Annotated in this window: 54 protein-coding genes (2 of these 54 only partly in view); 23 read left to right on the top strand and 31 right to left on the bottom strand. The window is 62.2% G+C overall.

Going from position 1 to position 55,873, the window contains the following annotated elements; translation table 11 throughout:
- Positions 1-1,957: the 3' portion of a Tex family protein gene (locus AB5Y98_RS18155; protein WP_368232421.1), read on the top strand. Its footprint begins 353 nt before the window's first position; only the last 1,957 of its 2,310 coding nucleotides appear in the window; its start codon lies beyond the left edge, outside the window; it ends in the stop codon at positions 1,955-1,957.
- A gap of 58 nt (positions 1,958-2,015) precedes the next feature.
- Here the strand turns inward: AB5Y98_RS18155 and AB5Y98_RS18150 are convergent, their stop codons facing one another.
- The 4 genes from AB5Y98_RS18150 to bioH all read right to left on the bottom strand — a co-directional run bounded on the left by AB5Y98_RS18150 (position 2,016) and on the right by bioH (position 4,251).
- On the bottom strand, positions 2,016-2,294 hold the full coding sequence (locus AB5Y98_RS18150; RefSeq protein WP_005307922.1) for a hypothetical protein: 279 nt from the start codon (positions 2,292-2,294) through the stop codon (positions 2,016-2,018).
- Between the two features lie 88 nt (positions 2,295-2,382).
- Positions 2,383-3,180 carry a putative metalloprotease CJM1_0395 family protein gene (locus AB5Y98_RS18145; protein ID WP_368232420.1) on the bottom strand — a complete coding sequence of 266 codons (798 nt, stop codon included), beginning with the start codon at positions 3,178-3,180 and terminating at the stop codon, positions 2,383-2,385.
- Position 3,181: 1 nt separating this feature from the next.
- Positions 3,182-3,415, bottom strand: coding sequence for a flagellar basal body rod C-terminal domain-containing protein (locus tag AB5Y98_RS18140; RefSeq protein WP_005307918.1), 234 nt, complete (start codon positions 3,413-3,415; stop codon positions 3,182-3,184).
- 71 nt (positions 3,416-3,486) lie between these two features.
- Positions 3,487-4,251 (bottom strand): pimeloyl-ACP methyl ester esterase BioH, encoded by a 765-nt coding sequence (bioH, locus tag AB5Y98_RS18135; protein ID WP_368232418.1) that lies wholly within the window; start codon positions 4,249-4,251, stop codon positions 3,487-3,489.
- A 37-nt stretch (positions 4,252-4,288) separates the two neighbouring features.
- On the opposite strand from bioH, the gene AB5Y98_RS18130 reads away from it, so the two are divergent.
- Positions 4,289-5,017: a ComF family protein gene (locus AB5Y98_RS18130; RefSeq protein WP_336289999.1), complete on the top strand. Its 729-nt coding sequence runs from the start codon at positions 4,289-4,291 to the stop codon at positions 5,015-5,017.
- An 80-nt stretch (positions 5,018-5,097) separates the two neighbouring features.
- The gene (gene nfuA, locus AB5Y98_RS18125; RefSeq protein ID WP_011704302.1) at positions 5,098-5,676 is read left to right on the top strand and encodes a Fe-S biogenesis protein NfuA; all 579 of its coding nucleotides are present in this window, start codon (positions 5,098-5,100) and stop codon (positions 5,674-5,676) included.
- Between the two features lie 69 nt (positions 5,677-5,745).
- Here nfuA and gpsA read toward each other — a convergent pair whose 3' ends face one another.
- The 3 genes from gpsA to AB5Y98_RS18110 are packed head-to-tail and all read right to left on the bottom strand — an operon-like array spanning position 5,746 to position 7,696.
- Positions 5,746-6,750 carry an NAD(P)H-dependent glycerol-3-phosphate dehydrogenase gene (gpsA, locus tag AB5Y98_RS18120; protein WP_095591828.1) on the bottom strand — a complete coding sequence of 335 codons (1,005 nt, stop codon included), beginning with the start codon at positions 6,748-6,750 and terminating at the stop codon, positions 5,746-5,748.
- Positions 6,751-6,752: 2 nt separating this feature from the next.
- Complete coding sequence (gene secB / locus AB5Y98_RS18115) at positions 6,753-7,217, bottom strand: protein-export chaperone SecB (RefSeq protein ID WP_368232415.1); 465 nt, start codon at positions 7,215-7,217, stop codon at positions 6,753-6,755.
- A gap of 47 nt (positions 7,218-7,264) precedes the next feature.
- On the bottom strand, positions 7,265-7,696 hold the full coding sequence (locus AB5Y98_RS18110; RefSeq protein ID WP_005307875.1) for a rhodanese-like domain-containing protein: 432 nt from the start codon (positions 7,694-7,696) through the stop codon (positions 7,265-7,267).
- Positions 7,697-8,021: 325 nt separating this feature from the next.
- Between AB5Y98_RS18110 and gpmM the strand changes: the two genes are divergently transcribed.
- Entirely contained in the window at positions 8,022-9,551 is a 1,530-nt protein-coding gene (gene gpmM / locus AB5Y98_RS18105) for a 2,3-bisphosphoglycerate-independent phosphoglycerate mutase (RefSeq protein ID WP_025202381.1), read from the top strand.
- Between the two features lie 9 nt (positions 9,552-9,560).
- Complete coding sequence (locus AB5Y98_RS18100) at positions 9,561-10,901, top strand: peptidoglycan DD-metalloendopeptidase family protein (RefSeq protein WP_017766245.1); 1,341 nt, start codon at positions 9,561-9,563, stop codon at positions 10,899-10,901.
- Positions 10,902-11,010: 109 nt separating this feature from the next.
- On the opposite strand, the gene AB5Y98_RS18095 is transcribed toward AB5Y98_RS18100, so the two are convergent.
- Positions 11,011-11,661 (bottom strand): Qnr family pentapeptide repeat protein, encoded by a 651-nt coding sequence (locus tag AB5Y98_RS18095; RefSeq protein ID WP_017778597.1) that lies wholly within the window; start codon positions 11,659-11,661, stop codon positions 11,011-11,013.
- 90 nt (positions 11,662-11,751) lie between these two features.
- Between AB5Y98_RS18095 and AB5Y98_RS18090 the strand changes: the two genes are divergently transcribed.
- The gene (locus AB5Y98_RS18090) at positions 11,752-12,759 is read left to right on the top strand and encodes a substrate-binding domain-containing protein (protein ID WP_005307868.1); all 1,008 of its coding nucleotides are present in this window, start codon (positions 11,752-11,754) and stop codon (positions 12,757-12,759) included.
- Between the two features lie 98 nt (positions 12,760-12,857).
- Here AB5Y98_RS18090 and AB5Y98_RS18085 read toward each other — a convergent pair whose 3' ends face one another.
- From AB5Y98_RS18085 to AB5Y98_RS18075, 3 genes are read right to left on the bottom strand one after another with little or no spacing between them, the layout of a single operon-like run.
- Positions 12,858-13,499, bottom strand: a complete 642-nt coding sequence (locus tag AB5Y98_RS18085) for a bifunctional 4-hydroxy-2-oxoglutarate aldolase/2-dehydro-3-deoxy-phosphogluconate aldolase (protein ID WP_017788647.1) — start codon at positions 13,497-13,499, stop codon at positions 12,858-12,860.
- Between the two features lie 9 nt (positions 13,500-13,508).
- A complete protein-coding gene (gene edd, locus AB5Y98_RS18080) occupies positions 13,509-15,305 on the bottom strand; it encodes a phosphogluconate dehydratase (protein WP_368232413.1) in 1,797 nt (598 codons plus the stop codon).
- A complete protein-coding gene (locus tag AB5Y98_RS18075) occupies positions 15,302-15,811 on the bottom strand; it encodes a gluconokinase (RefSeq protein ID WP_005307862.1) in 510 nt (169 codons plus the stop codon). The genes edd and AB5Y98_RS18075 overlap by 4 nt, the downstream gene beginning before the upstream one ends.
- A 245-nt stretch (positions 15,812-16,056) precedes the next feature.
- Here AB5Y98_RS18075 and gntU point away from each other — a divergent pair, with 245 nt between their 5' ends.
- The 4 genes from gntU (at position 16,057) to AB5Y98_RS18055 (ending at position 23,377) form a co-directional block, all read left to right on the top strand.
- Complete coding sequence (gene gntU / locus AB5Y98_RS18070) at positions 16,057-17,397, top strand: gluconate transporter (RefSeq protein WP_019840070.1); 1,341 nt, start codon at positions 16,057-16,059, stop codon at positions 17,395-17,397.
- Between the two features lie 146 nt (positions 17,398-17,543).
- Positions 17,544-18,893: a CDP-diacylglycerol--serine O-phosphatidyltransferase gene (gene pssA / locus AB5Y98_RS18065; RefSeq protein ID WP_026139269.1), complete on the top strand. Its 1,350-nt coding sequence runs from the start codon at positions 17,544-17,546 to the stop codon at positions 18,891-18,893.
- Between the two features lie 178 nt (positions 18,894-19,071).
- Entirely contained in the window at positions 19,072-21,141 is a 2,070-nt protein-coding gene (gene recG / locus AB5Y98_RS18060; RefSeq protein WP_065017236.1) for an ATP-dependent DNA helicase RecG, read from the top strand.
- A gap of 169 nt (positions 21,142-21,310) precedes the next feature.
- Positions 21,311-23,377: an AsmA-like C-terminal region-containing protein gene (locus tag AB5Y98_RS18055; protein WP_368232411.1), complete on the top strand. Its 2,067-nt coding sequence runs from the start codon at positions 21,311-21,313 to the stop codon at positions 23,375-23,377.
- Positions 23,378-23,439: 62 nt separating this feature from the next.
- Here AB5Y98_RS18055 and AB5Y98_RS18050 read toward each other — a convergent pair whose 3' ends face one another.
- Positions 23,440-24,348: a bifunctional GNAT family N-acetyltransferase/hotdog fold thioesterase gene (locus AB5Y98_RS18050; protein ID WP_010635435.1), complete on the bottom strand. Its 909-nt coding sequence runs from the start codon at positions 24,346-24,348 to the stop codon at positions 23,440-23,442.
- Between the two features lie 418 nt (positions 24,349-24,766).
- Between AB5Y98_RS18050 and AB5Y98_RS18045 the strand changes: the two genes are divergently transcribed.
- Positions 24,767-25,444: a spermidine synthase gene (locus tag AB5Y98_RS18045; RefSeq protein WP_368232409.1), complete on the top strand. Its 678-nt coding sequence runs from the start codon at positions 24,767-24,769 to the stop codon at positions 25,442-25,444.
- On the opposite strand, the gene dtd is transcribed toward AB5Y98_RS18045, so the two are convergent.
- The 3 genes from dtd to typA form a co-directional block, all read right to left on the bottom strand.
- Complete coding sequence (dtd, locus tag AB5Y98_RS18040; RefSeq protein ID WP_017788643.1) at positions 25,433-25,870, bottom strand: D-aminoacyl-tRNA deacylase; 438 nt, start codon at positions 25,868-25,870, stop codon at positions 25,433-25,435. The genes AB5Y98_RS18045 and dtd overlap by 12 nt on opposite strands.
- 80 nt (positions 25,871-25,950) lie before the next feature.
- Positions 25,951-26,823 carry a virulence factor BrkB family protein gene (locus AB5Y98_RS18035; protein WP_017766237.1) on the bottom strand — a complete coding sequence of 291 codons (873 nt, stop codon included), beginning with the start codon at positions 26,821-26,823 and terminating at the stop codon, positions 25,951-25,953.
- A 171-nt stretch (positions 26,824-26,994) separates the two neighbouring features.
- Entirely contained in the window at positions 26,995-28,806 is a 1,812-nt protein-coding gene (typA, locus tag AB5Y98_RS18030; RefSeq protein ID WP_005307808.1) for a translational GTPase TypA, read from the bottom strand.
- A gap of 352 nt (positions 28,807-29,158) precedes the next feature.
- Between typA and glnA the strand changes: the two genes are divergently transcribed.
- The 5 genes from glnA (at position 29,159) to add (ending at position 34,948) form a co-directional block, all read left to right on the top strand.
- A complete protein-coding gene (glnA, locus tag AB5Y98_RS18025) occupies positions 29,159-30,568 on the top strand; it encodes a glutamate--ammonia ligase (protein ID WP_005307807.1) in 1,410 nt (469 codons plus the stop codon).
- Positions 30,569-30,659: 91 nt separating this feature from the next.
- Positions 30,660-31,241 (top strand): DUF4124 domain-containing protein, encoded by a 582-nt coding sequence (locus tag AB5Y98_RS18020; RefSeq protein WP_005307806.1) that lies wholly within the window; start codon positions 30,660-30,662, stop codon positions 31,239-31,241.
- Between the two features lie 80 nt (positions 31,242-31,321).
- Positions 31,322-32,377: a nitrogen regulation protein NR(II) gene (gene glnL, locus AB5Y98_RS18015; protein WP_005307805.1), complete on the top strand. Its 1,056-nt coding sequence runs from the start codon at positions 31,322-31,324 to the stop codon at positions 32,375-32,377.
- Between the two features lie 9 nt (positions 32,378-32,386).
- Positions 32,387-33,805 carry a nitrogen regulation protein NR(I) gene (gene glnG / locus AB5Y98_RS18010; protein WP_005307804.1) on the top strand — a complete coding sequence of 473 codons (1,419 nt, stop codon included), beginning with the start codon at positions 32,387-32,389 and terminating at the stop codon, positions 33,803-33,805.
- Between the two features lie 141 nt (positions 33,806-33,946).
- The gene (add, locus tag AB5Y98_RS18005; protein WP_208200833.1) at positions 33,947-34,948 is read left to right on the top strand and encodes an adenosine deaminase; all 1,002 of its coding nucleotides are present in this window, start codon (positions 33,947-33,949) and stop codon (positions 34,946-34,948) included.
- Positions 34,949-35,016: 68 nt separating this feature from the next.
- Here the strand turns inward: add and hemN are convergent, their stop codons facing one another.
- The 4 genes from hemN to AB5Y98_RS17985 all read right to left on the bottom strand — a co-directional run bounded on the left by hemN (position 35,017) and on the right by AB5Y98_RS17985 (position 38,896).
- Complete coding sequence (gene hemN / locus AB5Y98_RS18000; RefSeq protein ID WP_368232407.1) at positions 35,017-36,390, bottom strand: oxygen-independent coproporphyrinogen III oxidase; 1,374 nt, start codon at positions 36,388-36,390, stop codon at positions 35,017-35,019.
- Between the two features lie 26 nt (positions 36,391-36,416).
- Positions 36,417-36,857 carry a DUF2489 domain-containing protein gene (locus AB5Y98_RS17995; protein WP_005307801.1) on the bottom strand — a complete coding sequence of 147 codons (441 nt, stop codon included), beginning with the start codon at positions 36,855-36,857 and terminating at the stop codon, positions 36,417-36,419.
- 11 nt (positions 36,858-36,868) lie between these two features.
- Entirely contained in the window at positions 36,869-37,447 is a 579-nt protein-coding gene (yihI, locus tag AB5Y98_RS17990) for a Der GTPase-activating protein YihI (RefSeq protein ID WP_208200832.1), read from the bottom strand.
- Positions 37,448-38,278: 831 nt separating this feature from the next.
- Complete coding sequence (locus tag AB5Y98_RS17985) at positions 38,279-38,896, bottom strand: cytochrome c (RefSeq protein ID WP_005307797.1); 618 nt, start codon at positions 38,894-38,896, stop codon at positions 38,279-38,281.
- Between the two features lie 142 nt (positions 38,897-39,038).
- Between AB5Y98_RS17985 and yihA the strand changes: the two genes are divergently transcribed.
- Positions 39,039-39,689 (top strand): ribosome biogenesis GTP-binding protein YihA/YsxC, encoded by a 651-nt coding sequence (gene yihA, locus AB5Y98_RS17980; RefSeq protein WP_005307794.1) that lies wholly within the window; start codon positions 39,039-39,041, stop codon positions 39,687-39,689.
- Between the two features lie 790 nt (positions 39,690-40,479).
- Here the strand turns inward: yihA and AB5Y98_RS17975 are convergent.
- The 9 genes from AB5Y98_RS17975 to AB5Y98_RS17935 form a co-directional block, all read right to left on the bottom strand.
- A complete protein-coding gene (locus AB5Y98_RS17975; protein WP_005307791.1) occupies positions 40,480-40,740 on the bottom strand; it encodes a DUF1488 domain-containing protein in 261 nt (86 codons plus the stop codon).
- On the bottom strand, positions 40,737-41,558 hold the full coding sequence (gene aroE / locus AB5Y98_RS17970; protein WP_368232405.1) for a shikimate dehydrogenase: 822 nt from the start codon (positions 41,556-41,558) through the stop codon (positions 40,737-40,739). Before aroE ends, AB5Y98_RS17975 begins: the two co-directional genes overlap by 4 nt.
- Before the next feature lie 102 nt (positions 41,559-41,660).
- A complete protein-coding gene (hemF, locus tag AB5Y98_RS17965) occupies positions 41,661-42,569 on the bottom strand; it encodes an oxygen-dependent coproporphyrinogen oxidase (RefSeq protein ID WP_368232403.1) in 909 nt (302 codons plus the stop codon).
- 106 nt (positions 42,570-42,675) lie between these two features.
- Positions 42,676-43,236, bottom strand: a complete 561-nt coding sequence (locus AB5Y98_RS17960) for a Sua5/YciO/YrdC/YwlC family protein (RefSeq protein WP_005307782.1) — start codon at positions 43,234-43,236, stop codon at positions 42,676-42,678.
- Between the two features lie 133 nt (positions 43,237-43,369).
- Complete coding sequence (gene purE / locus AB5Y98_RS17955; protein WP_005307779.1) at positions 43,370-43,873, bottom strand: 5-(carboxyamino)imidazole ribonucleotide mutase; 504 nt, start codon at positions 43,871-43,873, stop codon at positions 43,370-43,372.
- Between the two features lie 73 nt (positions 43,874-43,946).
- The gene (locus AB5Y98_RS17950) at positions 43,947-44,504 is read right to left on the bottom strand and encodes a type I DNA topoisomerase (protein WP_065017232.1); all 558 of its coding nucleotides are present in this window, start codon (positions 44,502-44,504) and stop codon (positions 43,947-43,949) included.
- 55 nt (positions 44,505-44,559) lie between these two features.
- A complete protein-coding gene (locus tag AB5Y98_RS17945) occupies positions 44,560-45,033 on the bottom strand; it encodes a DUF494 family protein (protein WP_005307774.1) in 474 nt (157 codons plus the stop codon).
- The gene (gene dprA, locus AB5Y98_RS17940) at positions 45,026-46,141 is read right to left on the bottom strand and encodes a DNA-processing protein DprA (RefSeq protein ID WP_042005815.1); all 1,116 of its coding nucleotides are present in this window, start codon (positions 46,139-46,141) and stop codon (positions 45,026-45,028) included. Before dprA ends, AB5Y98_RS17945 begins: the two co-directional genes overlap by 8 nt.
- Before the next feature lies 1 nt (position 46,142).
- The gene (locus AB5Y98_RS17935) at positions 46,143-47,231 is read right to left on the bottom strand and encodes a LysM peptidoglycan-binding domain-containing protein (protein WP_017778614.1); all 1,089 of its coding nucleotides are present in this window, start codon (positions 47,229-47,231) and stop codon (positions 46,143-46,145) included.
- A 108-nt stretch (positions 47,232-47,339) separates the two neighbouring features.
- On the opposite strand from AB5Y98_RS17935, the gene def reads away from it, so the two are divergent.
- The 5 genes from def to AB5Y98_RS17910 all read left to right on the top strand — a co-directional run bounded on the left by def (position 47,340) and on the right by AB5Y98_RS17910 (position 53,221).
- Positions 47,340-47,852: a peptide deformylase gene (gene def / locus AB5Y98_RS17930; protein ID WP_011704266.1), complete on the top strand. Its 513-nt coding sequence runs from the start codon at positions 47,340-47,342 to the stop codon at positions 47,850-47,852.
- Positions 47,853-47,864: 12 nt separating this feature from the next.
- Positions 47,865-48,809, top strand: coding sequence for a methionyl-tRNA formyltransferase (gene fmt, locus AB5Y98_RS17925; protein ID WP_017766225.1), 945 nt, complete (start codon positions 47,865-47,867; stop codon positions 48,807-48,809).
- 56 nt (positions 48,810-48,865) lie between these two features.
- Positions 48,866-50,158, top strand: coding sequence for a 16S rRNA (cytosine(967)-C(5))-methyltransferase RsmB (gene rsmB / locus AB5Y98_RS17920; protein ID WP_017785240.1), 1,293 nt, complete (start codon positions 48,866-48,868; stop codon positions 50,156-50,158).
- Between the two features lie 147 nt (positions 50,159-50,305).
- Positions 50,306-51,682: a Trk system potassium transporter TrkA gene (gene trkA / locus AB5Y98_RS17915; protein WP_010635452.1), complete on the top strand. Its 1,377-nt coding sequence runs from the start codon at positions 50,306-50,308 to the stop codon at positions 51,680-51,682.
- A 96-nt stretch (positions 51,683-51,778) separates the two neighbouring features.
- Entirely contained in the window at positions 51,779-53,221 is a 1,443-nt protein-coding gene (locus AB5Y98_RS17910) for a TrkH family potassium uptake protein (RefSeq protein ID WP_368232401.1), read from the top strand.
- A gap of 128 nt (positions 53,222-53,349) precedes the next feature.
- On the opposite strand, the gene rmuC is transcribed toward AB5Y98_RS17910, so the two are convergent.
- Both rmuC and AB5Y98_RS17900 read right to left on the bottom strand, forming a co-directional pair.
- Positions 53,350-54,690 (bottom strand): DNA recombination protein RmuC, encoded by a 1,341-nt coding sequence (rmuC, locus tag AB5Y98_RS17905; protein WP_226009154.1) that lies wholly within the window; start codon positions 54,688-54,690, stop codon positions 53,350-53,352.
- Entirely contained in the window at positions 54,687-54,902 is a 216-nt protein-coding gene (locus AB5Y98_RS17900; RefSeq protein WP_005307744.1) for a hypothetical protein, read from the bottom strand. The genes rmuC and AB5Y98_RS17900 overlap by 4 nt, the downstream gene beginning before the upstream one ends.
- A gap of 138 nt (positions 54,903-55,040) precedes the next feature.
- Between AB5Y98_RS17900 and AB5Y98_RS17895 the strand changes: the two genes are divergently transcribed.
- A complete protein-coding gene (locus tag AB5Y98_RS17895) occupies positions 55,041-55,553 on the top strand; it encodes a ferredoxin-type protein NapF (RefSeq protein WP_010635455.1) in 513 nt (170 codons plus the stop codon).
- Positions 55,554-55,613: 60 nt separating this feature from the next.
- Here the strand turns inward: AB5Y98_RS17895 and AB5Y98_RS17890 are convergent, their stop codons facing one another.
- Positions 55,614-55,873, bottom strand: partial view of an Rrf2 family transcriptional regulator gene (locus AB5Y98_RS17890; protein WP_005307739.1) — the 3' portion only. It continues 193 nt past the right edge of the window; only the last 260 of its 453 coding nucleotides appear in the window; its start codon lies beyond the right edge, outside the window; its stop codon occupies positions 55,614-55,616.

The following is a 55,873-nucleotide window of genomic DNA, read 5'->3' as shown; positions in this document are numbered from 1 at the left end:
CATCGAGGCGGGGCTGGAGCCATTGGCCGACCTGCTGCTGAGCGACCCGATGAAAGATCCCGAACAGGAGGCGGCCCGCTTCCTCAATGCCGAGCAGGGGATCAGCGACAACAAGGCCGCCCTCGACGGTGCCCGCTACATCCTGATGGAGCGCTTCGCTGAGCAGGCGGATCTCCTTGAGAAGCTGCGGGACTATGTGTGGCAAAACGCCACCCTGCGCGCCCGCGTGGTGGCCGGCAAGGAGCAGGAAGGGGCCAAATTCAAGGACTACTTCGAGCACGACGAGCCGCTGCACAAGGCCCCCTCCCACCGGGTGCTGGCCATGCTGCGCGGCCGCAACGAGGGGATCCTCAACCTGGCGCTGGTCACCGGTGACGACGAGAGCGCCAGCCCCTGCGAGGGGATCATCGCCCATCACCTCAGACTGAACCTGCAAAGTCGCCCGGCCGACAAGTGGCTGCAGGGGGTGGTGAGCTGGACCTGGAAGATCAAGCTGTCGCTGCAGATGGAGACCGAGCTCATTGGCCGCATCCGCGAGTCGGCGGAAGAGGAGGCGATCAAGGTGTTCGCCATGAACCTCAAGGATCTGCTGATGGCAGCACCGGCCGGCATGCGCTGCACCATGGGGCTGGATCCCGGCATCCGTACCGGGGTCAAGGTGGCCGTGGTGGATGCCACCGGCAAGCTGGTCGATACCGCGACCATCTATCCGTTCGAACCCAAGCGCCAGGTTGACCAGAGTCTCAAGACCCTGAGCGAGCTGTGCCAGAAGCACAAGGTCGAACTCATCAGCATCGGCAACGGCACCGCCTCGCGGGAAACCGACCGCCTGGTGAGCGACCTATTCGAGCGCTACCCGGCCGCCAAGGCGCAGAAGATCGTGGTGAGTGAAGCGGGGGCCTCGGTCTACTCCGCTTCCGAGCTCGCCTCCCAGGAATTCCCGGATCTCGACGTCTCCCTGCGCGGCGCCGTCTCCATCGCCCGCCGGCTACAGGATCCGCTGGCCGAGCTGGTCAAGATCGACCCCAAGAGCATCGGCGTCGGCCAGTATCAGCACGACGTCGGCCAGAGCCAGCTGGCCCGCCGGCTCGATGCGGTGGTCGAGGATTGCGTGAACGCGGTCGGGGTGGATGTGAATACCGCCTCGGTCGCCCTGCTCAACCGGGTTTCCGGCCTCTCCCAGACCCTGGCCCAGAACATCGTCGCCTACCGCGACGAACACGGCGCCTTCCAGCACCGTCAGCAGTTGCTGAAAGTGAGCCGGCTCGGCCCCAAGGCATTCGAGCAGTGCGCCGGCTTCCTGCGCATTCGTGGCGGCAGCAACCCGCTGGACGGCTCGGCGGTACACCCGGAATCCTACCCAGTGGTGGAGCGGATCCTCGTCAAGCTGGAGCAGACCGTGGACAGCCTGCTCGGCAACAGCAGCCTGCTGCGCACCCTCAAACCCGCCGACTACACGGACGAGCAGTTCGGCGTGCCCACCGTCACCGACATCATCGGCGAGCTGGACAAGCCGGGCCGTGACCCGCGCCCCGAGTTCAAGACCGCTACCTTCAAGGAAGGGGTGGAGAAAATCAGCGATCTGGTGCCCGAGATGGTACTGGAAGGGGTGGTCACCAACGTCACCAACTTCGGCGCCTTCGTCGACATCGGCGTCCATCAGGATGGCCTGGTGCACATCTCCTCCCTGACCGATCGCTTCGTCAAGGATCCTCGCGAGGTGGTCAAGGCCGGCGACATCGTCCGGGTCAAGGTGCTGGAGGTGGACGTACCGCGCAAGCGCATCAGCCTGACCATGCGTCTGGATGAGAAGGCCGGCCAGCCGGCGCGCAAACCGGCCGAGCCGCGCCACACCGGCAACAACGCCAAGCCGAAACAGGCCCCCCGTCAGAACGCCCCGACCGACGGCGCCATGGGCAACGCCTTCGCCGCCGCCCTCTCCAAACTGAAGAAATAAGTCCCCATAATGCAAAAAGCCCCGCGAGGGGCTTTTTTGTGCCGGTGGTGCAGCCGCCTCACTCGGCCAGAGCGCTCAGAATGGCGTCAGCCTCCTGATGGGCCGCCAGCACCTCCCGCAGCCGGTTGAATGCCTTGCAGGCCTCTTGTGGATATTTGCCATAAGAGACGACGCCGGTATGACTCCACCCTGCCGCCAGCATCACCTTTTTCTTGAAATGGGTGCCTTCGGTACCGCCCCCACCAAGCTGCATCAAAAACTGCTCCATCTGGAGGTGCGGCGGAGGGACACGGGAGAAGGTGGCAAAATCTTCCGGTTTGACTTCATCAAAGTGCATGACGACTCCTGTGAGTGTGGATGGGATTACCCCTCAGAGTAGTTGCAAATAGTCGCGTGCGGGGGAAAAACAGGGGGAATTGCCAGGCTCAGACGCTCAGGTTGAAGCTCTGCGGAGTCGCTGGCTTGACCGCCTGCTGATAGCGCTGGGCGATGACCTGGTTGCGCTGCTCCATGTAGCCATTCAACACCCCGGTCTTGGCACTGCCATCGGCCTTCAAGGTGGAGTCCGGATCGGAGGAGATCAGCGCCTTGCGGGCCTGTGCCTCCTTGGCCGCGGCACTCCTTGCCACACTCAGGTCCTGGGAGGAGGGTTGTGCTGGCGCCAGTGCGGCGGCACGTACCTGCTGCATCTTGGCGATGGTGGCTCTGGGGTCGCCGGGAATGACGCTGATGTCGATGGAAACGCCGCCACCGGTGGCATAGCGCTTGCCATCCGGCCCCATGGCAAACTGGTAGGTCGGGCTGCCGGCATACTGACCGCCAGTGATCTGATGCGCCTGCTCGTGGGTTCGCACCTCCTGATCCCTGTCTGCCAGCTCCTTGACCTGCAGCTCCTGTTTCTGCTGCTGTTCTTGTTGTTTGGGATCCTGCTGCTTGTTGCGCTGGCCGTCTTCACCGGTGGCCTCGACGAAACGGTTGTCGACGGCAGCCTGCGGGTTGCCGGTCTGGGAGCCCTCCCGTGCCTGCTGGGAGGTCTGATTGGCATTGGCCTGAGTGGATCTGGATTTGTCTTTCTGGGAGCCGACCTCGGGCTCGGCATTGAAGGCCTCGGTCTGGCGGCTCTGGGGGATGAGGGCTGCGCGGCGATTGTCAGTGCGTGCCGATTCCGTCTGCGGTTGCAGCTGGTTGGGAATGATGGTCGGCAGACTGACATTGATGTTCATGTCACACCCGGATGTCGATCAGGGTTCCCATCATGTCGCTGGCGGTCTGGATCACCTTGGCGGAGGCACCGGCCTGTACCTCGGCACTCTTGAGGTTCACCAGTTCCTCGGGCAACTGTACCTTGTCACCGCTCGGGGTGTTGAGCCTGGCGATCTGATTGGATGCCTTGTCGGCGATCTGCTCCGCACGCTGGAACCCCTGTACACCGCTGTTCAACGCAGAATCTATACGCATGACAATTCTCCTCTGACACTGGATTAATTATCCGTCACCCCAGAGGATTAATGAAGCAAATTGGCTATTTTTCAACCTACAAAATGTTCAACGATTTCAATGAACTGCTGTGGATGAGAAATAAAGGGCGCATGTGAGGCCTTTTCCAGCACCACACTGCGGCTGGCCGGGTAGCGCTCGTCCAGCAGAGGAATGGAGGCTTTGGGCACCAGCGAATCCAGCCGACCGTAGACCCGCAGCCAAGGCAGGTTCAACTGCACCAGCTCATCGCGCAGATCGACATCGGCCAGCAAATCGAGCCCCGCCTCCAGCGCGGCCAGCTGTGGAGCGGGCCGCTCCGCCAGCCAGTGGCGCAGCTGACGGATGTCATCTCTGGCATGTTCGCTGCCCATGGCCTGGATCGCCAGGAAACGTTCTATGGTCTGCTTGAAGTCCCCCGCCAACATCTGGTTGAACCCGGTCAGCACCTTGGGGGCGATCCCCGGCCACTCGTCGCGGGCCATGAAACAGGGTGAGCTGGCCACAGTGATGAGAGAGTGCAGTCGCTCGGGATAGTTCAAGGCCAATTGGCTGGCCACCAGACCACCGAGGGACCAACCCAACAAATGGCACCTCTCCGGCAGGATGGCAGCAACCTGTTCCGCCAGCCAGGGCAGACTGTACTCGACCTCACCCGCCAGCGGGCTGTTGCCAAAGCCGGGCAGATCCACCAGATGGACGCGATAGCGAGCCGCCAGGGCCGGCACAATTCCGTGCCAGACCGCGCCATTCATCCCCCATCCGTGCAACAGCACCAGATCGGGACCCTGACCAAACCGCTCTACCGATACGCTCATCTAGACTCAAGATCCTGTTCACTCTGTTGGGGTCAGCATGTTAAAGCGGCTGCTCGCCAAAGCAAGTCCGATCCTCGGCAGTCATGCCGACTGGCAGGGCTGTTGCCTGCTCTGCCAGCAACCTTGCGATGCTGATCCCTTGCTGTGCAGCTGGTGCCGACAGGCCCTGCAGCAGGCTGACCACACCTGCCGCTTGTGTGCTGCCCCCTTGCCGGCACTGGATGAAGCGCGCGAGCCGATCTGCGGTCGCTGCCAGCGCAGGCCGCCGCCATGGGAGCGACTGCAGGTCATAGGTGACTACCGGCCACCCTACCCCATGCTGATCCCACGGCTGAAGTATTCCGGCCAGATCCTGCTGGCCCCGCTGCTCGCCAGGGTGCTGGCGGATCATCTGGATTGCCGCGAGCCGCCACAGGCCATCATTCCGGTCCCCCTGCACTGGTGGCGCCAGTGGTGGCGTGGCTTCAACCAAGCAGAAGAGATAGCCCGCGCCCTCGGCGAGCTGACCGGCATCCCCTGCGATAATCGGCTGCTGCGCCGGGTCAGGGCAACCCCGCAGCAGACCAAGTTGAGTGCGGGCCAACGGCGGCGCAATCTGCGCGGCGCCTTCCAGATCCGCCCCCATGATTATCAGCACGTGGCGCTGCTCGATGATGTGGTCACCACGGGCGCCACCGCCGGCCACCTCACCCGCCTACTGCATGAGAGCGGAGTCACAAAGGTGGAAGTGTGGGCCGTCTGTCGTACCCTCAAGCACCTCAAGTAGCCAACGGCACGCTACCCAAGCCTTGCCAACAGAGTTATCATGAATACCCTAGTCGTACACTCAGGTTTATGAGGATAGTGATGATCAGCATTTCCGACACCGCCCAGGCCCATTTCCGTAAATTGCTGGAAAAGCAGCCTGACGGCACCAATATCCGGGTGTTTGTGGTCAATCCGGGAACCCAGAATGCCGAGTGCGGCGTATCATATTGCCCACCCGACGCGGTCGATCCGGAAGATCAACACCTGCCCTTCAGCGGCTTCGACTGCCTGGTCGACCCCCTGAGCGCCCCCTTCCTGGTGGATGCCACCATCGATTTTGTCACCGATCAGATGGGCTCCCAGCTCACCCTGAAAGCCCCGAACGCCAAGATGCGCAAGGTTGCCGACGACGCCCCGCTGATCGACCGTATCGAGTACGTGTTGATGTCCGAGGTGAACCCCATGCTGGCCGGTCACGGCGGCAAGGTCACCCTGGTCGAACTGACCGAGGACAAGCTGGCCATCCTGCAATTCGGCGGTGGTTGCAACGGTTGCTCCATGGTCGATTACACCCTGAAAGAGGGGATCGAGAAGCAGCTGCTGGAAAAATTCCCGGGCGAGCTCAACGGCGTCAAGGATGCTACCGAGCACCAGCGCGGTGATCACTCCTACTACTGATTTGCTCTTTTTCGGCAAAGAAAAGGCCCCGCCAGCTGGCGGGGCCTTTTGCATTCTGCGGCGGGCGGTTCACTCGTCCTTCTTGTCTCGCGACAGCAGGGCGATGGCCGCCTCTTTCGGATTCTTGCCTTCGTACAGCACCTTGAAGATCTGCTCGCAGATGGGCATCTCGACGCCACAGCGGGCCGCCAGCAGATGCACCTCCTTGGTATTGCGATAGCCTTCCACCACCTGGCCGATCTCGGCCATGGCGGTGTCGACATCCTTGCCAGCCCCGAGGGCCAACCCGAAGCGACGGTTGCGCGACTGGTTGTCGGTACAGGTCAGCACCAGATCCCCGAGCCCTGCCATCCCCATGAAGGTCTTGGCGTCGGCCCCGAGCGAGGCGCCGAGGCGCTGCATCTCTACCAGGCCACGGGTGATGAGCGCAGTCCTGGCGTTGGCGCCAAAACCCAGCCCGTCGGAGAGACCGGCGCCGATGGCGATGACGTTCTTGACCGCCCCGCCTAGTTGCAAACCGATGAAGTCCGGATTGGTATAGACCCGGAACGAACGGCCACAGTGCAGCAGCAGGGAGAGATCGTCGGCGAAGTCGTCGTGGGTCGAGGCCACCGAGATGGCGGTCGGCAGACCGGCAGCCAGCTCCTTGGCGAAGGTAGGGCCGGAGATCACCGCCAGCGGCATCTCGTCACCCAGTACTTCGCGCGCCACGTCCTGCAGCAGACGGCCGCTGTCCGGCTCCAGCCCCTTGGTGGCCCAGGCGATACGGGTATCGGGGCGCAGGAAGGGCTTGACCCGGGCCAGCACCTGGCCGAACACATGGCTCGGCACGACCAGCAGCAGTACGGGGGCGGCTTGCACCGCCTGTTGCAGATCCGCGGTCAGCTGCAGATCGGCGGGAAAGGGGACATCCGGCAAGAATGCCTTGTTGCAGCGGTCCTGTTCCAGCTCGGCGACATGGGCAGGGTCGTGACCCCACAGCAGGGTCGGATGACCGTTGCGCGCCAGAGAAATGGCAAGGGCGGAGCCGTAAGACCCCGCCCCCAAGACCGAGATAGCGATCTGGTCAGCCATTATCAGGCTTCCGCAGTCGCCTGCTGAGCCTGTGCCATGTGCTGGGCAAACAGGGCATCGAAGTTGACCGGTGCCAGGTTCAGCTGCGGGAAGGAACCCTTGCTCACCAGGTTGGCCACCGCTTCACGGGCGTACGGGAACAGGATGTTCGGGCAGAAGGCAGCCAGGCAGTGGGCCAGTTGCGGCTCCGGCAGGTTGCCGATGGTGAAGATACCGGCCTGCTGTACTTCGCACAGGAAGGCAGTCTCGGTTTCCAGCTTGCAGGTGACGGTCAGGGTCAGTACCACTTCATAGACGCTGTCGGCCAGGATGTTGGTCTTGGTGTCCATGTCCAGCTTGACGTCCGGCTGCCACTCTTTCTGGAAGATGTGCGGGGTGTTCGGCGCTTCGAAGGAGACATCCTTGGTGTAGACGCGCTGGATGTGGAATTCCGGTTGTACTTCCTGGTTGTTGATCTCTTCAGCCATTTTGTTTGATTCCTTTTTATGAAAATAGGTGGGCGCAGGCCCTTAAATCAGCGTTTTTTGGTCACCGGCAGATTTTCTGCACGCCACTGGGCCATGCCACCGCTGAGCACATACACCTGCTTGAAGCCGGCTTTGCTCAGTTGGCGACCCGCGCCACCAGCGGTCATCCCCGACTCGCACACCACTATGATGGGGGCATCTTTATGCTTTTCAACCGGGCCCAGGTTATTGCTCTGGATCTGGCTGAGCGGCAGGTGCTGGGCACCGGCCAGATGGCCCTTGGCAAACTCTTCCTGACTGCGAATGTCCACCACGGTGGCGTTTTCACGGTTGATCAGCAGGGTGGCGGTGTGGTTGTTCACCGACTTGACCGGAGAAAAACGGGCACGCACCGTGGTGTAAACCAGAGTGCCCGCCAGGCCGAACCAGGCTGCGGTCAGCAGCGGGTTGCGGGCCGCAAAATCCAAATACTCTTGCATCTTCTACTATCCAGGGACCAAGACAAGTGCCCGAGTATACATGGGGACCCAGCCAAGATCAGCCATCTTGGCGGCAAAGCGGGAGCCGGCTCCCATCGGCTGGATACGGGATGCGACAGCAACATAAAAAGTGGTATCTGGCAGGCCTGACCGAGGATTCGTCGTGCAATGCGACAAGCCGGCGACAAAGGAGAAACAGGTCGGCAACAGGGTGCGGGCCCCGCCGGACGGGGCTTGGCTATCAGGTGACTATTTCGGCAGATGTAGTAATATTACGCTAGTTTCACTTCCCGCAATTCATTCCTATCCGAGAGGACATAGCCTTATGTCAACAGCTAAGAAACCTTTGGTTCTGGTCATCATGGACGGTTGGGGCTACAGCACCAAGCAAGAGCACAACGCCGTCGCTGCCGCCAAGACTCCCAACCTCGACCGTCTCGCCCGTGACTACACCAGCACCCTGATCTCCGGCTCCGGCCTGGACGTGGGTCTGCCGGACGGTCAGATGGGGAACTCCGAAGTGGGCCACGTCAACATCGGCGCCGGTCGCATCGTCTATCAGGAACTGACCCGCATCTCCAAAGACATCCAGGACGGCCCTTTCTTCGAGAACGTCGAGCTGGCCAAGGCTGTTGACACTGCCGTGAGCAAGGGTAAGGCCGTGCACATCATGGGCCTGATGTCCCCGGGTGGCGTACACAGCCACGAAGAGCACATCATGGGCATGATCGAGATGGCCGCCAAGCGTGGCGCCGAGCAGATCTACTTCCACGCCTTCCTGGATGGCCGCGACGTACCGCCGCGCTCCGCCCAGTCCTCCATCGAGCTGTTCGACGCCCTGTTCGCCCGTCTGGGCAAGGGTCGTTTCGCCTCCATGATCGGCCGTTACTACGCCATGGACCGTGACAACCGCTGGGATCGCGTACAGCAAGCCTATGACCTGATGACTCAAGGCAAGGGCGAGTTCACCGCCGACAGCGCCAGCGAAGCCCTGGCCGCCGCCTACGCTCGCGACGAGAACGACGAGTTCGTCAAGGCGACTCGTATCGGCGAAGCCGCCCCCATGCAGGATGGCGATGCGCTGATCTTCATGAACTTCCGTGCCGACCGCGCCCGCGAGATCACCCGCGCCTTCGTCGACAGCGACTTCACCGGCTTCGCCCGCACCGCCACCCCGGCGCTGAACTTCGTGATGCTGACCGAGTACGCGGCCGACATCAAGACCGCCTGCGCCTACCCGCCGACCGCCCTGGTCAACACCCTGGGTGAGTGGCTGGCCAAGCAGGGCAAGACCCAGCTGCGCATCTCCGAGACCGAGAAATACGCCCACGTCACCTTCTTCTTCAACGGCGGCGAAGAGGCCTGCTTCACTGGCGAGGATCGCGAGATCGTCGCCAGCCCGAAAGTGGCCACCTACGACCTGCAGCCGGAGATGAGCTCCGAAGAGCTGACCGACAAGCTGGTCGGCGCCATCAAGAGCGGCAAGTACGACGTCATCATCTGCAACTACCCGAATGGCGACATGGTCGGCCATACCGGCGTGTTCGATGCGGCCGTCAAAGCCTGTGAAGCGGTCGACCACTGCATCGGCCGCGTCACCGAGGCCCTGGCTGAAGTGGGTGGCGAGTGCCTGATCACCGCCGACCACGGCAACGCCGAGAAGATGATGGACGAAGAGACTGGTCAGGCCCATACCGCCCACACCAATCTGCCGGTTCCGCTCATCTACTTCGGTCGCAAGGCCGAGGTGCTGGAAGGCGGCAAACTGTCCGATCTGGCCCCCACCATGCTGACTCTGATGGGTCTGCCGGTGCCGCCGGAAATGACTGGCAAGCCCCTGATGATTCTGAAATAATCCTTCCCCATGCGGGGATGCGAAGTGATTTCAACCAAAACCAGTCGCGTCGGCCTGTTGGCCGGCGCGCTGTTTTTTTGTCTGTCGTTCGGGCCGGGCAAGGCCTGGGCTGCCAACCAGCAGCTGGGCGCCATGCAGTCCCAGATCAAGGAACAGCAGCAGACCATCAAGCTCAGCAAACAGGAGCTGGCCAAGCTCAACACCCAGCTCAAGGCCGATGAGCAGGCCATCTCGGCCGCCGCTGCCAAGCTCGACCAGACCAGACAGCAGCTCAGAGAGAACCAGCAGAAGCTGGTGGGGCTGCAACAGGACAAGCTGGATCTGGAGCAGCAGGCCAGCCACCAGAAGCAGTTGCTGGCCAAACAGGCGGAGAGCGCCTTTACCGCCGGCAACCACGATTACCTCAAGCTGCTGCTCAACCAGCAGGATCCGGCCAAACTGAGCCGTTCCCTCGACTACTACGACTACCTCAACAAGGCACGCATCGAGGCCATCGAAGCCCTGCGGGCCACCCGTACCAAGCTGGCCAAAAACCAGCAGGCCACCAAAGAGACCGAAAGCCGGCTGCAATCCCTGCTCACCGAACAGCAGCAGCACCATCAAAGTCTGCTGGCCAGCCAGCAGAGCCGCGCCAAGGTGCGCAACCAGCTGCAGCAGTCGGTGCAGGATGACGAACAGAAGCTGACCAAGCTGGTCAAAGCGGAGAAAGCGCTGAAGGCCCGGCTGGAAGAGCTGCGCCGCCAGCGGGAAGAACAGGAGCGTCGCGAGCGGGAGCGCCTTGCCAAGCTGAAGGCGGAACAGGAGCGGCAACGCAAGCTGGCCGAACAGCGCCGCGCCGAACAGGAGCGGCTCGCCGCCCAGCAGAGCAAGGCGGCCCAGCAGCAGACCGCCAGCCGGGAGAGCACCACCAGCAAGCCTGAGCGGGGCTCAGGCATCAGCAGCGCCGGTTACTACAGCGGCCTCAAGACCAATGGCAGCCTGCGCTGGCCGGTGCAGGGGCCGATCCTCATCGCCTACGGCTCGCCACGCACCGCCGAGCTGAAGTGGAAGGGCACCCTGATCGGCGCCAGCGAAGGGACCCAGGTCAAGGCGGTGGCACCGGGCCAGGTGGTCTATGCCGACTGGCTGGACGGCTTCGGCATGCTGCTGGTGATCGATCACGGCCGCGGCTACATGAGCCTCTACGGTCACAACCAGTCGCTGCTGCGCCAGGTGGGCCAGAACGTGGAACAGGGTGAACCGGTGGCGCTGGTCGGTGACAGTGGCGGCCAGGACAGACCCGGCCTCTACTTCGAGATCCGCTACCAGGGCGAGGCCATCAACCCCACCAAGTGGCTGGCCAAGCGCTGACGCCGACTGCCTCCTCCCCCGACAGCCTGCCTTGCGCAGGCTGTCGTCCCTCCGGCAGCGCGCGGCGACGCGCTACCTTTGGTGAAAAATTACCTCTTTTTCAGGCTGTTCAAGGGAAGACGACCAGCCCTATCTGCTCCAGCAAGGCCTGTTGCTGATCTTCGTTGATCTGCACCCCGTGCAGATTGACCCGCCGCAGATCCAGCCCGGGCAGATCGCACTGACGCAGATCGCAGCCCTGCAGGTTGATGCGGCTCCAGTCCAGTTGGCCAAACTCGGAACCGCTGAGATCCGAGCCCGCCAGCGAGGCGCCGAACAGGTTGGCCCCCTGCCAGCGATTGCCGCTCAATTCGCATTTTTCCAGCAGACAGCCCTCAAAGTTGGCGTAGCTGAAGTTGTTGCCGGTGAGATGGGCTTCGCAGAAGTAGCTCTTGACGGTGATCTGGTTGGCAAAGCTGGCGCGGGAGAAGTTGATCCCCATCGCCTGGCAGTCGCGCAGCTCGAGCCCGAGGCACTGGCTGTGACTGAAGTCGGCCATGGTGAGATCGCAGCGCAGAAAACTCGCCTCGCGCAGATTGCAGCCCTGCAGCAGGCAGTTCTGCTCGCTCTCCCGGTCATAGAAGCTGCAGTCGACGAAACGGCTCTCGCCGAGATCTAGCCTGGAGAAGTTGCAGCCGATGAAACGGCATCCCTGAAACTGCTCCCCAGCCAGGTCCTGCTGCTCGAAGCGCACCCCCTCAAAGCACTTGGCCTTGATCATCCTGAGATTCCCCTTGTTGACGGCGTCATATGCTGACTTTGTTACAAAAAAACGGTAATGTTACACGTAACATTTGTCCCGGATCCAGAGATGAACGATACCCGCAAGCGCCGCCCCACCCTGCAGGACATAGCCGACCTGACCGGGGTCACCAAGATGACCGTCAGCCGCTACCTGCGCGACCCGCAAGCCGTGGCCGAGGGCACCCGCGAGCGGATCGCCGCTGCGGTGGAAGAGCTCGGCTACATCCCCAACCGGGCGCCGGACATCCTCTCCAACGCCACCAGCAAGGCGATCGGCATCCTGATCCCCTCCCTCTCCAACCAGGTCTTCTCCGCCGTGGTGCACGGCATCGAGTCGGTGACCCGGCCCGCCGGCTACCAGACCCTGCTGGCCCACTACGGCTACAGCCCGGAGCGGGAAGAGGAGCAGGTCGCCTCCCTGCTCTCCTATCACGTGGATGGGCTGATCCTCTCCGACAGCCAGCACACCGAGCGCACCCGCAAGATGATTGCCACCGCTGGCATCCCGGTGGTGGAGACCATGGATCTGCCGCAGAGCCCCATCGACATGGTGGTCGGCATGGATCACCGGGCAGCCGCCCGGGCCATGGTAACAGAGATGCTGCGGCGGGGCCGACGCAAGCTGGTCTATCTCGGTGCCCGGCTCGACGTGCGCACCCAGCTGCGGATGGAGGGCTACTACCAGGCAATGCAGGATTTCGGCCTGAGCGGCCAGCACCTGCTGACCGAACAATCCTCCAGCTTCACCCTCGGCGGCCAGCTGCTGGAACAGGCGCTGGTACGCTATCCCGATCTGGACGGCCTGTTCTGCACCAACGATGACCTGGCGGTAGGCGCCCTGCTGCAGTGTCAGGCCAAGTGGATACCCGTCCCCCAGCAGATCGCCATCGCCGGCAGCAACGCCCTCGACATCGGCCACGCCATGACCCCCAAGCTGGCCAGTATCGTCACGCCGCGCAAGGAGATCGGCCGGGCGGCCGCCACCATGCTGCTGGCCCGCCTCAACGGCCAGCCGCTGGCCGACACCCGGCTCGACATGGGCTTCTCCCTTTACGAAGGTGACAGCCTGGGCTGACGACACACATCCCCGCCATTCAGCCATAACAGAGCAGGCCACCCGAGGGTGGCCTGCTTGATTGGCAAACGGAAGGTCCGGCTCACGCCGGCGTCAAATCAGGATGCGACCAAGGCGACGGCTTCGCGGGAGAGGCGGGTCACCTCTTCCCAGTTACCGTTCTTCACAGCCTCTGCGGGCAGCATCCAGGAGCCGCCGACGGTGGCGACGCACTTGAGCGCCAGGTAATCGGCCACGTTTTTCGGGCCGATACCGCCGGTGGGGCAGAACTTCACCTGGGGCAACGGCGCCGCGATGGCGGAGAGCGCCTTGGTGCCGCCGTTCGCTTCGGCCGGGAAGAATTTGAGGTGGTCATAGCCCGCTTCCAGCGCCTGCATCACCTCGGACGGGGTGGCCACGCCCGGGATCAGCGGCGCCGTGCTGTTCGCCGCGTGGGCCAGCAGGGCCGGGGTCATCCCCGGGGAGATGACGAAGCGGGCACCGGCGGCCACGGCGGCGTCAAACTGCGCGCAGTTGAGCACGGTACCGGCACCCACCATGGCTTCCGGCATCGCCTTGGCGATGAGGGCGATGGCATCGAGGGCCACCGGGGTGCGCAGGGTGATTTCGAACACCGAGATGCCGCCGGCCAGCAGCGCCTTGGCCATCGGCAGGGCCTGATCCAGCTCATTGATGACCATCACGGGTACCAGCGGGGAGGCGGCAAACACCTCGGCCGGGGTCACTTTCCAGTTCTGCATAGCTCTTCCTTAGTCAAAGATGGTGGCGCCACACTCGGCGCTCGATACCGCGCGACGCATCACGCTGAACAGTTCACGGCCCCACCCCTCTTGTTCCAGGGTGAGGTCGATCTCGGCCTGGGTACGGCCGCTCAAATCGGTCAGGCAGTCGAGGCTGCCGGTTACCGCGTCCACCCGCAGCAGGTCGCCATCGGCAAGCAGGCCGATGGCCCCGCCGTGCAGCGCTTCCGGGGTGACGTGGATGGCGGCCGGGATCTTGCCGGAGGCACCGGAGAGGCGACCATCGGTGACCAGTGCCACCTTGTGACCCGCCTTCTGCAGGTTGCCGAGCACCGGCATCAGCTTGTGCAGCTCCGGCATGCCGTTAGCGGCAGGGCCATTGTGACGCACCACGATGACGGCGTCCTGATTGAGATCCCCCGCCTTGTAGGCTGCTTCCACCGCATGCTGGGAGGAGAAGACCCGGGCCGGAGCTTCAATCACCCGATACTCGGGGGCCACGGCAGAGACCTTGACCACGGCGCGGCCCAGATTGCCGGAGAGCAGCTTGGTGCCGCCGGTGGCCTGGAACCGGCTACCGGAAGGCGACAGCACGCTCGCATCACTGCTCTCGCCCACCGGCTGCCATACCAGCTTGCCATCCACCAGTGCCGGACGGCTGAGGTAATCCTGCATCTCGCCGAAGACCGGGGTGGCATCCAGGTGGATCAGCCCCTCTTGTGCCAGCCGGCGCATCAGGCCGGGCACGCCACCCGCCTGCTCGAAGGCGTTCACGTCGGCCGGGCCGTTCGGGTACATGCGTACCAACAGCGGCACCACGTCGGAGAGATCGCTGATGTCATCCCAGGTCAGCACCAGACCGGCGGCGCGGGCCAGCGCCACCATGTGGATGCTGTGGTTGGTGCTGCCGCCGGAGGCGAGCAGGGCCACCAGCCCGTTCACCAGCGAGCGCTCGTCAATCACCGCACTCAGGGGGCGATAGGCCGGGGAGCCGGGGATCATGGCGCTGATGCGGCGGGCGGCCTCTTCGGTGAGGGCGCGGCGCAGCTCGCTGTGCGGGTGCACGAAGGCGGAGCCCGGCAACATCAGACCCATGGCCTCGAACACCAGCTGATTGGTGTTGGCGGTGCCGTAGAAGGTGCAGGTGCCCGCCGCGTGGTAGGCGCCGCACTCCATCTTGAGCAGGGCGTCGCGGCCTACTTCGCCGGCGGCGTACTGCTGGCGCACCTTCACCTTCTCGTCGTTGCTGATGCCGCTCGCCATCGGGCCGGCCGGCACGAAGGCGGTGGGCAGATGAGCGTGGGAGAGCGCTCCCATGATCTGGCCCGGCGCTATCTTGTCGCAGATGCCGAGCAGCAGGGTGGCATCGAAGGTGTTGTGGGAGAGCGACAACGCGGTCGCCTGGGCGATGAGATCGCGGGAGAACAGGGACATGTCCATCCCCGGCTGGCCCTGGGTCACGCCGTCGCACATGGCGGGCACACCGCCGGCCACCTGGGCGCTGTGGCCCAGCTCGGCCAGCGCGGCCTTGATGATGTCCGGATAGCCCTGATAGGGCTGATGGGCGCTCAGCATGTCGTTGTAGGCGGTGACGATGCCGACGTTGGCGCGGGTCATGTCGAGGATACGCCCCTTCTCGTCACAGCTGGAGGCGGCCACGGCGTGGGCCAGGTTGCCGCAGGCCAGCGCGGCGCGGGTCTTGCCCTGATCGGCCTGGCGCTGGATGCGGGCCAGGAAGGCCTGGCGACGGGCGGCACTGCGCTCGCGAATGCGGGCAGTGACGCTGGAAATAACCTTATGGATCATTGGGCTTGCTCCAATGCGGTGACGGCGCGATCAACCACCTGTTCGAAGGTGCCGTCGATATCGATGTGGAATACACCGGCTTCGCCATCCGGGCGCTCCAGGGTATCGAACTGACTTTGTACCATGCTTTCGCGCATGAAGTGGCCCTTGCGGGCCCGCATCCGCTCGAGGATCAGCGGCTGGCTGCCGTCGAGGAAGAGGAAGCTGACCGACTCGTTGCCCTCGCGGATCTGGTCGCGATACTGCTTCTTGAGGGCCGAGCAGACGATGACGCCCACCTCGTTCTTCTGTTCCAGGCTGTAGGCCGCGTCGCGGATCCGCTCCAGCCAGGGGGCGCGGTCCTCGTCGTTGAGCGGGTTGCCACCGGCCATCTTCTGGATGTTGGCCCTGGGGTGCAGATCATCACCGTCGATGAACTTGGCGCCCAGCACGCTGGCCACCTTGAGGCCCACGCTGGACTTGCCGCTACCACACACACCCATCACGATAATGCTCTTACCCGCCATTGTTTGACCTCTATCTCATTTTTCAAAAAACGTGCTGCCGATGGGTTCTAACTTAGCACGTTACCGGTAACATGTTACCGGTAACAACAAGAATTGTGAAGTCTGCCACAGACTGAGCGCACTCATAGTCACCTGGGCAAGCGAGTTTGAGCCCTGGCCATAAATCTAAATAAATCATAAAGATATGGTCTGCCGACGGATCGGCAGGGTGTCGATACTGAACTTGGAACAAGGAATGCACAACAATGTCTGACCTCTCCCTGATCATGACGGCCGCCGGCTCCATCGTGCTGCTGCTCTTTCTGGTGATGAAGGCCCGCCTGCACGCGGTCGTCTCCCTCATCCTGGTCTCCATGGTGGCGGGGCTCGCCGCCGGCATGAACCCGGCCGACATCGCCGCCACCATCCAGAAAGGGATGGGCGGCACCCTCGGTTTCGTCGCCGTGGTGGTGGCACTGGGTGCCATGTTCGGCAAGGTGATGGAAGTCACCGGCGCCCTCGACCGGGTGGCCCACACCCTGCTCGGCAAGTTCGGCGTAAAGCGCGCCAACTGGGCCATGGCGCTGACCGGCTTCGTCTGCGCACTGCCACTGTTCTTCGACGTGGCCGTGGTGCTGCTGATCGGCGTCGCCTTCGCCATCGTCCGCCGCGGTGGCGGCAGCGTGGTGAAGATCGGCATCGCCCTGCTGGCAGGCATCGCCACCTGCCAGGCCTTCCTGATCCCGGCGCCGGGCCCCATCCTGGTGGCCTCCCAGCTGGGTGCCGACTTCGGCTACATGATCCTGTTCGGCCTGATCGCCGCCGTTCCGGCCCTGATCCTGGCCGGCCCGCTGTTTGGCGAGCTGATCAGCAAGGTGGTGGACGTGCCGCTGCCGGCCGACGCCCAGAGCAGCGCCCATGACGACGGCCAGAACCTGCCCTCCTTCGGGCTGGCCATGGGCCTCATCGGCCTGCCGCTGCTGCTGATCGGTCTCAAGACCATCGTCGGCCGCTTCGTCGAGGCCGGCACGCCCCTGCACGGCTGGCTGGAGTTCATCGGCCACCCCTTCACCGCCATCATGGTCGCCTGCCTGGCCGCCTTCTACCTGCTGGGGATCCGCCGCGGCATGTCCCGTGACGAGGTGATGAGCGTCTGCAACAGCGCCATCCAGCCGGCCGGCGTCATCATCCTGGTGACCGGTGCCGGTGGCGTGTTCAAGCAGGTGCTGGTGGATTCCGGCGTCGGCGCCGCCCTCGGCAACATGCTGGCGGACTCCGGCCTGCCCATCGTTGCGCTGGCCTTCATCCTGGCGGCCGCGGTGCGGGTCATTCAGGGTTCCGCCACCGTCGCCATGCTGACCGCCTGCGGCCTGGTGCTGCCGATGCTGGAGCCGCTCGGCCTCAGCGGTGCCCAGCTGGCGGCGGTCACCATCGCCATCGGCGGCGGGGCCATCGTGCTCTCCCACGTCAATGACTCCGGCTTCTGGCTGGCCAACCGCTACCTCGGTCTCACCGAGAAGCAGACCCTGCAAACCTGGACCGTAATGGAAACCATCATAGGTACCACGGGCGGCGTGATGGCCATGCTGATCTACAGCTTCCTCTGATCGCGACCATGCAGAAAAAGGCCTCCGATGTGAGGCCTTTTTCATCTTTATGACGATTCTTTCTTTGGCTAACAGGGCGAGATTGCTAGAATCGCCTATCCATCGCTCCGAGTGGAACGCTTAACGCAGTGATTTCAGGTTTCTCTATGCATTCATCGGCACATTATCGACAGCTGCTGGCGCGCCTGCCCCAGATCGCCGTCGCCGCAGACCAGTTTGAAGTGCTCAGCAGCGCCAAGGACTTCAAGAGCCGGATCCTTTCGCTCATCGCCAGCGCGACTCGCCGCATCTATCTGGTGGCGCTCTATCTGCAGGATGACGAGGCAGGACGGGAGATCCTCTCCGCCCTCTATGCCGCCAAACAGCGCAACCCTGCCCTCGACGTCAAGGTGTTCGTCGACTTCCACCGTGCCCAGCGCGGCCTGATCGGCAAGGGCAAGCAGGGTGGCAACCACCTGATGTATCAGGAGATGGCCGCTCGCCACGAGCACCAGATCGCCATCTACGGCGTGCCGGTGAAAGGGCGTGAACTGCTCGGAGTGCTGCACCTCAAGGGGTTTATCTTCGATGACACCCTGCTCTACTCCGGTGCCAGCCTCAACGACATCTACCTGCACCAGCAGGATCGCTACCGTTTCGACCGCTATCACCAGATCACCAGCCCGGAGCTGACCCGCAGCATGGTCAACTACGTGGATGACCTGTTCCTGCGCAGCGAGGCGGTGCAGCGACTTGATCGCACCGACATCCCCAGCGCCAAGCAGCTGAAGGGGCCGATCCGCCGCTTCAAGCACAACCTGCGCCTCGGCCAGTACCGCTTCGACACCATGCCGGTCAACAGCCAGGAGGTGGCCATCACCCCGATGAGCGGCCTGGGCAAGCGCGGCAACCAGCTCAACAAGATGATCCGCACCCTGGTGCGGGCCACCGAGCGGGAGATCTTCATCTGCACCCCTTACTTCAACCCGCCCAAGGAGTTGAACAAGGATATCGAGGCCCTGCTCAAGCGCGGCTGCAAGGTGACGATCGTGGTGGGCGACAAGACAGCCAACGACTTCTTCATTCCGCCGGAGGAGAAATTCTCCACCATCGGCGGTCTGCCCTATCTGTACGAGACCAACCTGCGCAAGTTCGCCGAGCGCAACCAGCATCATATCGATGCCGGCCGTCTCAACCTGATGCTCTGGTGCTGCGAGCGCAACTCCTACCACCTCAAGGGAATCTTCGTGGATGACGAGTGGGCCCTGCTCACCGGCAACAACCTCAATCCCCGCGCCTGGGCGCTGGATCTGGAGAACGGCCTGCTGGTCTACGATCGCCGCCACCTGCTGCGGCCCCAGTTCAACGCCGAGCGCGAGAACATCCTGACCAACACCAAGCGCATCAGCCACTTCGATCAGATCGAGCAGATCCAGGACTACCCGGATCAGGTGCGCAAGCTGCTGGCCCGGATCCACAGGGTCAAGGCGCACATCCTGCTCAAGCGCATCATCTGACCGGCGCGCATCGCGACCTCGGGTATCCTCACAAGGGCCTGCCGCATCTCGGCAGGCCTTTTTCATTCCTGCCCCCGAGCCCCGCTGACCTCCACCAACCGCGCAACGCGGCTTGCGTCGGGACGGCAATAAACCCTATCATCTGGACATATTTACAGTGTTTTCGGGCATCTAATTGATGAAATTGGATAAAATCTCCCTCGACAGCCTCAAGGGCGTCGGCAGCAAGATGCAGGAAAAGCTCGAGCGGCTGGGGCTGGCCACGGTGCAGGATCTGCTGTTCCACCTCCCCCTGCGCTACGAGGACCGCACCCAGGTGTGGCCCATCGGCGATCTGCCGCCCGGCCTGCACGGCGCCGTCGAGGGGGAGATCCAGGACACTCAGCTGGTGATGGGGCGCCGCCGCATGCTGGTCTGCCGCATCAGCGACGGCACCGGCACCCTCACCCTGCGCTTCTTCAACTTCACCGCCGCCCAGAAGAACAGCCTGAGCCCTGGCCGGCTGATGCGCTGCTTCGGCGAGGTGCGCCCCGGCAAATACGGGCTGGAGATGGCCCACCCCGAGTACAAGCTGCTCGGCGAGGAGCAGGCCGGCCAGACCGAAGAGGCGCTCACCCCCGTCTACCCGACCACCGAGGGGCTGCGCCAGCTCACCCTGCGCAGCCTCACCGATCAGGCGCTGGCCCAGCTCGACCTCTACGGCGTGGAGGAGCTGCTGCCCGCCGGCCTCTATCCCCAGCAGATCGATCTGGCCGCGGCCCTGAAGCTGCTGCACCGTCCGCCCCCCTCGGTGGCGCTGGCCCTGCTGGAAAGCGGCCAGCACCCGGCCCAGCAGCGGCTGGTGCTGGAAGAGCTGCTGGCCCACAACCTATCTGTGCTCAAGGTGCGGGCCCAGGCACAAACCCAGCTGGCCCGCGCCCTCAAGCCGGCCCCGGCCCTGGTGGAACAGCTGCTCGGCGCCCTGCCGTTCACCCCCACCGGCGCCCAGAACCGGGTGGTGGCGGAGATAGGCAAGGATCTGCAACAGAGCCACCCCATGATGCGGCTGGTACAGGGGGACGTAGGCTCCGGCAAGACCCTGGTCGCGGCACTCGCCGCCCTGCAGGCCATCGGCAACGGCTGTCAGGTGGGGCTGATGGCGCCGACCGAGCTGCTGGCCGAACAGCACGCCATCAACTTCGCCAAGTGGCTGGAACCGCTCGGCATCGGGGTGGGCTGGCTGGCTGGCAAGCAGAAGGGCAAGGCGCGGGAGGAGGCGCTGGCCGCCATCGCCGACGGCAGCGTCAAGATGGTGGTGGGCACCCACGCCATCTTCCAGGAGCAGGTGGTGTTCCAGCGCCTCGCCCTGGTGATCATCGATGAACAGCACAGATTCGGGGTGCATCAGCGGCTCGCCCTGCGGGAGAAAGGGGAGCGGGAAGGGGTACATCCCCATCAGCTGATCATGACCGCCACCCCCATCCCCCGCACCCTGGCGATGACCGCCTATGCCGACCTCGACACCTCCATCATCGACGAGCTGCCACCGGGCCGCACCCCCATCACCACGGTGGCGCTGCCGGACAGTCGCCGCCAGGACGTGATCGAACGGGTCAGACTGGCCTGTGAGGAGGGCAAGCAGGCCTACTGGGTCTGCACCCTGATCGAGGAGTCGGAAGTGCTGGAGTGCCAGGCCGCCGAGGACACCGCCGCCGAGCTGCAAAATCGGCTGCCCGGCCTGCACATCGGGCTGGTGCACGGCCGGATGCGGCCGGTCGAGAAACAGCGGGTGATGGAGGAGTTCAAGGCGGGCATACTGCAACTGCTGGTCGCCACTACCGTCATCGAGGTGGGGGTGGACGTGCCCAACGCCAGCCTGATGATCATCGAAAACCCGGAGCGACTGGGGCTGGCGCAGCTGCACCAGCTGCGCGGCCGGGTCGGGCGTGGCTCGGTGGCCTCCCACTGCGTGCTGCTCTATCATGCTCCCTTGTCCAAGACGGCCCAGAGCCGGCTCGGGGTGCTGCGGGAGACCAACGATGGCTTCCTCATCGCCCAGCGCGATCTGGAGCTGCGCGGCCCGGGCGAGCTGCTCGGCACCCGCCAGACCGGCCTGGCCGACCTCAAGATCGCCGATCTGGTGCGGGATCAACCGCTCATCCCGCAGGTGCAGAAGATGGCTCGCTTCTTGATGGACCGCCACCCAGATCATGTCGAACCCTTGATACGACGCTGGCTCGGTCTGCGGGATCACTATTCCAATGCCTGACCAAGGCAGAGGCAGAAGATGGGCACATGCCTGATGGATAGACACCCAGGCCATGTCGAACCCTTGATACGTCGCTGGCTCGGTCTGCGGGATCACTACTCCAATGCCTGACCTGCGGGATCACGCTGCCAACGCCTGATCACTCAACCAATACAGGAGGAAAGCGCTTATGAATTCCTGGCTGCGCGGCCTGCTCTACACCCTTGCCTTCCTGTTGCTGTTTGTCTGGGTCGGCCTCGGCCTGTTCGACGCCGAGCGGGCCAAGGGGCCCATCGCCAGCTGGCTCAGCCAGCAGACCGGCGTCCCCGTCACCATAGGCCGACTGGTGTTCAACCCGCTCCACCCCTACACCCTGCTGGCAGAGCAGGTGAGTTACGGCAACGCCGTGACCCTCGACAAGATCTATCTCGAGATAGAGAGCATCGACTGGCTGAACCGGGACGTGCGCATCGCCCATCTCGACCTCATTCGCCCGGCCATCAAGCTGCCGCTGCCCAACCAGCTGCCGAGCCTGCCGGTACACTCTCTCACCATCGCCGACAGCACCATCGACCGGCTCAGCCTGGAGAGCGACGGGCTGACCCTGCGCGGCCTCAACGCCACCCTGAGCGACTGGCAGCTGCTCAACCCGGTGCGCCCGCCCCAGGCCAACCTGACCCTCAACATCAATGAGCTGGCGACCCCGGCCTGGGCCCTCTCCCGCCTCAACCTGGCCGGTCGACTGGAGGGGCAGGTGCTGAGTACCGACAAGCTGACCGCCAACCTGTTCGACGGTCTGCTCGAGACCGGCATGGTGCTGGACTGGCCCGCCCGCAGCCTGCGGCTGAACAACCTCAAGAGCCAGGGCATGCGCATCGAGTGGGGCACCCTCGCCAAAGCCGAATCCCCCCTGCGCCAGGTCAGCCTGGATCTCGGCCAGATCCGGGATCTCAGCTTCAACGACATCGAGCAGGAGCTGGCCCTCAACAACCTCAGCGGCCAGCTGACCGCCTTCAACTGGCAGGCCGGCAGCACGCCCAGCGGCTACTTCTCGGGGACCCTCGGCGATCTCGGCCGTGGCCTGTTCCAGCTGGAGGCCATTCAGGGCAAGGTCTCCTTCTCGCCCCAGCAGCTGGATGCCGAGCTGCAGGGCAAGGCCTATGAAGGGGAGTTCAATCTGGAACTCTCCTTCGATCCCCTGCAGCAGAAGCTGACCCTGAAGGACATGGCGCTGAGCGGCATGGACATCAGCCTGCCGGAAGGGTGGTGGCAGGATTGGCAGAGCTGGCGCCCGCAGCAGATCGACATCCGCAAGCTGGCCTTCGACAAGCTCAAGGTGCTCTCCTTCGACGATACCCTGCCCCTCTCCCTGACCGGCTGGCAGCTCTATCTGACCGACCTCAGCCTGCACGACAATCAGCCAGGGCCCCTGCTTGGCCGGGCCCGCCTCGAGAGCGCCTGGTTCGAACTGGTGTGGGACGGCCTCAGCGCCCGCAACGGCGAGCTGGATGGCGAGCTGAGTGCCGGCTCCTGGCAGCTCAACAAGCTCACCAGCTCGCTGCCGGATGAGGGCAGCCTCAGCCTGAGCGGCCAGTGGGGACGCGGGCCGGGCCAGACCAGCCGGGTGCAGCTCAAGGGCGAGAAGCTGGATCTGGTGCAGTGGAGCAAGATCCTCCACTCCCCCGTCTCCTTCGCCGGCAAGCTGGATCTGAGCGCAGATCTGCAGGCGCTGCACGGCGGCACCCCGGGCGCCTGGCGCAACTCCCTGCAGGGGAATATTGCGCTCGATGCCACCGAGCCCTTCTGGGACAAGGTGAAAATAGATCCGCTGCTGGACCAGTGGTTCAAGCAGGCGGCGGCGCCGACCCTCACCCCGGCCGAGCTCTGGCAGGAGATGCAGGAGGGCGACACCCCCTTCTATCGCATCAAGCTGCAGGGCAAGGTGGCCCAGGGCCAGCTGAAGATCGAGCAGGCCGGCGCTTCCACCATCACCCACCTGCTGGGGCTGCAGGGCAGCGTCGATCTGGTCAATGAGCAGTGGCAGCTGGATCTGGGCGTTCTCAACGGCCAGCACTGCGCCGAGCTGCTCGGCCAGTGGCGCGGGCCGCTCGCCGAGCCGACCCTCAGCTGGGGCTTCCAGCAGAAGCCGGACGGCTGTGGCTGGGAGACAGGGGTGCGCTACCCGCCCCAGGGCAACGGCAGCCCCCTCTGGCGACCGGCGCCGAAGGCCCAAGCCGCGCAGGCGGCCAACGGCTAGCCGATAGAAAGCAACAAGGCCTCGTGATGAGGCCTTGTTGTTTGATGGGATCCCGCGCGCCGCTACTGACCCGGCCGCTTGACCGGCTGCACCACGTAGTGACCGAGGAACTCGGCGGCCAGCTTGTCGCCACTGAACAGTTTGATCTTGAGGCTGAACTTGGCGGATCCGCCGGCCTTGAGCGGCTCGAGCACGGCGGGCATGCCTTCGCGGGCCACCCGCGCCTCCGGCTCCTCCTTGACCGGCCGGTAGTACTTGATGTTGCCCTCCGCCAGCACCGTATCCCCCACCAGCCCCGCCTCCTTGAGCTGCAGCCAGATCAGGCCCCAGCCCGCCAGCACGCACTGGCTGTAGATGCTGCCGGCGAACATGGTGTCATGCACGTTGAGGTTGGCCGCCAGATTGGCCTTGAGGTGGAAGGTCTGACCGTCGTAGTGGGTGATGTGCACCCCCATCTTCTCGCTGATGGGAATGCCCTGCGACCAGCGGGTGGTGAGATCCTGGCACCACTCGGGGCGGTACTGGATGGTCTGCAGCGGGCTCAGAGACTTGATCATTTGGCGGTGCGGGATGCGGCCGAAGGAGACGGGGCCTTCCCCCACCTCGAGAAAGCCGCACTTGCGGTAGAACTCCACCGCCTCCTGGCGGGCATTCATCACCAGTCGCTTCACCTTCTCGCTGCAGGCCAGCTGTTCGAGATCCTGCACCATGCGGGCACCCAGCCCCTGGCCGCGAAATTCGGGGCGCAACGCCATGAAGCGGATCTGCGCCTCGTCACCGCCGACAAACAGACGCCCCACCGCGATGGGTGTGCCGTCGGGGGCCAGCATCAGCCGGTGAATGGCGACGGTGTCGTATTCATCCCGCTCGGAACCGAGAGGCAGATTGAAGGGTTTACGCAGTAGTTCCCAGCGCAACTGGTAGTAGGCATCCAGTTCGGCGTCGGTTTGAGGAGTGACTACCCGGTACATAAAGCGATCCTTGAGTTGGCGCCGACGGACAGAGTGAAGGGCTTGCGCACCCATGCCTCCCAGCTCAATTGATAATGGGCATCCAGCTCGGCTTCGGTTTGAGGGGGTGACTACCCGGTACATAAAGCGATCCTTGAGTTGGCGCCGACGGACAGAGTGAAGGGCTTACACACCCATGCCTCCCAGCTCAATTGATAATGGGCATCCAGCTCGGCTTCGGTTTGAGGGGTGACTACCCGGTACATAAAGCGATCCTTGAGTTGGCGCCGACGGACAGAGTGAAGGGCTTGCGCACCCATGCCTCCCAGCTCAATTGATAATGAGCATCCAGCTCGGCTGCCGTCTGGGGGGTGACCACCCGGTACATAGTTCCATCCTTGAGTTACACTGGTCGAAAACCATCTTGCCGTGCAAATTCATGGACTTCAATCTGCAAGCGTACCAAGCCGACCACTTATTGCACCTCAGCGCCAAGCCCCAGCGCCGGCTCACCGTGCAGGAAAATGCCCATCACCGCTGGCTGGAGATCGACGGCGTGGTGCAGTCGGCCATGTCCCTGGCCGAGCCCGCCACCCTCTGCCTGCCGCACCAACAGGTGATCGCCTGCCTGCTGCCCGAACAGGCCGCCAGCATCCTCGAACTGGGGCTGGGGGGCGGCGATCTCACTCGCCATCTGCGTCGACGCTGGCCCGATGCCCGCTACGAGTGCGTCGACCTCGATGAAGAGGTGATCACTCTCTATCAGCTGTTCTTTCAGCCCGAACAAGGCAGCCAGCGCACGCCGACCCTGCACCAGGCCGATGCCCTCGCCTTTCTGGAGCAGAGCGAGGCACAGTACGACCTCATCCTGCTCGATCTGTTCAGCCAGGACGGCAATCCGCCGCTGCTGTTCCAGGAGCGCATCTATCAGGCGCTGGCCCCCCGCCTCAACGGCGAGCTCATCATCAACCTGCTGCCGCGCACCCGCCTCGAACTGACCCGGGTACTGATGCTGCTGGAGCAGTGGGTCGGCCCCACCACCCCCTACCCTGTACCTGGGCTGCGCAACATACTGCTGCACACCAGCCCGCGCGATCCGCTGGCGTCAGACCTGTAGCCAGAAGGTGACCGGGCCGTCGTTGACCAGCGCCACCTTCATGTCGGCGGCGAAGCGGCCGGTGGCGGTCGGTATGCCGCTGGCGGTTGCCTGCGCCACGAAGTAGTCGTACAGACGCTCGGCCTCGACCGGGTGGGCACCGCCGGAGAAGCTGGGTCTCATCCCCTTGTTGGTGTCCGCCGCCAGGGTGAACTGGGAGACCACCAGCAGGCTGCCGCCGGCCTGGCTCACGTTGAGGTTCATCTTGCCATTCTCATCGGAGAAGATGCGGTAACCGCTCACCTTGTGCAGCAGCTTGTCGGCCTTGGCCTCGTCATCCCCCTGCTCCACTCCGAGCAGCACCAGCAGACCCTGACCGATGGCCCCGGTCACCTCACCCTCTACCGTTACGCTGGCCTCGCTGACCCGCTGAATCAGTGCAATCACTTCCCTCTCCTCTCAAAACGGAACGACCGCCCCCATCTGCTGATGGGGGCGGTCGTCGATGCTAACAGCAAGGGGCCGGATCAAGCCAACTCATCGGCACCCGGTCGCTCATATTCGCCGAGGCAGGCGGTGGTTTCCGCTCCAAGCAAGACCACCAGCCAGCTCAGGTAGACCCAGACAAACAGAATGGGGATGGTCGCCAGGGCACCATAGATGGCCTGATAGGAAGGGAAGTTGGTGATATAGATGGCAAAACCACGCTTGGCCAGCTCGAACAGGGTGGCCGCCACCAGGGCGCCGATGAAGGCGTGCATCAGCCGCACCTTGCAGTTGGGCACCACGGTATAGACCAGCAGGAAAGTGAGCACAGAGAACAGGAATGGCAGGCCGCGCAGCAGCAGGTAGCCGATGCCGAACAGGCTCTCGGCCCCGAACAGCCGCAGCGAGAAGATATAGGAGGAGATGGCGATGCTGGCCCCGATGAGCACGGGGCCCAGGGTCAGGATCATCCAGTACATGGCGAATGCCTGGGCCAGCGGCCGGCTCCGGGTCGAACGCCAGATGTAGTTGAGGTTCTTGTCGATGGCCGAGATCAGCATCAGCGCCACCACGATCAGGGCACCGATACCGACTGCCGTGGTGTTGGTGGCGTTGGCCACGAAGCCGTCGATGTACTCCTTGAGCATCTCGCCGGCGGTGGGTACGAAGTTGTGATAGACGAACTGCTCCATCGCCTGCTTCAGGCTCTGGAACACCGGAAAAGCCGACATCATGCCGAACACCACGGCGATCATGGGCACCAGGGAGAGCAGGGTGACATAGGCCAGATAGCCGGCGGTGACCGTCAGCCTGTCCTGCTGGAAACGGCCCCAGACGAACTGGGCGAAATGGCGCCCATCATGGCGCAAGAAAGAGAGGGCGTGACCGAGACGGCCACCGGATTTCAGCTGCATTGTGCTTCCCGATGTCTTCATCATGCCGACATTGTGTCAGATCCCGTCACCGTTTGACCACCCGCGAGCCGGCCAGATGCGACTCGTCCGGGCGCGACTGTGGCTCCTTCTGCGGAAAACGACCATAAAAAAAGAGGCCCGCAGGCCTCTTTTCATCGCTGATGCAGCGGATCAAGCACGACCGGCGCGCTTGCGGTCCAGCTCGGTCAGCAGCTTCTTGCGGATACGGATGCTCTTCGGAGTGACTTCAACCAGTTCGTCGTTGTCGATGAACTCCAGAGCCTGTTCCAGAGACATGCGGATCGGCGGAGTCAGCACCTGGGCTTCGTCGGTACCGGAGGCACGCATGTTGGTCAGCTGTTTGCCCTTCAGGCAGTTGACGGTCAGGTCGTTGGAACGGGAGTGAATACCGATCACCTGGCCTTCGTACACTTCGGTCGCGTGACCGATGAACAGACGACCACGGTCTTGCAGACCGAACAGGGCATAGGTCAGCGCCTTGCCGGTAGCGTTGGAGATCAGCACGCCGTTCTGACGCTCACCGATGCTGCCACCCTTGTGCGGACCGTAGTGGTCGAAGGTGTGGTACAGCAGACCGGTACCTGAGGTCAGGGTCATGAACTCGGTCTGGAAGCCGATCAGGCCACGGCTCGGGATCATGAAGTCGAGACGAACACGGCCTTTACCATCCGGGGTCATGTTGGTCATCTCGCCCTTACGCAGGCCGAGTTGCTCCATGACAGAACCCTGGTGCGCTTCTTCCACGTCCACGGTTACGGTTTCGAACGGTTCTTGCAGAACGCCGTCCACGGTGCGCAGGATAACTTCCGGACGGGATACCGCCAGCTCGTAGCCTTCGCGACGCATGTTTTCGATCAGGATGGAGAGGTGCAGTTCACCACGACCGGAGACACGGAACTTGTCCGGATCATCGGTCTCTTCCACACGCAGGGCCACGTTGTGGACCAGCTCCTGGTTCAGACGCTCCAGGATGTTGCGGGAGGTCACGAACTTGCCCTCTTTACCGGCGAACGGAGAGGTGTTGACCTGGAAGGTCATGTTTACGGTCGGCTCGTCAACGGAGAGCGGCGGCAGCGCTTCAACAGCACCGTTGTCGCAGATGGTGTCGGAGATCTTCAGCTCGCCCAGACCGGTGATGGCGATGATGTCGCCAGCTTGCGCATCGGCCACTTCGGTACGGGACAGACCCAGGTAGCCCAGCACCTGGCCAACTTTGCCGGTACGGGTCTTGCCATCGGCACCCACCACGGTCACCTGCTGGTTGGTCTTGACGCGACCACGGGTGATGCGGCCGATACCGATAACGCCCACGTAGGAGTTGTAGTCCAGCTGAGAAATCTGCATCTGGAAGGCACCGTCGGTGTCGGCGGCAGGCGCTTCCACGTTGTCGACGATGGCCTGGAACAGGGGTTCCATGTTCTCGGACTCGACGTCTTGATCCAGGGTGGCCCAACCGTTCAGTGCAGAGGCGTAAACAACCTTGAAGTCCAGTTGCTCATCGGTGGCACCCAGGTTGTCGAACAGATCGAAGACCTGATCCATTACCCAGTCAGGACGAGCACCCGGACGGTCGATCTTGTTGATGACCACGATCGGCTTCAGACCCTGAGCGAACGCCTTCTGGGTCACGAAACGGGTCTGCGGCATCGGGCCGTCAACGGCGTCAACCAGCAGCAGTACGGAGTCAACCATGGAGAGCACACGCTCAACTTCACCACCGAAGTCGGCGTGACCCGGGGTATCCACGATGTTGATGCGGTAGTCGTTCCAGCGGATCGCAGTGTTCTTGGCGAGAATGGTGATGCCACGTTCCCGTTCCAGATCATTTGAGTCCATGATCCGTTCCTGACCTTCGCTGGTGCGATCCAGAGTGCCGGATTGCTGCAGCAGCTTGTCCACCAGCGTGGTTTTGCCGTGGTCAACGTGCGCAATAATCGCAATATTGCGTAAATTCTCTAACATTCTCGCCTCAAATCACCGGGTAAAATTGGGCGCTAATTGTACTCTCGCCTTTGTGATCTGCCTAGCAGAATTGCAGTACATTCGCGCATAACAGGGGATCAGGATCATAGACCTTCTCATCAAAGCCTGCTTAGATAGGGGCCGACCGTATACCACGCACCATTTTAGTGCACCAAAACGATCCAAGGTTGCACTACTTTGAGGCGTAACGCGCTGAGATAGCGAGTCTCGGGGCAGGCCCGTAGTCGCAAATGCCCTGAAATCAAGCTGTCACAAACTTGGCACGATACTGGCTTATGTGAATGTGATGACGCATTCACCCTAAGAGTTTTAACACCGGAGGTTACTTAGCATGTCAGCCCAGAACGTTTTGGCCCTGATCCAGGAACACGAAGTCAAGTTTGTCGACCTGCGCTTTACCGATACCAAGGGTAAAGAGCAGCACGTATCCATCCCTGCCCACCAGGTCGACGAAGATTTCTTCGAAGACGGCAAGATGTTCGACGGCTCCTCCATCGGCGGCTGGAAAGGCATCAACGAATCCGACATGGTGCTGATGCCGGATCCTGCCTCTGCCAAGCTGGACCCGTTCACCGAAGAGACCACTCTGAACATCGTCTGTGACGTGCTGGAACCCGCTACCATGCAGGGTTACGACCGCGATCCGCGCTCCATCGCCAAGCGTGCCGAAGACTTCCTGAAAGCCAGCGGTATCGCCGACACCGTGCTGTTCGGGCCAGAGCCGGAATTCTTCATGTTCGACAACATCACCTTCTCGAACACCATGGGTCACAGCTTCGTGAAGATCGAATCCGAAGAAGCCGCCTGGAACTCCGGTACCAACTACGAGCACGGCAACAAAGGCCACCGTCCGTTCGTGAAGGGCGGTTACTTCCCGGTTGCCCCGGTCGACTCCTCCCAGGATATCCGCGCCGCCATGTGCCTGGTGCTGGAAGAGATGGGCCAGGTCGTTGAGGCTCACCACCACGAAGTGGCCACTGCTGGTCAGAACGAGATCGCCACCCGCTTCAACACCCTTACCCTGAAGGCTGACGAAGTACAGGTACTGAAGTACGTGATCCACAATGTGGCCCACGCCTACAACAAGACCGTCACCTTCATGCCGAAACCCATGTTCGGTGACAACGGCTCCGGCATGCACTGCCACCAGTCTCTGGCCAAGAACGGCGTCAACCTGTTCGCCGGCGACCTGTACGGCGGTCTGTCCGAGATGGCGCTGCACTACATCGGCGGCATCATCAAGCACGCCAAGGCCATCAACGCCTTCGCCAACCCGACCACCAACTCCTACAAGCGTCTGGTTCCGGGTTATGAAGCACCGGTCATGCTGGCCTACTCCGCCCGCAACCGCTCTGCCTCCATCCGTATCCCGGTGGTACCGAGCCCGAAAGCGCGCCGCATCGAAGTCCGCTTCCCGGATCCGGCTGCCAACCCGTACCTGGCCTTCGCTGCCCAGTTGATGGCCGGTCTGGACGGCATCATCAACAAGATCCATCCGGGCGATGCCATGGACAAGAACCTGTATGATCTGCCGCCGGAAGAGGCTGCCGAAGTGCCGACCGTGGCCGGCTCTCTGGACGAAGCCCTGGCCGCTCTGGATGCGGATCGCGAGTTCCTGACCCGCGGTGGCGTGTTCAGCGACGACTTCATCAACTCCTACCTGGAGCTGAAGCAGCAGGACGTTGACCGTGTGCGCATGACCCCGCACCCGCTGGAATTTGAACTGTACTACTCCGTTTAATCCGGATCCCAGCTCAGAACTTGACCAACCCCGCCGACAGGCGGGTTTTTTCTCTGATAGGATTAAGCAGAATCCCGTCAAGGAGAGATGGATGAAAACCGCCTACCCAGTATGGATGCTGAGCCTGTTGCTGCTGGCCACCAGTGCCGCCCAGGCCGCCAAGGTATACTCCTGGACCGACAACCAGGGGGTCGTCCACTACACGGATGCTCCGCCCCCGGGACAGAAGGCCAAGGAGGTCGATCTGCGCGTCGCCCCCTTCATCGGCACTGCCCCCCGCTCGGTCCAGGTGGACAATTTCAACAGCCTGACCGGTGTCGATGCCAAAAAAGAGAAGGAAGCGGCCAAGCTGGTGATCGAACTGCTCTCCCCGGAACAGGGCAGCACCCTGCGCGACAACACTGGCAACGTGGTGTTCCAGGGCCAGGTCAGGCCCCAGCCGCCCACCCAGTATGACGTGCGCCTGACCCTGGACGGCAAGGCGGCCCCCCTCGTCAACAACGCCCTCGCCATCCGGGTCGAAAACCTGGATCGGGGTGCCCACGAGGCCCAGCTCGAGCTGCTCGCCAAAGACGGTACGATCCTTGCTAAATCCAAGGCAGTCACCTTCTACCTGCACCGGGCCAGCATCAATTCAGCCCCCAAAGCGACCCCGCTCAACAACAAGGGGTGATCCTGTGCCTCGATACGGGTAGACTAAATGCACCACATTGGTGCATAGCTGGTGTATAGCACCGTTTTAGGGAGAAACCAGTGCCAACCCGCCCGGATCAAGCCAGGATACTGCTCGACAACCTGCTGACCGCCGTCATCCTGATGGATGAACGGCTCTGCATCCAGTTCGTCAACCCCGCCGCCGAGCAGCTGCTCTCCCTCAGTCAGCGCCGGCTGATCGGCATCGAGCTGCCCCATCTGCTGGAACATATCTCCCTCGATCTACAGCGGCTCAAGCAGTGCCTCAGTTCGGGGCAGGGCTTCACCGACAGCGAAGTCACCCTGGTGGTGGAAGGGGAGCCCAGACTGGTGGAGATGAGCGTCAGCCCGTTGGCCGACCACGAACAGCGGCTGATGGTGGTGGAGCTGCGCAAGATAGACCAGCAGAAGAAGATCAGCCAGGAGTTGCAGCAACATGCCCAGCAGCAGGCGGCCAAGGAGCTGGTACGCGGCCTGGCCCACGAGATCAAGAATCCCCTCGGCGGTCTGCGCGGCGCGGCCCAGCTGCTGCAAAAGGAGCTGCCCGACCCCGCCCTGCGCGAATATACCGGCATTATCATCGAACAGGCCGACCGGCTGCGGGTACTGGTCGATCGGCTGCTCGGCCCCCAGCGCCCCGGTCGTCACCAGATGCACAACGTGCACTCGGTACTGGAGCAGGTGCGCCGGCTGGTAGAGCTGGAGCTACCACCAACGGTGCGCATCGAGCGGGATTACGATCCCAGCATCCCGGAGTTCGAGATGGAGCCGGACCAGCTGCAGCAGGCCTTTCTCAACATGGTGCGCAACGCCGCCGAGGCCATCGGCGAGCAGACCGGCCTCATCCGCATCAAAACCCGCACCGCGTTCCAGATCACCATCCACGGCCAGCGCTACCGGCTGGCGGCCGAGATCAAGATCATCGACAACGGCCCCGGCATCCCGGATGCCATCCGCGACACCCTCTTCTATCCGATGATCACCGGCAAGGAGGGAGGCACCGGGCTCGGCCTCTCCATCGCCCAGAACCTGATCGACCAGCACAAGGGGCGGATCGACTGCATCAGCTGGCCCGGCCACACCGAATTCACCATTTTTCTACCGCTTCGCAAATAAGGGAACGTCATGACAGCAAAAGTGTGGATCGTCGATGACGACAGTTCTATCCGCTGGGTGCTGGAGCGCACCCTCGGCAGTGAAGGCTTCGAGTGCGAGAGCTTCGCCGACGGCGAGGCGCTGCTGAGCTCGCTGGAAATGCGCTCGCCGGACGTGATCCTCTCCGACATCCGCATGCCCGGCATCGACGGCCTCAGCCTGCTTGAGCAGATCCATCGCCGCCAGGCCGACCTGCCCATCATCATCATGACCGCCCACTCGGATCTCGACAGCGCAGTCAACGCCTACCAGCGCGGCGCCTTCGAATACCTGCCCAAGCCGTTCGACATCGACGAGGCTGTGACTCTAGTGCGCCGCGCCGAGAATCACCTCAAGGAGCAGCGCACCAAGCGCAAGGCACGCCAGCAGGATCCGGCCAGCAGCCCAGAGATCATCGGCGAGGCGCCGGCCATGCAGGAGGTGTTCCGCGCCATCGGCCGGCTGTCACGCTCCAGCATCTCGGTGCTGATCAACGGCCAGAGCGGCACCGGCAAGGAGCTGGTCGCCCACGCCCTGCACAAGCACAGCCCGCGCGCCCACAAGAACTTCATCGCCCTCAATATGGCAGCCATCCCGAAAGATCTCATCGAATCGGAACTGTTCGGCCATGAGAAGGGTGCCTTCACCGGTGCCAACAACATCCGCCACGGCCGCTTCGAACAGGCCGACGGCGGCACCCTGTTTCTCGACGAGATCGGCGACATGCCGCTGGATGTGCAGACCCGGCTGCTGCGGGTGCTGGCCGACGGCCAGTTCTACCGGGTCGGTGGCCATCAGCCGGTACAGGTGGATGTGCGGATCATCGCCGCCACCCACCAGAACCTGGAGAAGCGGGTGGCCGACGGCGAGTTTCGGGAAGACCTGTTCCACCGCCTCAACGTCATCCGCATCCACATTCCCGCCCTCAAGGAGCGGCGCGAAGACATTCCCCAACTGGCCCGTCACTTTCTGCTGCGGGCAGCCAAGGAGCTGAACGTGGAGGCCAAGAGCCTGCATCCGGATACCCAGGCCTATATCAGCCGTCTGCCCTGGCCCGGCAACGTGCGCCAGCTGGAGAACGTCTGTCGCTGGCTCACCGTGATGGCCTCGGGGCAGGAGGTGCTGGTGAGCGACCTGCCCACCGAGCTGCTGACCCCCATCACCAGCACCGCCGAGCCGGGCCAGCCGGCGCTGTCCGGCGGCTGGCAGCAGCAGTTGCAGGATTGGGTCGCCGCCAAGCTGGCCCTGGGGGAAACCGACATCCTGGCCGATGCCCTGCCCCAGTTCGAGCGGATCATGCTGGAAACCGCGCTGGACCATACCCATGGCCACAAACAGGAGGCGGCGCGCCTGCTCGGTTGGGGACGCAATACCCTCACCCGCAAACTGAAGGAACTCGACCTCTCCTGAGTCCCGAGGAAAAACGATTCCCATCACGCCTTGGCAAATCGCCGACCAATAAGACCCCGTTTGATTTCAAACGGGGTATCTTTTTTGGAAGCCCCGCCTAGAATGGCAGGCTTTCCAACCCGACTCGAAGAAGGCGCCATCATGATTGACAGATCTCTTCCCCTGACCGACCTGCACCGCCATCTGGACGGCAACATCCGTCCGCAGTCCATCCTCGAGCTGGGCCGTCAGCACAATATCCGGCTGCCGGCAGACGAACTCGAAGCGCTGCGCCCGCACGTGCAGATCGTCGAGAACGAGCCGAGCCTGGTCGCCTTCCTGAAGAAACTGGACTGGGGCGTGGCCGTGCTGGCCGACTACGATGCCTGCCGCCGGGTGGCCTACGAGAACGTGGAAGACTTGCTGCGCGCCGGCATCGACTATGCCGAACTGCGCTTCAGCCCGGCCTACATGGCGATGACACACAAACTGCATCCGCAGGGCGTGGTCGAAGCCATCATCGACGGCGTGGCGGCCGGTAGCCGCGACTTCGGCATCAAGACCAACCTGATCGGCATCATGAGCCGCACCTTCGGCACCGAGCAGTGCAAGCAGGAGCTGGATGCCTGTCTGGCTCATCGCGACAAGCTGGTTGCCATCGATCTGGCCGGCGACGAGCTGGGCTTCCCGGGCGAGCTGTTCACCGAGCACTTCCGCCGGGTGCGCGATGCGGGCATGCGCGTCACCGTGCACGCCGGTGAAGCCGCCGGTCCCGAAAGCATGTGGCAGGCCATTCACGAGCTGGGGGCCGAGCGTATCGGCCACGGCGTCAAGGCGATCCAGGATCCAGCCCTGATGGCCTACCTGGCCGAGCACCGCATCGGCATCGAATCCTGCCTCACCTCCAACATTCAGACCACCACGGTGGCGAGCCTGAGCGAGCACCCGATCCGCCAGTTCCTGGCCGCTGGCGTGCTGGCCTGTCTCAACACCGACGACCCGGCGGTAGAGGGGATCGACCTGCCCCACGAATATGAAGTAGCCGCTCCGGCCGCCGGCATGACGGTGAGCGAGATCCGCACCGCCCAGCAGAATGGCCTGACCCTGGCCTTCCTGAGCGAGAGCGAAAAGGCCGAGCTGAGTGCCCGCGCAGCCCAGCGCTGAGTACAGCCAGGCCCAATAAAAAAACCGCCTCTCGGCGGTTTTTTTATTTTCCAACAGCATCGACCGGCTTAGATCACCCGGGAGAACTGCTGCTGGCGCGCCTTGCTCCGCAGGTAAACATCGAAACACATGCAGATGTTGCGGATCAGCAGCTGACCGGTGGAGACCACCTCCAGCCCCTCTTCGGTCATGCGCACCAAGCCGTCATCGATGAAGGTCTGCAGCAGCTTGAGATCCTCGGCGAAGTACTCATTGAACACCAGATCATGGGCCTGCTCGACGGCGGTAAAGTTCAGGGAAAAATCGCAGATAAGGCGCTTGATCACCTCGCGGCGGATCAGGTCGTCCCGGTTGAGGGAGCACCCCTTCCACTGGGCGTGCCCCAGCGTTTCCACCTGGGCGTAGTAGGCCTTGAGCTCTTTCTGGTTCTGGGAATAGGCGTCGCCGATCATGCTGATGGAGGAGACCCCCAGTCCCAGCAGATCGCAATCCCCCTGGGTGGTATAGCCCTGGAAGTTGCGATGCAGCTTGCCCTCACGCTGGGCCACCGCCAGTTCGTCGTCCGGCTTGGCGAAGTGATCCATGCCGATGAACTGGTAACCCTGACCGGTCAGGAAGGCGATGGTGTCCTGCAGCATGGCCAGCTTCTCCTGCGGCGCCGGCATGTCCGCCTCCTTCAGCTTGTGCTGGGCGGCAAAACGGCTCGGCAGGTGGGCATAGTTGAAGATGGAGAGGCGCGCCGGGTCGGTCTTGAGCACCTCTTCCAGGGTGTGGTGGAAGCTCTCCCGGTTCTGGTGTGGCAGGCCGTAGATGAGATCCAGATTGGTGGAACGGAAACCCAGTTCGCGGGCTCGCTCCAGCATGGCGCGGATGAAGTCGTTGTCCTGCTCGCGGTTGACCGCGACCTGGACCTCCTTGTTGAAATCCTGCACGCCGAGGCTGATGCGGTTGAAGCCGATTTCCCGCAGCACGTCCAGCATGGAGAGCTCGATCTCGCGGGGATCCACCTCGATGCTGATCTCTCCCTCTTCGGCGAAATGGAAGTGCTCCCGCAACATGGTCATCAGTCGGCGGGTCTGGGGTTCATCCAGATAGGTGGGCGTGCCGCCGCCCCAGTGCAGCTGGGTCACCAGCCGCTCCTTGAACAGCGGGGCCTGTGCCTTGATCTCCTGCTCGAGGTAATCGAGGTACTGGTCAGCCTTGTGGCGGTGACGGGTGATCACCTTGTTGCAGCCGCAGTAGTAGCAGAGCTTGTGACAGAAGGGGATGTGCACGTAAAGCGACAGGTTGCGCGCCGGATACTGGCTCGCGGCCTGGACGAAGTCCGGATAACCGAAGCCCTCGTTGAACTCCAGCGCAGTGGGATAGGAGGTATAACGCGGGCCGCTGTAATTATATTTTTCGATCAGGGCCTGATCCCACACAATCTGTTCTGCTTGCACGCTTGCTTCCTCTTGTTGTTATTGGCTCACCGGCTTAACTGAAAATCCTTCAGTCGGGCCACATCCTTGAGGATCTGCGCCTCCAGCTCGGCCTCATAGCCACTGCGTTCGAGATCCATCTTCATGATTTCATTGCGCTTGAGGGCCCGCCTCGCCTCATGGGTCGGCATCTCTTTCACCTTCTCGTAGAGACCGTACAGACCCGGAAATTCACCGGCAAAGGCACGACCGCCCTTGATCTGCAGTGCATCGAGCAGGTTGGTCAGCCGGATGGCACCTTCGGAGTAGTCGCACTGGCCGTCTCGTACCGCGTGGGCGATGACCCTGACGCTCTCGAGAATACGCTCATTGCGAGCTGCGATGGCCTGCTGCTGGCTGTCGTGCTGGCGCTTGAGACGGGCCAGCAGGGAACCGGCATAGAAGGCCAGCCCCAACAAAATCAGGCCGCCCAACAGGGCGGCCAGCATCCATCCACTCATCACTTTTTCTTCGGCTCAGGCTTGGGCTCCGGCTGATAGTCAACCTGAGTGAAACGATCCCACAGCTCCTCTTCGGAGGCTGGCTGGCTTGGCTCATCAAAGTCGGCATCATCAAAGTCCATGTCGTCTTCGTCGTCATCGTTGTCGATGATGCCAAGCTCGTCCATCAGCTCCTGATAGCGATCGACCCGCTGATCGACCCAGGCCTGCTCGGTCGCTTCCAGGGTTTCACCGGCATCCAGACGATCCAGCAGGTCATTGAGGCGATCATCATTCTCGATGGAGGCCAGCTCCTGCTCGGGGGTCATCACCAGCTTCTTCTCTTTGGCGGGTTTAGGCGCCACCGGCTTGCCACCCTTCTCTTCCACGATCAGGACAACCGGCTTGCGGGAACCGATACGCGGGTCCTTGGCCTGCTTGGTACCGCCTTTCTTGCCGCTCTGCTCGACTTGCTGGCGGGATCCGGCCTTTAAGCCCTTGCGCTTGGCGGCGCGCTTGCGCTCACGGCCTTCCTGGGCACTGGCCTCTGATTCTTTGCGCTTACCGGCGGGCTTGCGATTGGGTTGTTTAGCCGACATGAATGACTGACTCCGACAAATGACTGGATTGAAACCCGTTCCCGGCCTGATGTGGGCCGGGGAGGATGCTGATACCGGGAGTGATGGACGAGAAACAAAAAAGTGGGATCCCGCACCCATCCGGCCATGAATGACCGCCAAATACCGCAGGATCGGCATCCTCTGGGCATGTTGCTGGTATTTTGACACAGAATGACCGGGCGGGTTAATGACCCAAAAGAAAAAAGGCAGCCGAAGCTGCCTTGATATGTTTATGCGAGTCCCATCCCTGGCTGCAAATCACCCTGTCCGTGGTGATACGTCTGCGCATCATATCTTTGTGTGTGGTCGTCCTGACCTTAATTGGTCGATCCTGAATGTGCGTGTGCTTGCCTGACCCATGCCGACGACGTCCGGTCATCTTCTGGGGTGGTTGCGTCCCGCAGCCCCGCTCTTCCTGAACGGTCACCATCCTGGTTTTTCAATCCTTTGCCTGCCACTTGCATGGCTCCGTGGCGTCCTGCCGCCTCGACATCCTGTCTTTCACGTCATCCCTGTCGTGAACTGCCCTGCGGGCCACTCCATGCATCCACTGTATCAACTTAATAAAGTGGCTCAATCCACCAGGAACGTTTTCAAACGGAAATAATCCATCTATTGTCATTTAACATATTGAAATTAATGAATTACTAAGCATTATTCCCGAATTTTTTAAGCCCTGGCCAGGCTCATGAATGGGAGATCTCTTACAACAATGTGAGAAAAAATTGGCCAAATGGTGTTAAAGGCCAAAAAGAAACGAGGAGCCACTGGCTCCTCGTCAATATCAACGGGCTGGATAAACGACCGCAATCAGTGCAGACCCGCCACATATTTGGACAGCACTTCGATATCCTGATCGGTCAGCTTCTTGGCCACGTCCCGCATCATGCCGTTCGGATCATTGTCACGAGCGGCAGCCCTGAAGGCGGTGAGCTGGGCCTTGATGTAGGCTGGGTGCTGGCCGGAGAGGCTTGGATACTTGGCCTGCTCGACCCCGGAACCACGAGGACCATGACAGGCGGTACAGGCAGCCAGACCGCGGCTCATGTCGCCCCCCATGTAGAGCGCCTTGCCTGCCGCCACAGCATCATCGGGCACGGCGATCGGCGTCACCTTCTGGCTGGAGAAGTAGGCAGCCAGGTCCTCCATGTCCTGCTCGGACAGGGGAAGCGCCATCGGCCCCATGATGGGAGCAACCCGACCAGTTTGGCCGGAAGCTGCAGCCTTCAGTTCAACTAACTGCTTTTTGATATATGATGCGTGCTGACCAGCAATCTTGGGATACATGTCGACAAGGCTGTTTCCGTCCGGTCCGTGACAGGCCGCGCAAACGGCAGCCTTGGTTTGTCCCGCAGCGGCATCGCCCTTGGCTTGTGCCATCCCCGTTACGCCAACCATCAGAGCAAGAGTAATGACTAGGTTCTTCATGGCGTTCCAACTTCTCGTTATTAGGCTTCCAGATCCCATGCCGCTGAAGGCATGTTAAAATAAACGCGTTTAAGCGACGCCATTTTACACGATTTCACAAAAAAGTAACTCTATAACCCTCTATCTCTATGGGGAATTTACGTTGGATACACAAACTCTGAATTTCAATAAGGTGCATTTTGTGACCAGCGCACCCGACATCCGTCACCTGCCAAATGATGGGGGTGTCGAGATTGCGTTTGCCGGCCGTTCCAACGCCGGTAAGTCATCTGCATTGAATACCTTGACCAAGCACAAGAACCTGGCGCGTACCAGTAAGACCCCGGGTCGCACCCAGTTGATCAACCTGTTCGAGCTGGAGCCGGGCAAGCGTCTGGTCGACCTGCCGGGTTACGGTTATGCGCAAGTTCCGCTGGAAATGAAGCTTAAGTGGCAAAAGTCCCTGGCTGAATATCTGCAGCGTCGCGAGTCCTTGAAAGGGCTGGTGATCCTGATGGATATCCGTCACCCGCTCAAAGATACCGACATGAACATGCTGGAGTGGAGCGCCCACCGCGCACTGCCTGTCATGCTGCTGCTGACCAAGGCCGACAAGCTGAGCCCGGGCCCGCGCAACAATCAGGTCATCAAGGTACGCCAGGCCGTGGCGGCACTGGGCCCGCATATCCAGGTGGAAGCCTTCTCCTCGCTGAACAACATCGGGGTGGAAAAGCTGGCCCAGACGCTGACCGGCTGGTATCAGGCTGGCGCCGATGAGGTGATTGACGACGAACAAGAGTCGATCGAGGAATAGCTCCCCTCTTGTTGATGCGGCAAACAACCATGCAATTGGCGGAGCGGCTCCTCCGCTGATTGAAAGGCTTTCAGCCTGTGAGTCCCCTTCTCTGCCCTCCATCCACGCTTGGCTTACCTCCCTCCAAAAATCTGAATAACCATATTGATCAATGGGATAAACAGTTAATTTTATATAACAATTAACTTTTCATCCCATTGGCAACGTTTTCAAATTCATGCAGAGAAAAAGCGGCGATATCGCTTAATAAGTACCAAAATGAAATTTAATTACATTTTCTGTGGTGGAGGGATAAAAATGAGGCCGATGCTGCAGATGCAGTACCGGCCTTAAACAATCAGTTCAAAAATTGGGAAGAAGCTAAATCTTGAGAACAAAGACGACTGGTTTTTCCTCAAGAAGCCCTTTCATTCTAACAAATATTCACCAACATTAAAGCATTTACTCTAAACGCAACCCATAAAAAAACGCCCCGATGATGACTCACCGGGGCTGCTATTCAGCCACATTCAATTACGTGAAATAAAAGGTCTGAAAGATAGAACATCTTACCTCTGTACCCTACGTTGCTAACTGTATAGCAAAGCAGCAGAAAGTGAAAGTAATTTATGTAATTTAGTTTCACGAAAAATGAATTACATAAATTTTCTTACTTTTCATGCAGATAAAAAAATCCCCAGTACGAATACCGGGGCGTTATAAAGGTGACTAGCTAGCACTTCCTCAACTATCTAGTTAGTCCACGTCTCTTGGTACAAGTTCCGCTGCTTTGAGAAAAAACTCGTAAAAATCACAGATAGATTGCACCATCCTCTGCAAACTCTTGTTCTTCAATGAGTTTTTCAGCCATCTCTTCGATGTCAAAACGTACGCTTTCGAAGGCCCGCAGTATGTCCTCCTCCCTGGCCAGGGAGAGACCGGTCATTTTTTCCAGTCGCCGGCGGCTGATGTAGCAGTCGACCAGTGCCCCCATCTGCTGGGCGGGAAAATGGATGCGCTGTTCATGCGGTTGCCAGTCCGCCAGCTCGGGAAACAGGATGCCTTGATTCATAGGGTCCCCAGATTGCGTTGCAGTTCTCTCAATACCTGTTTAGTCCCTGGCCGGATTCCGCGCCACACGGTAAACGCTTCGGCCGCCTGTTCCACCAGCATGCCCAGCCCGTCCATGGCCTGGCGGGCACCATGTTGTCTGGCCCAACCAATAAAAGGGGTATCCGTCGCACCATACATCATGTCGTAGATAGCGATGTCGGCATGGATCAGGGCAGGATCCAGAGGCGGGAGCTCTCCCTGCAGGCTGGCGGAGGTGGAGTTGATGATCAGATCGAAAGGACCGGCCAGCTGTGGGTAAGTCTGGGCACTGACGGACCCCAGATCAGCAAACTCGGCTGCCAGCTGCTCGGCCCGGGCGTGGGTCCGGTTGGCGATCACCACTTCGGTCGGCAGTTCGGCCAGCAAGGGCGCCAGCGCACCGCGCGCCGCACCACCCGCTCCCAGCAGCAGGATCCTGCTGCCGGCCAAATTCATCCCGTGGGACTTGAGGTCAGCCACCAGCCCGGCCCCATCTGTATTGTCCCCCAGCAATACGCCGTCATCGGTCAACTTGATGGTATTGACCGCCCCCGCCCGTTTGGCCCTGGGGCTCAGCCGGTCGACCAGGGCAAATGCCTGCTCCTTGAAGGGGACAGTGACGTTGCACCCTTTGCCGCCCTGGGCAAAGAAGGCACGCAATGCGGTGGCGAACTCCTCGACTGCCGGCTCGGCCAGACCATATTCCAGTTCTTGCTGGGTCTGCCGGGCAAAGAGGGTATGAATGAAGGGGGATTTGCTGTGGCGCACCGGGTGGCCAAAAACCAGATAACGATCCATCAAGGCGTTCCTTTAGAGGGCAATCTCCCGATTTAACGGGTTTTCCCCCGCGGGAACAAGTCGAATATCGGCAACAAGAAGGGGCCGCGATGGCCCCTTGCTTCACAGCCACTCACGCGGCTTGAGATAGTCGGTGTAGAGCTGCGCCTCCGGGCTGCCAGCCTCCGGTTGCCAGTCATACTCCCAGCGGGCCAGTGGCGGCATCGACATCAGGATCGACTCGGTGCGCCCCCCCGTCTGCAGACCAAACAGGGTACCGCGGTCGTACACCAGATTGAACTCCACGTAGCGACCGCGGCGATATAGCTGGAACTCCCGCTCCCGCTCGCCATAGGCATCTCCTTTGCGTCGCTCGACAATCGGCAGATAGGCGGCGAGGTAGCCTTCACCCACCGCTCGCATGAAGGCAAAGCTGTCGGCAAACGGCCAGCGATTGAGATCGTCGAAGAAGAGACCGCCGACACCCCGTGTCTCGCCTCTATGCTTGAGTAAGAAGTAGCGATCGCACCAGGCTTTGAACTCGGGATAGATGTCGTCGCCAAACGGCTGGCAGAGATCGTGGGAGACCTGATGCCAGTGCCGAACGTCCTCTTCAAACGGATAGAACGGCGTCAGATCGAAGCCACCTCCGAACCACCAGATGGGCGCCTCCCCCTCCTTTTCCGCGATGAAGAAACGCACGTTGGCATGGCTGGTCGGCACGTAGGGGTTGTGTGGATGGATCACCAGCGACACCCCCATGGCCTCGAACCTGCGGCCGGCCAGCTCGGGGCGATGGGCCGTGGCGGAAGCAGGCATGGCATCGCCATACACATGGGAGAAGTTGACCCCCCCCTGTTCGATCACCGCGCCATGGCGCAGCACCCGGGTACGGCCACCGCCGCCCCCCTCACGCTGCCAGGCATCCTCCACAAAGTGCCCGGCACCGTCAGCCTGCTCCAGTCCTCGGCAGATGTCGTCCTGCAACTGCAACAGGAAGGCCTTGACCTGGGCCACATCCGGTTTGCTCATCTTGTCTCCAGTCAGCCAGGATCGTCGCCTGACCCTATTATTGTGATGTCCTCGAACCGGCTTTCAGCCCGTCCGCATAGTCACCAGACCTGGTCACCAACGCCGCTCAGGATGGGCGAATGACGGCACCGGTTCTGGCATCCTTGATCTCGGATGGGTTGGCCTGCCCCCCCACCTCACCAGGCAGGATATAGGCCAGCTGGCTGGCCAGCAATTCGCCGATGTCGGCCAGCCGGCGGGCGGGCTCCTCGCCAGTCAGGTTGGCACTGGTGGAGACCAGCGGCTTGCCAAAGGCGCGGCACAGCGCCTGTACCTGTGGATGGGCCGTGACGCGCACGGCCAGGGTGTCAAATTGTCCGGTCAGCCAGGCCGGCGTATCGGGACGAGCCGGCATGATCCAGGTAAAGGGGCCGGGCCAGCTGGCCTCCACCCTGGCCAGCTGCTCGCTGGTGAGCTGGTCCAAATCGATGTAATCCTGCAGCTGGGCCAGATCGGCGGCAATCAGGATCAACCCTTTCTCTACCGGTCGTTGCTTGATCGCCAGCAGGCGTTGTACCGCCGCTTCGGAATCGGGATCACATCCCAGGCCAAAAACCGCTTCGGTAGCGTAGGCAATCACCCCATCGTGCTGGAGTGCGGCAACAGCAAGTTCAAATTCTTTGGACATAAAAAATGCGACAGCCGGGCTGTCGCCTCATCATCAATTAAGGTTGACCCCGCAGGGTGGCAACCACCGCAGCCCCCTTCATCACCCTGCCAACAACAGAGAGCGAAGCTGACCGTGGTTGCCGTCTCGGGGCTTACTTGAGTTGAGCCTGCAGGGCGGCATCCTTGGCCAGCACCTCGTCGGCATTCTTCTGGCGCTCGGCCCGAACCTTGGCCGCCAGTTCATCATCGGCCACCGCCAGCATCTGGGCGGCCAGATAGCCGGCATTTTTGGCACCGGCTTTACCGATAGCCACGGTTGCCACCGGCACACCACCCGGCATCTGCACGGTGGAGAGCAGGGCATCCAGCCCCTTGAGCGGACCACCATCGATGGGCACGCCGATCACGGGACGCGTAGTGATGCCAGCCACGGCACCTGCCAGGTGAGCGGCCAGACCGGCGGCGCAGATAAAGACCTTGCAGCCACGGGCTTCGGCATCGGTTACGTACTGGTGGGTCGCAGCCGGGGTACGGTGTGCGGAAGTCACCTTCACTTCCACCGCGATGTCGAACGACTTGAGAACCTCAAGAGTGGTCTGCATCACGGGAAAATCGGAATCAGAGCCCATCAATACGGCAACGAAAGGTTTAGTCATGGCGGGAATTTCCTTACTCCAAGTGGGGGTGGAAGGTTGCCGAAAACGTTTCAATTCGCTCAAGGCGGCGCGATTATACCCGCTCGCTCTGGTGGCCGCATTTCTTTTGCGGACAGATCCAGCGCACACTCCCCCGCACCTTTTTCTCCACCATGATGCCCCAGCCGCACTGCGGACAAGGCATGGCAACCGGCTTGTCATTGACGACGTATTTGCAGTGGGGATATCCGTCGCAGGAGTAGAACTGCTTGCCATAACGCGAGGTACGGCTGATCAGATGACCCTTGCCGCACTCGGGACAGAGTACCTGGGTATCGTCACTCTCCTGCAGGGATTCGATGTGCTGGCAGGCCGGATATTGGGTACAGCCCACGAACAACCCATAGCGCCCCTTCTTGATCGCCAGCGGCTGACCGCAGTCCGGACAGGCAGACCCCTCGAGCACTTTCTCGATGTCACGGCCGGAGGGGGTCAGGGAGCGAATGAAGTCGCAGGCGGGGTAGGCGGAACAGCCCAGAAAAGGGCCGTGCTTGCCCTGGCGGATCACCAGCTCGGCACCACACTGCGGGCATGGCTCACGGTCAAGCGCATGCTCGTGGGCAGAAAAGAGGTGGTGATCGATCTTTGACATGGGCCGCGCCTTGAAATCCAGATGATCCGGATTCTACCAGCGCGGCTGCGGGCTGTCAGTGGATGACGCCATCTGACTCGTCAAACACCAGCTCTTCCATCTGCTGGTAGGCGTTTTCACTGCCGGGAACGTTGAAGAGCACCATCATGACCACCCACTTCAGGTCATCCAGCTCGATATCCGGCTTGTCCAGCTCGAGCAGACGCTCGATGCAGATTTCGCGGGTTTCGGCGTTGAGCACCTGGGCCTGCTCCAGAAACAGCAGGAAGCCGCGGCACTCGGTGCTTAGACGGGCCAGTTCTTGCGGGGCATAGATGCGCATCGAGCCTTGCGTGCTGGCGGCCACATAGACCTCCCGCTCGCTGTCGTGCAGGTTGGCCAATCTTTCCAGCCAGTCGAGTGCCTTCTCGATCTCCTCCTTGTCGAAACCGGCGCGGCTCAGTTCATCGGTGAGTTCGTTCTGTTCGACCGTCACATCTGCATCGCTGTGGATGTAGGTCTCGAAAAGGTACATCAGTACATCAAACATGATTCGCCCTCCTCGCTCTGACGTATCCACCGGCTACCGCCATCACTGCTCCGGCCAGCTCCAGCTCAACCAACCTGCCCAATACCACTTCGACAGGAAGCTGGGTCCGCTCGGCAACGGTATCCACGCTCGTGGTCTCGTAATCTACGTTATCCAACAAATCGGCATAAGGCAATTCGCTATTATGCTGCTGCTCAGACATATCCGTCCCTTGATGGCTCAGGGCACAGAATCCCGGCAGCTCTTCCACTATATCGGCCGCGTTCAACACAAGTTTGGCCCCCTGCTGGATTAATTTGTTGCAGCCCAGCGCCTGCCCGTTCTGCGGTGCCCCCGGCACGGCGAAGACATCCCGTCCCTGTTCTAGCGCGTAACGGGCCGTGATGAGCGAACCGCTCTGCTCGGCAGCCTCCACCACCAGGGTTCCCAGCGACAGGCCGCTGATGATGCGATTGCGCCGTGGAAAGTGTTCCGCCAGCGGCCCCTTGTCGGGCACCAGCTCGGAGATGAGCACACCATCCTGCGCCAGGATCTGCTCTGCCAGCCCCTGATGACGCTTTGGGTAGAGGCTGTCGAGCCCGGAACCCAGCACTGCCAGGGTGATCCCCCCGTTTGTCAGCGCCTGTTGATGACAAATCCCGTCGATGCCAAGCGCCAGACCGGAGGTAATGGCCAATCCGCACGCGACCAGCTCGCTGCAGAGGCGGGCCGCATTGTCCTTGCCGGCATAGGTCGGGTGGCGCGTGCCGACCATCGCCAGCTGGGGAACAGACAGCGCAGCCAGATTGCCGCGGCAGTAGAGCAACAGAGGGGCGGCAGGGATCTCCTTGAGCAGAGGTGGATAGGCGGGATCGTCGGGGCAGAGAAGATGATTGCCGGGCTCGGTTGCCCAGCTCAGCCCCTGTTCGACCACCGGCAGAGGCCATCGCATCTGCCGGATCTGGGCACTTTGCAGACCCAGTTCTCGCAAGGTGCCGTCTTCCGAGTCGAACAGGGCGGCGATGTCGCCGCCGAAATGGGCGAGCAGGCGAGCGGCAGTGACCGGGCCAATACCGGTAACGGCATCCAGCGTCAGCCACAGCGCGAGTCGCCCGGATGGAAGCGTCACGTCAGAAGTTGCTGACCTGATAGCCGGTGCCGACCATGTTCTGGCTTTGCAGGATCAGCCCGTAGCTCAACTTGTCATACACCTTGAACAGCATGACCCGCGCCACCGCCTCCGAGGGAAGCGGTGGTTTGCCGGCAGAATAGAAGGCCTTGTCATAGACAGAAGAGTACTCCCGATAGGCGACCTTGCCATTCTTGCTCACCAGTCGGGTCCCGGGTCGCAGGATCTCCAATACATCGCCGGGCGCCACCTGATCCCGCAGACCCTTGTTGATAAGCACGACATCGAACTTGCCGCCGCCCCGGGCCTTGCTCGGCAGATCGACGATATAGCCGGGCGAGATGACGGGGGCCGCCTTGGGTGTAAAAACGGCGGAGAGGCTCTCCTGCGGCGGGAACGGCATCAGCTTGTCTCCCTGATACACTTCCCGCTTGCTGTGGCTGAGGGTGACCCGGGTACGGCCATCCGGCAGCAGGGCCTCCGCCCTGGCCGTACCGACGAAGACCGCCTCCTGCCCAAGTTGCTCGCCGGTTTTCCGATCCTTGTAGATGGCGCCAGGGTGGTAGATGCCGTAATCCTGGCCCGGGATCAGCGAACCCTGCACGTAGAGGGTATCGCCTTCCAGCATGCCGATATGGGCCTCATCATTACCGAGCACGTAGGGCAACTGCTTCGCCTGCTGGCTGTTTGCCAGAATATGGTCGGTCTGCAGGAAGGGGCCGATCTCACTGAGCGGCAGGGTCGGAATGGGATTGGCCTTGTTCTCGTAGCGGCTCTTGGGAGAGAGGCGGATCACCTGCTTGCCGCCCTGAGTCGCCTTGCCGAGCCGCGGCTCGCCATTGACCCAGCTCAGGTGCAGCACGTCACCCGGGTAGATCCAGTGGGGATTGGCGATCTGCGGGTTGATGTTCCAGAGCCTTGGCCAGAGCCAGGGCTCTGCCAGATACTGGCCGGAAATATCCCAGAGAGTGTCGCCTTTTTGCACCACATAGGTCTCGGGATAGCCTGCCTTCAGTTTGAGCTGGTCGGCCTGAGCTCCCTGGCTCAACGTGGCCAACAGGCAGGCGAGGATGGTTTGCTTCAGATACATAACACTCCCTGTTACTTCTGCGCGCAAAGTGTTGCTGTTTTTTGTCGGCGTAAATGACTAGAATTACGCCAATATTGACTGCATTTATACGAAACTAAAGAAAAAACTATGGCCATTCTAGATGTATTGCGTTTCCCCGATGAGCGTCTGCGTACCGTCGCAGCCCCTGTCGAGACCTTTACACCCGAGTTACAACACATTGTAGATGATATGTTCGAAACCATGTACGCGGAGGAAGGCATCGGCCTTGCCGCCACTCAGGTCGACATTCATCAGCGCATCATAGTGATCGATGTCTCTGAAAACCGTGAAGATCCTCTGGTATTGATCAACCCCGAGATCATCGAGCAGGCCGGCAGCACCGGCATCGAGGAAGGGTGTCTCTCCGTGCCCGGCAGCCGTGCCCTGGTGCCCCGCGCCGAGTGGGTCAAGGTGCGCGCACTGGATCGCCACGGCAAGGCATTCGAGCTGGAAGCAGACGATCTGCTCGCCATCTGCATCCAGCATGAGATGGACCATCTGGTCGGCAAGCTGTTTGTGGATTACCTCTCCCCGCTCAAGCGCCAACGCATTCGCCAGAAGCTGGAAAAGATGGCCCGTGAAGATCGCAAAGTCCTCTGAGGATCTGCCCCATTGAATAAGTTGAAACTGATTTTTGCCGGTACTCCCGACTTCGCCGCCCGTCACCTGGCGGCGTTGTTGTCTTCCGACCACGAGGTCGTCGCCGTTTACACCCAGCCGGACAAGCCCGCCGGCCGCGGCCAGAAGCTCACCGCCAGCCCGGTCAAGGAGCTGGCGCTGGCCCACGATCTGCCGGTTTATCAACCGGCTAGCCTGCGCAAGGAAGAGGCCCAGACCGAACTGGCTGCCCTTGGCGCCGACCTGATGGTGGTGGTGGCCTACGGCCTGATCCTGCCCAAGGTGGTGCTCGATACCCCACGTCTGGGCTGCATCAACGTGCACGGCTCCCTGCTGCCGCGCTGGCGCGGCGCCGCCCCGATCCAGCGTTCCATCTGGGCGGGCGATGCCGAAACCGGCGTCACCATCATGCAGATGGATGTGGGGCTGGATACCGGCGCCATGATCCGCAAGATGAGCTGCCCCATCGCCGCCGACGAGACCTCCGCCAGCCTCTATGACAAGCTGGCCGAGCTGGGCCCGCAGGCGCTGGTCGACACCATCGATGCCATGGCCGCCGGCGACACCGCCGCCGAGGCGCAGGACGATGCGCTGGCCAACTACGCCGAGAAGCTATCCAAGGAAGAGGCCCGCATCGACTGGTCGATGGACGCGGCCGCCATCGAGCGCTGCATCCGCGCCTTCAACCCCTGGCCCATCAGCTGGTTCGAGGTGGCTGACCAGACCGTCAAGGTATGGCAGGCCGAGGTCATCACACAGGATCACGGCCAGCGCGCCGGCACCCTGCTCAAGGCCGACAAGCAGGGGATCGATGTCGCCACCGGCAAGGGGGTACTGCGCCTGCTGACCCTGCAGCCGCCCGGCAAGAAGGCGATGTCCGTGACGGATCTGCTCAACTCTCGCCGCGACTGGTTTGAACCCGGCACGCAATTGAATTGAACTGAATTGACACAAGGCGGGGCCCAGGCCCCGACTTGCGCATCTAAGGTAACACTATGAAAACACGCGCACAGGCTGCTCTCGTCATTCAACAGGTGCTGGATCAGGGCCAGTCCCTCTCAGCCGTTCTGCCTGCTGCCCAGGAGAAGGTTGCGCCCCGCGATCGCGCCCTCCTGCAAGAACTCTGCTACGGTACCCTGCGCTGGCTGCCCCGCCTCGATGCGGCGGTCGGCGAGATGATGGACAAGCCGCTCAAGAACAAGAGCCGCATCTTCCACTACCTGATCCTGGTCGGTCTCTATCAGCTCATCTACACCCGCATTCCGGCTCACGCCGCGGTGGCCGAGACCGTCAACGCCGTCAAGCTGCTCAAGGGTACCTCTCTGCGCGGCCTCATCAACGGCGTGCTGCGCAACTTCCAGCGCAGCGCCGAAGTCATTCTGCTGCGCATCGACCGCGTACCGAGCGTGCGCCTCGGCCACCCCGAGTGGCTCACCAAGCGTCTGCGTCAGGCCTATCCGGATGAGTGGGAGTTCATCATGGAGGCCAACAACCAGCGCCCGCCCATGTGGATCCGCAACAACAGTCAGCGCCAGAGCCGCGAGCAGATGCTGGCCCGCATGGCCGACGCCGGCATCAATGCGGTGGCCGGTGAAGAGGGCGAGGATTGCATTCTGCTGGAGCGGCCCTGCGACGTGACCAAGCTGCCCGGCTTCGAGGTCGGCGACTGCTCGGTACAGGATGGCGCCGCCCAGCAGGCGGCCGCCCTGCTCGACCCGCAGCCGGGCGAGTGGGTACTGGATGCCTGCGCCGCCCCCGGTGGCAAGACAGCTCACCTGCTGGAGCGCCAACCCGCGCTGGCCGGCGTGGTCGCCGTCGATGCCGACGAGAACCGCCTCAAGCGGGTGCAGGAGAACCTGGATCGCATCGGCCTCAGCGCCAAGGTGATCCACGGCGATGCCAGCACGCCGGATCAGTGGTGGCCAGAGGGGCAGTTCGACCGTATTTTACTGGATGCCCCCTGCTCCGCCACCGGCGTCATCCGCCGCCACCCCGACATCAAGTGGCTGCGCCGGGATCAGGACATTCGCGAGCTGGCAGAGCTGCAGCGCCGCATCCTCGGCGCCCTCTGGTCGAAACTGAAAAGCGGCGGTACTCTGCTCTACGCCACCTGCTCCGTGCTGCCGGAAGAGAATCGCGATCAGATCCGCGCCTTCCTCGCGGCCACGCCGGATGCCACCCTGGTGCCCTTGCACGCAGAGGACACCCCGGAGTGCCCGGGTCGCCAGTTCCTGCCGGGCGAGGCCGAGATGGACGGCTTCTACTACGCCAGGCTGAGCAAGCGCTAAGCAGGGCCGCAAGTACGGGGGTGCCGCCGGTCGGCACCCGTTACTGCCCAATATCGAGCACGTTTTCCCTATGAGATTCATGATGTTGATGACTGTCCCCGCGCACACAGGCAGAGCTGGCAAGGGTGACGTCCATGAGGCTGTTCTATGAAGATCATCATTCTGGGCGCCGGTCAGGTCGGCGGCACCCTGGCCGAGAACCTGGCCGGCGAGAACAACGACATCACCATAGTCGACACCGACAGCGATCGGCTGCGCGAGCTGCAGGACAAGTTTGACCTGCGGGTAGTGAACGGTCACGGCGCCCATCCCAAGGTGCTGCGCGAAGCCGGCGCCCAGGATGCCGACATGCTGGTCGCGGTCACCAACAGCGACGAGACCAACATGATCGCCTGCCAGGTGGCCTACTCCCTGTTCAACACCCCGAACAAGGTGGCGCGCATTCGCTCCCCGGCCTATCTGGTGGAGCGGGATCGGCTGTTCCTGCCCGAATCCGTGCCGGTGGATCACCTGATCGCCCCCGAGCAGCTAGTGACCGACTATGTGCGCCGCCTGATCGAATACCCGGGCGCCCTTCAGGTGGTGGACTTCGCCGGCGGCAAGGTGGGTCTGGTGGCGGTCAAGGCCTACTACGGCGGCCCGCTGGTGGGTAACGCCCTCTCCACCCTGCGCGATCACATGCCCAACATCGAAACCCGGGTGGCGGCCATCTTCCGTCAGGGCCGCTCCATCCGTCCGCAGGGCACCACCATCATAGAAGCGGATGACGAGGTGTTCTTCGTGGCGGCGGCGGGCCATATCCGCGCCGTGATGTCGGAGCTGCAGCGCCTCGAGAGCCCCTACCGGCGCATCATGATCGTCGGCGGCGGCAACATAGGCGCCGGCCTCGCCCGCCAGCTGGAGAAGCGCTACAGCGTGAAGCTCATCGAGCGCAGCCAGAAGCGGGCGGAGCAGCTCTCCGAGGTGCTGGAGAACACCATCGTCTTCTGTGGCGATGCGGCGGATCAGGAGTTGCTGGCGGAGGAGCACATCGACCAGATCGACGTCTTCATCGCGGTGACCAACGAGGACGAGGCCAACATCATGTCGGCCCTGCTCGCCAAGAAGATGGGCGCCAAGAAGACCATGGTGCTGATCCAGCGCAGCGCCTACGTGGATCTGGTGCAGGGCGGCTCCATCGACATCGCCATCTCGCCCCAGCAGGCCACCATCTCGGCCCTGCTGACCCATGTGCGCCGAGCCGACATCGCCAACGTCTACAGCCTGCGTCGCGGTGCCGCCGAGGCCATAGAGGCCATCGCCCACGGTGACGAGAACACCTCCAAGGTGGTCGGCAAGACGGTGGGCGAGCTCAAGCTGCCGCCCGGCACCACCATAGGTGCCGTGGTTCGGGGGGATGAAGTACTGATCGCCCACGATCGCACCCAGATCCAGCAGGACGACCACGTGGTGATGTTCCTGGTGGACAAGAAGTACATTCCGGAAGTGGAACGCTTGTTCCAGCCAAGTCCCTTCTTCCTGTAACCTGCCCATGTACCCAGGCAGCGCAAAGCAGACCCGGCACCGCCTCTCCAGGGGGTTGTCCGGGTCTTTTGTCAATCAACGACCAGGTTATCTTGCATGATCAAGCTGCGTCCCATCATCTTCACCCTCGGGCTGGTGCTCTCCAAACTGGCCCTGTTCATGTGGCTGCCCACCCTGCTGGCCCTGCTGACCGGTTCAGAGGGGTTCGTCGAGTTTCTCAAGTCGGTGCTGATCACCCACGGCGCGGCCCTGATCTGCCTTCATTACGGCCGCAAGGCGGAGTTTCACCTCGGCGTGCGGGAGATGTTCCTGCTCACCACCTCGGTCTGGGTGGTGGCCTGCATCTTTGGTGCCCTGCCCTTCTTCTTCATCACCCACATCAACTTCACCGACGCCTACTTCGAAACCATGTCGGGGGTGACCACCACAGGCTCCACCGTGCTGTCCGGGCTCGACAACATGGCCCACAGCATCCTGTTGTGGCGTTCCATCCTGCAGTGGCTGGGCGGGGTGGGTTTCATCGTGATGGCGGTGGCGGTACTGCCCTACCTTAACGTGGGGGGCATGAAGCTGTTCCAGACCGAGAGCTCAGACTGGTCGGATAAAAGTGCCCCGCGCGCCAAGACGGTGGCCAACAACATAGTGCTGGTCTACCTGGTGCTCTCCATGCTCTGCTTCCTGGCCTACTGGGTGAGTGGCATGACCCTGTTCGAGGCGGTCAATCACGCCATGACCACCCTCAGCACCGGCGGCTACTCCACCTCCGATCAATCCATGTCCCACTTCTCCAACTCGGCGCACTGGATCGGCACCCTCTTCATGTTTCTCGGCGGCCTGCCCTTCCTGCTCTACGTGCAGAGCCTGAGCCGGCGCGATCACAGCCTGCTCAAGGATGCCCAGGTGCGGGGCTTCTTCTGGCTGGTGGTCTGGGTCACCCTGGTGGTCACCGTCTATCTCTGGTTGCGGGGCACCTACGACTTCACGGATGCCCTGCGCATCAGCAGCTTCAACATCGTCTCCGTGCTCACCACCACTGGCTATGGCCTCGGCGACTATGGCACCTGGGGCCCGCTCACCAGCATCATCTTCATCGTGCTGCTGGCGCTCGGTGCCTGCTCCGGCTCCACCGCCGGCGGCCTCAAGATCTTCCGGGTACAGGTGGCCTTCGCCCTGTTCAAGAAGCAGATGCGCCAGCTGATGCACCCCTCCGGGGTCTTCCCACAGAAGTACAACGGCCGGCCGGTCAACGACGCCATCATCCGCTCGATGATCTCGTTCGTGCTGGCCTACTTCGCCATCATCTTGCTGATCGCCGCCCTGCTCGGCGCCATCGGGCTGGATCCCCTGACCGCCATCTCGGGCTCCATCACCGCCGTGGCCAACGTGGGCCCGGGCATGGGCCCGATCATCGGTCCCAGCGCCAACTTCGCCTCCCTGCCGGACTCGGCCAAGTGGATCCTGTCGTTCGGCATGCTGCTGGGGCGCCTCGAGATCCTGACCGTGGCGGTGATCTTCTTCCCCTCCTTCTGGAGGCAATAACCGACCAGGGCGGCAACCCGCATGCCGGTGAGTTCACGCGTTCGAAGAGCGAAGCCTGTGCGGACGAAGCAATACAAAAGGGCAGCCACTGGCTGCCCTTCTTGTTACATGAAGCATGAGGCTCCGTCTCACTCGGCCGGGTCTTCTCGCTCCAGCGCCCGGTTGACCAGCGGCTCGGGCAGGGTCTTGGTCACCTCCACCCCCAGCTCGCGAAAGCGCTCCACCTGGGCGATCAGGTTGCCGCGGCCGTTCACCAGCCGCCCCATCGCCTTGTCGTAGCTCTCCTGCGCCTTGTGCAGGCTGCCCCCCAGTTGCTGCATCTCCTCCACGAACAGCCGCAGCTTCTCGTAGAGGCGGCCGGCCCGCTCGGCGATCTGGCGGGCATTCTGGTTCTGCCGTTCGTAGCGCCACAGATTCTCTATGGTGCGCAGCGCCACCATCAGGTTGGTGGGGCTCACCAGCAGGATGTTGTTGTCGAGACCGTAGCGCACCAGCGAGGGGTCGGCCTCCACCGCGGTGAGGAAGGCGGGCTCCACCGCCACGAACATCAGCACGTAATCGAGGGTGCGCACCCCGGGCAGCTGCTGGTAATCCTTGCGGCCCAGCTCGCGGATGTGGTTGCGTACCGAGGCGACGTGCTCTTTCAGCGCTACCGCCTTCTCCAGCTCGTCAGCGGCGTTGTACCAGCGCTCATAAGCGGTCAGCGACACCTTGGCATCGATGATGATGTCCTTGTCCTGCGGCAGGTGGACGATGACGTCGGGCTGATAGCGCTTGCCCTTGTCCACCTCGATGTTGACCTGGGTGTGGTACTCGTGACCCTCGCGCAGACCGCATTCGCTGAGGATGCGCGCCAGCACCACCTCGCCCCAGTTGCCCTGCTGCTTGCTGTCGCCCTTGAGGGCGCGGGTCAGCGCCGCCGCCTCCTCGGTCATGCGGGCGTTGAGCTCGGCGAGGCGCTCCAATTCGAACTTGAGGCTGTGGCGCTGGGCCGTCTCCTGGGCGTGGGTCTCCCCCACCTGACGGCGAAAGCCCTCCAGCTGCTCTTTCAGCGGGGTAAGCAGCAGATCCAGGCTGTTCTGGTTCAGTTCGCGGAAGTTGCCCGAGTTTTGCTCGAAGATCCGGTTGGCGAGGTTCTCGAACTGCTGGCTGAGGCGAGCCTCCGCCTCCTGTTGCAGTTGCAGCTTCTCGGCGGCGGCCAGCCGCTCGCTGCGCAGGGTGGCCTCGGCATCCTTGAGACGGGCGGTGAGCTTGATCAGCAGGGTCTGCTGCTGATCCAGCTTCTGCTGGCCCAGCAGCCGCTCGTCCTGCAGCTCGTCATAACGCTCCTGCAGCATCTGCAAGCGCTCCTGGCTCAGCAGCAATTCCCGGGCTTGTGCCGTGCCGCTGCGCCGCCCGATCCCCCAGCCAATGCCGATGGCCAGCAGCGCACCCGGCAGCAGCAGGGTCCAGAGCCCGGGCTCGATCATTTGCGACCCCGTTGGCGCAGGAACAGTTCGAGATAGCGGTTGAGCAGCAGCCAGATCAGCACGTAGAGCAGATAGGCGGCCAGCACCACCCACTTGTGGCTGTTAACCCCGGTGTCGAGCTCGACGAATTCGATCCCCTTGATGCGGCAGTAGCCCCACATCAGCAAGGGGAAGACATAGAGCAGAGAAGCACGCCACAGAAATAACCACATGAGTTCATTCAATCCTGCAAAAAGACCCGCCTAGCTTACACAAGGGCAACCCGGCTTGCGATCCTGGCCGGCGCTATTCTCTGGCTTGCGAAGGGAAACTTGGATAAAATTAACCCCTAATAGGTATCAGGGGTGGGCATGACGCATTTTTTCTGTCGCTGGCTGACGCAGGCATTGGGAGGCTCCCGCAAACCCGAAGTGGTTTGCCATGAAGCCCGTCCCCCCTGGGCCATCGAAGAGTCCCAGTTCCTCTCCCTCTGCTCACGCTGCGGCGAATGCTTCAAGGCCTGTCCCAACGGCCTGCTCAAACCGGCCACCCAGCCCGAATACGACGGCAGCCCCATCGCCGGCACGCCGCTGCTCGATCTCGCCTGCGGCCAGTGCAGCTACTGCGGCAGCTGCGCCAGAGCCTGTCCGACCGGCGCCCTCGACCTGCAACTTGGCCGTCAGGTGCAGACCCGGGTACGGATCGAGGCAAGCTGTCAGGCCCGCCAGGGCTTCTACTGCCTGCTCTGTGAAGATGCCTGCCCCCAGCAGGCGATCAAGGCCTGCGCCGACGGCGTCAGCATCAACATGGCGGCCTGCGACGGTTGCGGCGCCTGCGGCCTCGCCTGCCTGCACGGCGCCATCACCCTGATCCCCCAACCCTGATCCCGCGTCCGGCGCAAACGACAAAGGGGCCCGCGGGCCCCTTTGTCGTGCTTGCCTGGCTTATGCCATGGCCAGGATGGAATCCTGTTCGATGCCGAGCAGGTGGCAGAGCCGGGTCGGGTCGCGCACCGCATCGGCCAGGGTGTATTCGCCCAGCACCTCGAGGAAGGCGTTCATGGCGCGACGCAAAATGCCCTGGATTCGGCAGCCGCCGGAGAGGCGGCAGTTTTCGCGCTTGCAGTCTACCGGGCAGAGCACGTGCTCCATGTCCATCACCACGTCGCGCAGGTTGATGGAGACGGCGGAGCGACCGAGCCGGA

Source organism: Aeromonas sp. s3 (genome assembly GCF_040907805.1).
GTDB classification, from domain to species: domain Bacteria; phylum Pseudomonadota; class Gammaproteobacteria; order Enterobacterales; family Aeromonadaceae; genus Aeromonas; species Aeromonas dhakensis.
Note: the sequence above shows the minus strand (reverse complement) of the source record. Positions and strands in the feature narration are given on the sequence as shown.

What these genes read in the sequence shown, in the direction of transcription:
- AB5Y98_RS18150 (WP_005307922.1), bottom strand. Translation starts at nt 2,294, where the DNA reads ATGCACTTTGATGAAGTCAAACCGGAAGATTTTGCCACCTTCTCCCGT.
- AB5Y98_RS18145 (WP_368232420.1), bottom strand. Translation starts at nt 3,180, where the DNA reads ATGAACATCAATGTCAGTCTGCCGACCATCATTCCCAACCAGCTGCAA.
- AB5Y98_RS18140 (WP_005307918.1), bottom strand. Translation starts at nt 3,415, where the DNA reads ATGCGTATAGATTCTGCGTTGAACAGCGGTGTACAGGGGTTCCAGCGT.
- bioH (WP_368232418.1), bottom strand. Translation starts at nt 4,251, where the DNA reads ATGAGCGTATCGGTAGAGCGGTTTGGTCAGGGTCCCGATCTGGTGCTG.
- AB5Y98_RS18130 (WP_336289999.1), top strand. Translation starts at nt 4,289, where the DNA reads ATGTTAAAGCGGCTGCTCGCCAAAGCAAGTCCGATCCTCGGCAGTCAT.
- nfuA (WP_011704302.1), top strand. Translation starts at nt 5,098, where the DNA reads ATGATCAGCATTTCCGACACCGCCCAGGCCCATTTCCGTAAATTGCTG.
- gpsA (WP_095591828.1), bottom strand. Translation starts at nt 6,750, where the DNA reads ATGGCTGACCAGATCGCTATCTCGGTCTTGGGGGCGGGGTCTTACGGC.
- secB (WP_368232415.1), bottom strand. Translation starts at nt 7,217, where the DNA reads ATGGCTGAAGAGATCAACAACCAGGAAGTACAACCGGAATTCCACATC.
- AB5Y98_RS18110 (WP_005307875.1), bottom strand. Translation starts at nt 7,696, where the DNA reads ATGCAAGAGTATTTGGATTTTGCGGCCCGCAACCCGCTGCTGACCGCA.
- gpmM (WP_025202381.1), top strand. Translation starts at nt 8,022, where the DNA reads ATGTCAACAGCTAAGAAACCTTTGGTTCTGGTCATCATGGACGGTTGG.
- AB5Y98_RS18100 (WP_017766245.1), top strand. Translation starts at nt 9,561, where the DNA reads ATGCGGGGATGCGAAGTGATTTCAACCAAAACCAGTCGCGTCGGCCTG.
- AB5Y98_RS18095 (WP_017778597.1), bottom strand. Translation starts at nt 11,661, where the DNA reads ATGATCAAGGCCAAGTGCTTTGAGGGGGTGCGCTTCGAGCAGCAGGAC.
- AB5Y98_RS18090 (WP_005307868.1), top strand. Translation starts at nt 11,752, where the DNA reads ATGAACGATACCCGCAAGCGCCGCCCCACCCTGCAGGACATAGCCGAC.
- AB5Y98_RS18085 (WP_017788647.1), bottom strand. Translation starts at nt 13,499, where the DNA reads ATGCAGAACTGGAAAGTGACCCCGGCCGAGGTGTTTGCCGCCTCCCCG.
- edd (WP_368232413.1), bottom strand. Translation starts at nt 15,305, where the DNA reads ATGATCCATAAGGTTATTTCCAGCGTCACTGCCCGCATTCGCGAGCGC.
- AB5Y98_RS18075 (WP_005307862.1), bottom strand. Translation starts at nt 15,811, where the DNA reads ATGGCGGGTAAGAGCATTATCGTGATGGGTGTGTGTGGTAGCGGCAAG.
- gntU (WP_019840070.1), top strand. Translation starts at nt 16,057, where the DNA reads ATGTCTGACCTCTCCCTGATCATGACGGCCGCCGGCTCCATCGTGCTG.
- pssA (WP_026139269.1), top strand. Translation starts at nt 17,544, where the DNA reads ATGCATTCATCGGCACATTATCGACAGCTGCTGGCGCGCCTGCCCCAG.
- recG (WP_065017236.1), top strand. Translation starts at nt 19,072, where the DNA reads ATGAAATTGGATAAAATCTCCCTCGACAGCCTCAAGGGCGTCGGCAGC.
- AB5Y98_RS18055 (WP_368232411.1), top strand. Translation starts at nt 21,311, where the DNA reads ATGAATTCCTGGCTGCGCGGCCTGCTCTACACCCTTGCCTTCCTGTTG.
- AB5Y98_RS18050 (WP_010635435.1), bottom strand. Translation starts at nt 24,348, where the DNA reads ATGTACCGGGTAGTCACTCCTCAAACCGACGCCGAACTGGATGCCTAC.
- AB5Y98_RS18045 (WP_368232409.1), top strand. Translation starts at nt 24,767, where the DNA reads ATGGACTTCAATCTGCAAGCGTACCAAGCCGACCACTTATTGCACCTC.
- AB5Y98_RS18035 (WP_017766237.1), bottom strand. Translation starts at nt 26,823, where the DNA reads ATGCAGCTGAAATCCGGTGGCCGTCTCGGTCACGCCCTCTCTTTCTTG.
- typA (WP_005307808.1), bottom strand. Translation starts at nt 28,806, where the DNA reads ATGTTAGAGAATTTACGCAATATTGCGATTATTGCGCACGTTGACCAC.
- glnA (WP_005307807.1), top strand. Translation starts at nt 29,159, where the DNA reads ATGTCAGCCCAGAACGTTTTGGCCCTGATCCAGGAACACGAAGTCAAG.
- AB5Y98_RS18020 (WP_005307806.1), top strand. Translation starts at nt 30,660, where the DNA reads ATGAAAACCGCCTACCCAGTATGGATGCTGAGCCTGTTGCTGCTGGCC.
- glnG (WP_005307804.1), top strand. Translation starts at nt 32,387, where the DNA reads ATGACAGCAAAAGTGTGGATCGTCGATGACGACAGTTCTATCCGCTGG.
- add (WP_208200833.1), top strand. Translation starts at nt 33,947, where the DNA reads ATGATTGACAGATCTCTTCCCCTGACCGACCTGCACCGCCATCTGGAC.
- AB5Y98_RS17995 (WP_005307801.1), bottom strand. Translation starts at nt 36,857, where the DNA reads ATGCTGGCCGCCCTGTTGGGCGGCCTGATTTTGTTGGGGCTGGCCTTC.
- yihI (WP_208200832.1), bottom strand. Translation starts at nt 37,447, where the DNA reads ATGTCGGCTAAACAACCCAATCGCAAGCCCGCCGGTAAGCGCAAAGAA.
- AB5Y98_RS17985 (WP_005307797.1), bottom strand. Translation starts at nt 38,896, where the DNA reads ATGAAGAACCTAGTCATTACTCTTGCTCTGATGGTTGGCGTAACGGGG.
- AB5Y98_RS17975 (WP_005307791.1), bottom strand. Translation starts at nt 40,740, where the DNA reads ATGAATCAAGGCATCCTGTTTCCCGAGCTGGCGGACTGGCAACCGCAT.
- aroE (WP_368232405.1), bottom strand. Translation starts at nt 41,558, where the DNA reads ATGGATCGTTATCTGGTTTTTGGCCACCCGGTGCGCCACAGCAAATCC.
- hemF (WP_368232403.1), bottom strand. Translation starts at nt 42,569, where the DNA reads ATGAGCAAACCGGATGTGGCCCAGGTCAAGGCCTTCCTGTTGCAGTTG.
- AB5Y98_RS17960 (WP_005307782.1), bottom strand. Translation starts at nt 43,236, where the DNA reads ATGTCCAAAGAATTTGAACTTGCTGTTGCCGCACTCCAGCACGATGGG.
- purE (WP_005307779.1), bottom strand. Translation starts at nt 43,873, where the DNA reads ATGACTAAACCTTTCGTTGCCGTATTGATGGGCTCTGATTCCGATTTT.
- AB5Y98_RS17950 (WP_065017232.1), bottom strand. Translation starts at nt 44,504, where the DNA reads ATGTCAAAGATCGATCACCACCTCTTTTCTGCCCACGAGCATGCGCTT.
- AB5Y98_RS17945 (WP_005307774.1), bottom strand. Translation starts at nt 45,033, where the DNA reads ATGTTTGATGTACTGATGTACCTTTTCGAGACCTACATCCACAGCGAT.
- AB5Y98_RS17935 (WP_017778614.1), bottom strand. Translation starts at nt 47,231, where the DNA reads ATGTATCTGAAGCAAACCATCCTCGCCTGCCTGTTGGCCACGTTGAGC.
- def (WP_011704266.1), top strand. Translation starts at nt 47,340, where the DNA reads ATGGCCATTCTAGATGTATTGCGTTTCCCCGATGAGCGTCTGCGTACC.
- rsmB (WP_017785240.1), top strand. Translation starts at nt 48,866, where the DNA reads ATGAAAACACGCGCACAGGCTGCTCTCGTCATTCAACAGGTGCTGGAT.
- trkA (WP_010635452.1), top strand. Translation starts at nt 50,306, where the DNA reads ATGAAGATCATCATTCTGGGCGCCGGTCAGGTCGGCGGCACCCTGGCC.
- AB5Y98_RS17910 (WP_368232401.1), top strand. Translation starts at nt 51,779, where the DNA reads ATGATCAAGCTGCGTCCCATCATCTTCACCCTCGGGCTGGTGCTCTCC.
- rmuC (WP_226009154.1), bottom strand. Translation starts at nt 54,690, where the DNA reads ATGATCGAGCCCGGGCTCTGGACCCTGCTGCTGCCGGGTGCGCTGCTG.
- AB5Y98_RS17900 (WP_005307744.1), bottom strand. Translation starts at nt 54,902, where the DNA reads ATGTGGTTATTTCTGTGGCGTGCTTCTCTGCTCTATGTCTTCCCCTTG.
- AB5Y98_RS17895 (WP_010635455.1), top strand. Translation starts at nt 55,041, where the DNA reads ATGACGCATTTTTTCTGTCGCTGGCTGACGCAGGCATTGGGAGGCTCC.